This is a genomic window from Myxococcales bacterium, assembly GCA_016703425.1.
Taxonomy (GTDB): Bacteria; Myxococcota_A; Polyangia; order Polyangiales; family Polyangiaceae; genus JADJCA01.
Map to the genome: position 1 here is coordinate 1 of JADJCA010000024.1, position 57671 is coordinate 57671.

The 57671-nt window shown below is 68.1% G+C and carries 41 protein-coding genes and 1 pseudogene (1 of these 42 running past the window's edge); 18 read left to right on the plus strand and 24 right to left on the minus strand.

Annotated elements, in window-relative coordinates; translation table 11 throughout:
- Together gatB and IPG50_32010 are read left to right on the plus strand one after the other, a co-directional pair.
- Nucleotides 1–1466, plus strand: a 1466-nt coding sequence (gene gatB / locus IPG50_32005; protein ID MBK6696780.1) for an Asp-tRNA(Asn)/Glu-tRNA(Gln) amidotransferase subunit GatB, incomplete at its 5' end; no start/stop codon positions are given.
- On the plus strand, nucleotides 1463–2959 hold the full coding sequence (locus IPG50_32010) for a response regulator (GenBank protein MBK6696781.1): 1497 nt from the start codon (nucleotides 1463–1465) through the stop codon (nucleotides 2957–2959). The genes gatB and IPG50_32010, both read left to right, overlap by 4 nt.
- Before the next feature lie 78 nt (nucleotides 2960–3037).
- Here the strand turns inward: IPG50_32010 and IPG50_32015 are convergent, their stop codons facing one another.
- On the minus strand, nucleotides 3038–3682 hold the full coding sequence (locus tag IPG50_32015; protein ID MBK6696782.1) for a hypothetical protein: 645 nt from the start codon (nucleotides 3680–3682) through the stop codon (nucleotides 3038–3040).
- Between the two features lie 217 nt (nucleotides 3683–3899).
- Here IPG50_32015 and IPG50_32020 point away from each other — a divergent pair, with 217 nt between their 5' ends.
- The gene (locus IPG50_32020; protein ID MBK6696783.1) at nucleotides 3900–4904 is read left to right on the plus strand and encodes a homoserine kinase; all 1005 of its coding nucleotides are present in this window, start codon (nucleotides 3900–3902) and stop codon (nucleotides 4902–4904) included.
- Here the strand turns inward: IPG50_32020 and IPG50_32025 are convergent.
- From IPG50_32025 to IPG50_32040, 4 genes are all read right to left on the minus strand, one after another.
- Nucleotides 4891–6705: a dynamin family protein gene (locus IPG50_32025; GenBank protein ID MBK6696784.1), complete on the minus strand. Its 1815-nt coding sequence runs from the start codon at nucleotides 6703–6705 to the stop codon at nucleotides 4891–4893. The two genes, IPG50_32020 and IPG50_32025, sit on opposite strands and share 14 nt — an antisense overlap.
- 1 nt (nucleotide 6706) lies before the next feature.
- Nucleotides 6707–7603: a M48 family metallopeptidase gene (locus tag IPG50_32030; protein MBK6696785.1), complete on the minus strand. Its 897-nt coding sequence runs from the start codon at nucleotides 7601–7603 to the stop codon at nucleotides 6707–6709.
- Between the two features lie 89 nt (nucleotides 7604–7692).
- A complete protein-coding gene (locus IPG50_32035; protein ID MBK6696786.1) occupies nucleotides 7693–8706 on the minus strand; it encodes a hypothetical protein in 1014 nt (337 codons plus the stop codon).
- A 9-nt stretch (nucleotides 8707–8715) separates the two neighbouring features.
- On the minus strand, nucleotides 8716–9294 hold the full coding sequence (locus IPG50_32040; GenBank protein MBK6696787.1) for a peroxiredoxin: 579 nt from the start codon (nucleotides 9292–9294) through the stop codon (nucleotides 8716–8718).
- Nucleotides 9295–9399: 105 nt separating this feature from the next.
- On the opposite strand from IPG50_32040, the gene thiL reads away from it, so the two are divergent.
- Complete coding sequence (gene thiL / locus IPG50_32045; protein ID MBK6696788.1) at nucleotides 9400–10365, plus strand: thiamine-phosphate kinase; 966 nt, start codon at nucleotides 9400–9402, stop codon at nucleotides 10363–10365.
- Between the two features lie 68 nt (nucleotides 10366–10433).
- Nucleotides 10434–10895 carry a hypothetical protein gene (locus IPG50_32050; GenBank protein ID MBK6696789.1) on the plus strand — a complete coding sequence of 154 codons (462 nt, stop codon included), beginning with the start codon at nucleotides 10434–10436 and terminating at the stop codon, nucleotides 10893–10895.
- A gap of 62 nt (nucleotides 10896–10957) precedes the next feature.
- Here the strand turns inward: IPG50_32050 and IPG50_32055 are convergent, their stop codons facing one another.
- The 3 genes and pseudogenes from IPG50_32055 to IPG50_32065 form a co-directional block, all read right to left on the minus strand.
- Nucleotides 10958–12130: a DUF2236 domain-containing protein gene (locus IPG50_32055; protein ID MBK6696790.1), complete on the minus strand. Its 1173-nt coding sequence runs from the start codon at nucleotides 12128–12130 to the stop codon at nucleotides 10958–10960.
- 154 nt (nucleotides 12131–12284) lie between these two features.
- Nucleotides 12285–12617, minus strand: coding sequence for a hypothetical protein (locus IPG50_32060; GenBank protein MBK6696791.1), 333 nt, complete (start codon nucleotides 12615–12617; stop codon nucleotides 12285–12287).
- Nucleotides 12617–14031 (minus strand): annotated as a pseudogene (locus tag IPG50_32065) (DUF4331 domain-containing protein). Before IPG50_32065 ends, IPG50_32060 begins: the two are co-directional and overlap by 1 nt.
- A gap of 244 nt (nucleotides 14032–14275) precedes the next feature.
- Between IPG50_32065 and IPG50_32070 the strand changes: the two are divergent.
- Nucleotides 14276–14845, plus strand: a complete 570-nt coding sequence (locus tag IPG50_32070; protein MBK6696792.1) for a hypothetical protein — start codon at nucleotides 14276–14278, stop codon at nucleotides 14843–14845.
- A gap of 56 nt (nucleotides 14846–14901) precedes the next feature.
- Here the strand turns inward: IPG50_32070 and IPG50_32075 are convergent, their stop codons facing one another.
- From IPG50_32075 to IPG50_32085, 3 genes are all read right to left on the minus strand, one after another.
- Entirely contained in the window at nucleotides 14902–16029 is a 1128-nt protein-coding gene (locus IPG50_32075; GenBank protein MBK6696793.1) for a HupE/UreJ family protein, read from the minus strand.
- Nucleotides 16026–17204, minus strand: a complete 1179-nt coding sequence (locus IPG50_32080) for a tetratricopeptide repeat protein (GenBank protein MBK6696794.1) — start codon at nucleotides 17202–17204, stop codon at nucleotides 16026–16028. The genes IPG50_32075 and IPG50_32080 overlap by 4 nt, the downstream gene beginning before the upstream one ends.
- 175 nt (nucleotides 17205–17379) lie before the next feature.
- A complete protein-coding gene (locus IPG50_32085; protein ID MBK6696795.1) occupies nucleotides 17380–20841 on the minus strand; it encodes a vitamin B12-dependent ribonucleotide reductase in 3462 nt (1153 codons plus the stop codon).
- A gap of 854 nt (nucleotides 20842–21695) precedes the next feature.
- Here IPG50_32085 and IPG50_32090 point away from each other — a divergent pair.
- The 5 genes from IPG50_32090 (at nucleotide 21696) to IPG50_32110 (ending at nucleotide 26210) form a co-directional block, all read left to right on the plus strand.
- Nucleotides 21696–23711 carry an OPT/YSL family transporter gene (locus tag IPG50_32090; protein MBK6696796.1) on the plus strand — a complete coding sequence of 672 codons (2016 nt, stop codon included), beginning with the start codon at nucleotides 21696–21698 and terminating at the stop codon, nucleotides 23709–23711.
- 121 nt (nucleotides 23712–23832) lie between these two features.
- Nucleotides 23833–24474, plus strand: coding sequence for a protein-L-isoaspartate(D-aspartate) O-methyltransferase (locus IPG50_32095; protein MBK6696797.1), 642 nt, complete (start codon nucleotides 23833–23835; stop codon nucleotides 24472–24474).
- A 91-nt stretch (nucleotides 24475–24565) separates the two neighbouring features.
- Nucleotides 24566–25393, plus strand: coding sequence for a hypothetical protein (locus IPG50_32100; protein MBK6696798.1), 828 nt, complete (start codon nucleotides 24566–24568; stop codon nucleotides 25391–25393).
- Nucleotides 25387–25872, plus strand: coding sequence for a hypothetical protein (locus IPG50_32105; protein MBK6696799.1), 486 nt, complete (start codon nucleotides 25387–25389; stop codon nucleotides 25870–25872). Before IPG50_32100 ends, IPG50_32105 begins: the two co-directional genes overlap by 7 nt.
- On the plus strand, nucleotides 25869–26210 hold the full coding sequence (locus IPG50_32110; protein ID MBK6696800.1) for a hypothetical protein: 342 nt from the start codon (nucleotides 25869–25871) through the stop codon (nucleotides 26208–26210). The genes IPG50_32105 and IPG50_32110 overlap by 4 nt, the downstream gene beginning before the upstream one ends.
- 71 nt (nucleotides 26211–26281) lie before the next feature.
- On the opposite strand, the gene IPG50_32115 is transcribed toward IPG50_32110, so the two are convergent.
- The 7 genes from IPG50_32115 to IPG50_32145 form a co-directional block, all read right to left on the minus strand.
- Nucleotides 26282–27373 carry a hypothetical protein gene (locus IPG50_32115; protein ID MBK6696801.1) on the minus strand — a complete coding sequence of 364 codons (1092 nt, stop codon included), beginning with the start codon at nucleotides 27371–27373 and terminating at the stop codon, nucleotides 26282–26284.
- Between the two features lie 258 nt (nucleotides 27374–27631).
- Nucleotides 27632–29989, minus strand: a complete 2358-nt coding sequence (locus IPG50_32120) for an SUMF1/EgtB/PvdO family nonheme iron enzyme (protein ID MBK6696802.1) — start codon at nucleotides 29987–29989, stop codon at nucleotides 27632–27634.
- A 158-nt stretch (nucleotides 29990–30147) separates the two neighbouring features.
- A complete protein-coding gene (locus tag IPG50_32125) occupies nucleotides 30148–33123 on the minus strand; it encodes a hypothetical protein (protein MBK6696803.1) in 2976 nt (991 codons plus the stop codon).
- 11 nt (nucleotides 33124–33134) lie between these two features.
- Complete coding sequence (locus IPG50_32130; GenBank protein MBK6696804.1) at nucleotides 33135–35414, minus strand: PKD domain-containing protein; 2280 nt, start codon at nucleotides 35412–35414, stop codon at nucleotides 33135–33137.
- Entirely contained in the window at nucleotides 35411–37018 is a 1608-nt protein-coding gene (locus IPG50_32135) for an Ig-like domain-containing protein (GenBank protein MBK6696805.1), read from the minus strand. The genes IPG50_32130 and IPG50_32135 overlap by 4 nt, the downstream gene beginning before the upstream one ends.
- Nucleotides 37019–37083: 65 nt before the next feature.
- Nucleotides 37084–38262, minus strand: coding sequence for a radical SAM family heme chaperone HemW (hemW, locus tag IPG50_32140; protein MBK6696806.1), 1179 nt, complete (start codon nucleotides 38260–38262; stop codon nucleotides 37084–37086).
- Nucleotides 38263–38318: 56 nt separating this feature from the next.
- Entirely contained in the window at nucleotides 38319–38747 is a 429-nt protein-coding gene (locus tag IPG50_32145) for a hypothetical protein (GenBank protein ID MBK6696807.1), read from the minus strand.
- A 227-nt stretch (nucleotides 38748–38974) separates the two neighbouring features.
- Between IPG50_32145 and rsgA the strand changes: the two genes are divergently transcribed.
- The 6 genes from rsgA to IPG50_32175 all read left to right on the plus strand — a co-directional run bounded on the left by rsgA (nucleotide 38975) and on the right by IPG50_32175 (nucleotide 46043).
- Nucleotides 38975–40036, plus strand: a complete 1062-nt coding sequence (gene rsgA, locus IPG50_32150; protein ID MBK6696808.1) for a ribosome small subunit-dependent GTPase A — start codon at nucleotides 38975–38977, stop codon at nucleotides 40034–40036.
- Between the two features lie 60 nt (nucleotides 40037–40096).
- Nucleotides 40097–40540, plus strand: coding sequence for a hypothetical protein (locus IPG50_32155; GenBank protein ID MBK6696809.1), 444 nt, complete (start codon nucleotides 40097–40099; stop codon nucleotides 40538–40540).
- A 202-nt stretch (nucleotides 40541–40742) separates the two neighbouring features.
- Nucleotides 40743–42740 (plus strand): bifunctional (p)ppGpp synthetase/guanosine-3',5'-bis(diphosphate) 3'-pyrophosphohydrolase, encoded by a 1998-nt coding sequence (locus IPG50_32160; GenBank protein MBK6696810.1) that lies wholly within the window; start codon nucleotides 40743–40745, stop codon nucleotides 42738–42740.
- Nucleotides 42741–42759: 19 nt separating this feature from the next.
- On the plus strand, nucleotides 42760–44133 hold the full coding sequence (trmFO, locus tag IPG50_32165) for a methylenetetrahydrofolate--tRNA-(uracil(54)-C(5))-methyltransferase (FADH(2)-oxidizing) TrmFO (protein ID MBK6696811.1): 1374 nt from the start codon (nucleotides 42760–42762) through the stop codon (nucleotides 44131–44133).
- A 41-nt stretch (nucleotides 44134–44174) separates the two neighbouring features.
- Complete coding sequence (locus IPG50_32170; protein MBK6696812.1) at nucleotides 44175–45452, plus strand: 6-phosphofructokinase; 1278 nt, start codon at nucleotides 44175–44177, stop codon at nucleotides 45450–45452.
- A 120-nt stretch (nucleotides 45453–45572) separates the two neighbouring features.
- The gene (locus IPG50_32175) at nucleotides 45573–46043 is read left to right on the plus strand and encodes a hypothetical protein (protein ID MBK6696813.1); all 471 of its coding nucleotides are present in this window, start codon (nucleotides 45573–45575) and stop codon (nucleotides 46041–46043) included.
- 42 nt (nucleotides 46044–46085) lie between these two features.
- On the opposite strand, the gene IPG50_32180 is transcribed toward IPG50_32175, so the two are convergent.
- The 3 genes from IPG50_32180 to IPG50_32190 form a co-directional block, all read right to left on the minus strand.
- On the minus strand, nucleotides 46086–48428 hold the full coding sequence (locus IPG50_32180; GenBank protein MBK6696814.1) for a hypothetical protein: 2343 nt from the start codon (nucleotides 48426–48428) through the stop codon (nucleotides 46086–46088).
- A gap of 270 nt (nucleotides 48429–48698) precedes the next feature.
- The gene (locus IPG50_32185) at nucleotides 48699–49859 is read right to left on the minus strand and encodes a thiolase family protein (protein ID MBK6696815.1); all 1161 of its coding nucleotides are present in this window, start codon (nucleotides 49857–49859) and stop codon (nucleotides 48699–48701) included.
- 10 nt (nucleotides 49860–49869) lie between these two features.
- Nucleotides 49870–52275 (minus strand): 3-hydroxyacyl-CoA dehydrogenase/enoyl-CoA hydratase family protein, encoded by a 2406-nt coding sequence (locus IPG50_32190; GenBank protein MBK6696816.1) that lies wholly within the window; start codon nucleotides 52273–52275, stop codon nucleotides 49870–49872.
- Between the two features lie 596 nt (nucleotides 52276–52871).
- Between IPG50_32190 and IPG50_32195 the strand changes: the two genes are divergently transcribed.
- The gene (locus IPG50_32195) at nucleotides 52872–53744 is read left to right on the plus strand and encodes a helix-turn-helix domain-containing protein (protein ID MBK6696817.1); all 873 of its coding nucleotides are present in this window, start codon (nucleotides 52872–52874) and stop codon (nucleotides 53742–53744) included.
- 53 nt (nucleotides 53745–53797) lie between these two features.
- Here IPG50_32195 and IPG50_32200 read toward each other — a convergent pair whose 3' ends face one another.
- The 3 genes in view from IPG50_32200 to IPG50_32210 are tightly spaced (each overlapping or abutting the next) and all read right to left on the minus strand, a layout consistent with a single transcriptional unit that may run on beyond the window.
- Nucleotides 53798–54718, minus strand: coding sequence for a site-specific DNA-methyltransferase (locus IPG50_32200; GenBank protein ID MBK6696818.1), 921 nt, complete (start codon nucleotides 54716–54718; stop codon nucleotides 53798–53800).
- Nucleotides 54715–56184, minus strand: coding sequence for a penicillin-insensitive murein endopeptidase (locus IPG50_32205; GenBank protein MBK6696819.1), 1470 nt, complete (start codon nucleotides 56182–56184; stop codon nucleotides 54715–54717). Before IPG50_32205 ends, IPG50_32200 begins: the two co-directional genes overlap by 4 nt.
- Nucleotides 56181–57671: the 3' portion of a 1-acyl-sn-glycerol-3-phosphate acyltransferase gene (locus IPG50_32210; GenBank protein MBK6696820.1), read on the minus strand. Its footprint extends 1134 nt past the window's final position; only the last 1491 of its 2625 coding nucleotides appear in the window; its start codon lies beyond the right edge, outside the window; the stop codon is at nucleotides 56181–56183. Before IPG50_32210 ends, IPG50_32205 begins: the two co-directional genes overlap by 4 nt.

The following is a 57671-nucleotide window of genomic DNA, read 5'->3' on the forward strand; positions in this document are numbered from 1 at the left end:
CCGAATACGAGCCGGTGATTGGTCTCGAGGTTCACGCGCAGCTGCTCACGCGGACGAAAGCCTTCTGCGGCTGCGCCACGGACTTCGGCGCCGAACCGAACACACAGACGTGCCCGACGTGCCTCGGCCTCCCGGGAGCGCTCCCGGTGCTGAACGAAGAAGCAGTGCGCCTCGCGGTGCGCACGGCGCTCGGCCTCTCGTGCACGATCCGCCCCGTGAGCCGCTTTTCGCGGAAGAACTACTTCTACCCGGACCTACCGAAGGGCTACCAAATCAGCCAGTTCGACGAGCCCTTCAGCGAAGGCGGTCACCTCGACGTCGAGCAGGGCGGCGTCTTGCGCAGGCTCCGCATCCAGCGCGTTCACATGGAGGAGGACGCCGGCAAGAACGTCCACGACCGCGGCGACGAGTCCATCGTCGATCTCAACCGCTCCGGTGTGCCGCTCGTGGAGATCGTGGGCGAGCCTGATCTCCGCAGCGCCGCGGAGGCGGCCGAATACCTCCGCACGCTCCGCGACGTGCTCATCTTCCTCGGGGTCAACGACGGCAACCTCGAGGAGGGCTCGTTTCGTTGCGACGCCAACGTCTCGATCCGCAAGAAGGGCGACACGACCCTCGGCACGCGCGTGGAACTCAAGAACATCAACTCGTTTCGCTTCGTCGAAAAGGCCATCGAGAGCGAGATCGTTCGCCAAGAGCGGGCCCTCGAAGGTGGCGAGCGCATCGTCCAAGAGACCCGCGGTTGGGACGAGAAGGGCCAGAAGACCTTCTCCCTTCGCTCGAAGGAGACGGCTCAGGACTACCGGTATTTTCCCGATCCCGATCTTCGGCCGCTCTACCTGGACGACGTCTTCGTCGAGCGGCTCCGCGCCGAGATGCCGGAGTTGCCGCGCGCCAAGCGCGCCCGCTTCGCATCGGAAATGGGCCTCGCGCCAGCCGCCGCCGCCGTCCTGACGTCGCATCCGCGCCTGGCGGCTTTCTTCGAAGAGGCCGCGACCCTACACGGCGATCCCGTGAAGGTGGCCAACCTGGTGCAGACAGAGGTGTTGCGAGACGTGACCACGCGCGGCCTCTCGGCCGAGTTCCCCGTCACGCCGCGTCAGGTGGCCGAGCTCCTCCGGCTCGTCGACGCGGGGAAGATCAGTGGAAAGCAGGCCAAAGAGGTCTACGCCAAAATCGCGCGGCCGAAAGACGGCGGGCGCGAAGCCACCGAGGCCCCTTGGCAAGAGCGCGCCCCGTCCGACGTGGTCCGCGAGCTCGGCATGGAGGTCGTCAGCGACGCCGCCGCCATCACAGACATCGTGACGCGCATCGTCGCCGCGAACCCCAAGCAGGCCGAGCAGGTGCGCGCCGGCAAGACGGCCATCCTGGGCTACTTCGTGGGCCTCGTGATGAAGGAGACCAAGGGCTCGGCGAGCCCGGCCGTGGTCAACGATGTCCTGAAGAAGCTCTTGGGTGTCTCATGACGAAGGCACCCACGTTGGGCGGCGAGGTCCCCTGCGGTCGCGCGCCGGGGCGCGTCCTCATCGTCGACGACAACCCGGATCTCGTGACGACGCTCGAGGCTGTGCTGGCGCCCCACGGCGTCGAGGTGAGAACGGCGTCGCGCGGCGACGAGGCGATGGCCGTGGCGCGCGCCCACGGCTTCGAGGTGGCGCTCGTCGACGTGCGCTTGCCGGACACCTCAGGCACCGAGCTTATCGAACCGCTTCGTGAAGCCGGCGGCGGCGAGGTCGTGCTCATCACCGGCAACGCCACCGTCGACGTGGCCCTTGCAGCTTTGCAGAAGGGCGCCTTCGCTTTCGTGCTCAAGTCGTTTCGGCCGGAGGAGCTCATCTCCACGGTGAGGCAGGCTGTCACCAAGGTGCGCCTCCAGAAGAGCCGCGAAGATCTCGTCCGCAAGTACCGCGCGCTCGCCGAGCTTACCGACGTGGTGGTCGTGGCGCTCGACGCGGAAGGCCGCGTCGTGCTCTTCAACCGCCGTGCGAGCGAGCTTGCTCAGATCGACGCCAACGAGGCGAGGGGACGCGACTTCCTCGAGTCGTGGATCCCCGAGGGCGATCGGGAGCGAGTCTCGGCCACGCTGGAGGCCGCTCGCAGCGGTAGGGCGATGGGCGAGATTGAGGCGGCCTTCGTCGAGCGAGCGGGGCTCCTGCCGGGGCGCCGCATTAGGTGGCACTTCTCACCGGCCCGCTCCGGCGAGACGCAAGACCGTGAGGTGGTGTTCGGCTTCGGCATCGACGTGACGGAGAAGCGCTCCCTCGAGAAGCGGGCGGCCGACGCCGAGGCCATCTCGGCCATGGGCGCGCTGGCCTTGAACCTCGCTCATGAGATTCGAAACCCGCTCAACGCGGCCGTGCTTCAGCTCCATCTCTTGAAGCGCGACATCGACAAGGCCGGCGTCGATGGCGAACGCCGCGACACCATGTTGCGACGCATCGACGTGGTCGAGTCAGAGGTCGGACGGTTGAGTCGCCTCCTGACTGAGTTCTTGGAGCTCGCCAGGCCACGGCAGATCGGTCGCGATCCGGTCCACGTGGCCCGCCTCGTTGACGAGGTCTTCGAGCTCGAGCGCGGCCCCGCGGAAGCGCGGGGGATTCACCTCGTCAAGGACCTCGCCGAGGGGACTGTCGTCTCGGGCGACGCCGAGAAGCTCAAGCAGGTCGTGCTCAACGTCGTCGTCAACGGCCTCGAGGCGCTCCGCGACGGCGGCGAGCTGAAGGGTCGTGTCGCGCTTCTGGATGGGCAGGTCCTCATCGAGATCAGCGATACAGGCCCCGGCATCGAGCCCGACGTGCTCGGCAACATCTTCGACCCGTTTTTCACGACCAAGGAGGCGGGCACCGGGCTTGGCCTCGCCATCGTGCGAAAGATCATCGACCAACACGGCGGCACCGTCGGCGTCGAGAGCGAGCGCGCGAAAGGGACGCGGGTGCGCGTTCTCTTGCCAGCGCGCTAGCTCAAGTAAAAAAGGGGCCTCCTCCGAGGAGGGGCCCCTCTCTCCAGGCTGGCGTCGAGGGCCAGCCCCGCGAGCGGTTCAACGACCCGGCGGCTTGAGCGGCAGCGCCGACGTCGAGATGGGGGCCGGCGGCACCTTGGCGTCGCTCTTGGAGGCCCCGTCGACCGGGGTGTCGAGCATCAAGAGCGCGTTCATGACGCGCTCCATGCCGTGCTCCACAGCCGCTTCCTTCTGGAAGATGGCGTGGATCTTCACGAGCCGGAGGGACGTCGTCTTGCCGAAGTCCATCTCGCGCTCGAGGAACGCTTCGAAGGTCGCGAAGCCGCGCGGCTCGTAGAGCTTCTTGATTTGGATCTCGCGGAGGATGCCGCCGACGTCCCAGAAGGTCTTGTTGAGGTTCTTGCGGAAGCCTCGGATCTGGGTCATCGCCGTGTGAAGCTCGGCGATCTTGGCCTTGCGCTCCTCGGCGTCGTTGGGCGTGCGGATCGTCGCGCGGGCGCTGCCCGGAAGGGGCGGCTCAGCGGCGCGGGCCCGGGCTTCGGCGGCGTGTTTCGCGGCGTGGCGCATCGCCCAAGGGGCGGCTCCGCGCAGGCCTAGCTTGCGCTTGGCGCCGTCATCCTTCTTGGCGGGCGCGGCGGGAGCGGCTGCTCCTTTGGCCTTCGGCCCCTCCTTCGGTTTCGGGGACTCTTTGACGGACTTTTTGGGCGCTTTTTTGGTGGCCATAGGGAAGTAGCTCAACGAAAGCCGAACGGCGTTTAGCAGAGGTTCGGTCCCCTCGTCTACGTGCATACCGCGGCGGCGCGTATCTATTTCGTATTTGTTTCGATTTTTCCCAGGTTTTCCGGGGAATTCGAGCGCCGCCGGGCGTCCCGCGTTGGCGTCCCGGCGCGTTGCGCGCGATCCGAAGGCCCCGCGCCCCACGTCGCGCTAGCCTCCGCCCGTGGCCGCGTTCACGAGCATCGCACGGTCTGAGCTTGAGACCTTCGTTGCGGCGCGCGACCTACGCCTCGTGGCGTTCGGGGCGATCCCGGAGGGGAGCGTCAACTCGAACTTCTGGGTGACTGCCGTGGGGCCTCTGGGCCTCGAGCGCCGGTGGTTTCTGCGCGTCTTCGAGGAGCAAGGGCCCGAGGGGGCGCGTGCCGAGGCCGCGATGCTGGCGGCGCTTGAGAAGGCCGGCGTCCCGACGCCAGCGCCCGTTGCGGCGCGCAATGGGGAGGCCATCGGCGTCGTGGCCGGTAAGCCCGCGGCGCTGTTCCCGTGGCGCGCTGGGCACATGCGGTGTCAGGCCAGCGTGACCGCCGCGGACCTCCGCCAGCTCGGGGCGGCGTTGGCGCGCGTGCATCATGCCCCGCTCGCGACGTCGGGAGCATGCGTCGCTTCCGAACGCGGTCCCGGTCGCTTTCGCGTTCAAGACCTCTTGGTGCGCCTCGAGCGCGTCCGGGGAGCGGCCGACGGTGAGCTCGCCAGGCTCGCAGGCCCGCTGCAGTCCGCCCTGGAGGAGAACGCGTCGCGTCGCGCCAAGGCGCTGCCCGATGGCCTTGTCCACGGCGATCTTTTTCGCGACAACGTCCTCTGGAACGACGACGGCAGCCTTTCGGCGCTCCTCGACTTTGAGAGCGCCTTCACGGGCCCGCTCGTCTACGACCTCGCTGTCTGCGGCCTGTCGTGGTGTTACGGCGACGCCTTCGATGTCGCGCTCTTGCGCGCCCTTCTGGACGGCTACCAGCGCGAGCGCTCGCTCACCGACGACGAGCGCCAGGCCCTCTACGAGGAGACATGTTTTGGCGCGCTCCGCTTCACCGTCACGCGCATCACCGACTACGCCATGCGCGCCGACGCGGGCCCCCGCGTCATGAAAGACTACCGGCGTTTCTTGGGTCGCTACGAAGCGCTGACCGCGTGGGGCGGCGAGCGCTTCATGGCGGCGGTCTTCAATGCATCGTGACGCCGTCGGCTGACGGCTCGGCGGGGGCGCCGCCTTCGGGCATCCAGAGCGCGCTCCGGGCACCTTCGAGGGTCTTCTTGAGCGCCTCGAGGCGCGTCCCGTCCTCGGTGAGACCCTGACGCACCGTCTCCTCGTCAACGGTGGAGATGCGGCGCGCCTCGCGCGTGCCCTCGAGGACCTCGAGGATCTCGCGGTGCAGCTCTTCGCTCGCCGACACGACCCACGCGTCGAGGTGCTTCGCGAAGTCTTCCACCATGGAGTCGAGCTTGGGCGCCATGCGTCCCGCCGCCGTGCGCATGAGCTCGGGCGCGATCTCTTTGACGCGCTTGCGGTACTCGGCCTGCACGCGCTCGCGGACGATGAGCGCCAAGACGGGCGCGGCCACGAGCAAGAGCACGCCGAGCAGGGCGTTGGCGAAGAGCGTCCCCACGCCTGCCGTGAAGAGCGTGACGATGCCGACCTCGTAGCGGAACGTGTCGATCTTCACGTCGAGGGTCTTCTGCCCCGTGTCGCCCATGGTCGTCGCGACGCGGGTGCTGGCGTCGCGCGCGTCTTGCTTGACGAGGGCGATGGTCTTCTCGGCGAGCGCCTCGAGGGAAGCGCCGATCTCCTTCGCTTCCGCTTCCGCCCATCGTCGAAAGGTGTCTTCGAGGAACGCTGGGAGGAAGTCCTTGAGGTCTTCGCTCTTCGCGTCGTCGATGACGGCCGGGAGCTTGAGGATCACCTCGTCGACGAAGCGGTCGAGGTCTTTGCGGGCGCCGGTCTTGATGCTCGCGACTTCTTCACGAATGGTCAGGCGTCGTTGCTCGATGGTGGCGGCCTGGCCCGCGAGATCATGCGTAAGGGCATCGATGCGTCGGTCGAGCTCCTCCGAGCGCATCGACGCGGCGCGGACGCGGGCGTCCATGCCTCGCTCCACCAACGAGACGACGCTAAGGCCGGCGCCGAGCGCGTTGTCGAGGAGGATGCGGCCCCGCTCCTCCGCGAGGAATCGCGAGAGATGCGCCGTGAGCTCCGGCATGCCGCTCTCGGCGACGCGCCCGTCCAGCGCCGCCTCGGCGCTGACGGGGAACAGAACCGGCGTCTTGACGAGGCGCGCTAGCTGCTCCTTCGCGTACGCGAGCGCCTCCTTCTGTTCGCCGGCGTCGAGCAGATCCCATTTCGTGACGACGAAGACGATCTTGTCGCGCGACGCCTTGAGGAGCTTGTCCTCCAAGAAGGCGCGCTCGCTCTCCTTTAAGATTTGCCCCGCGTCGAGCAGGAAGAGCACCGCGTCGGCGCGCGGAATGTAGCTGTAGGTGATGTCTGCGCGTTGCAGCGAGAGGTCGTTCACGCCTGGCGTGTCGACGAGGAGGATGCGCTCGCGGAGCAACTCCGCCGGCACGAAGATGTCCAGGTGGTCGACGCGATCGCTCGAGCCGCTGCCGCCGACGGCGAAGGTGCGCACCGCCTCGAAGGGGATCGGCTCTTCTTTGCCGTCGGCGTAGACCACCGAGGCGTGGGGCTCGGTACCCCACCGAAGGTGGTGAATCGTAGCCGTAGTGGGCGTGACGCCCGTCGGTAGGAACGGTCCGCCGGCGAGGGCGTTCACGAAGGTCGTCTTGCCGTGGTTGAACTCACCGACGACGACCAGGTGAAAACGATCTTCGTCGAGCTTGGCGACCAGCTCGAGCTTCACCTTGGACGCGATGGAGCGCGCCCCGATGTGGCTCGCGAAGCTGGCGAGCTCGTCGAGGTTCTGCTGGACCGTGGCCTTCTTTTCGTAAAACCGCGCCAGTGCCGCTGCGTCGAGCTGTGTCATGTCACGACTCCCACTTGAGCAGCGAGGATACACGGTCGTCGACCTCGCTCATCGAGAGGCCACCCGTGCCCTGGGCGGTGGCCTCGCGAAAGAGCTCGCTCTGGCCGAAGGTGCGCATGGCCAAGACGCGCTTGGGCAGCCACGGATGCGAGGCGAAGACCTCCATGTAGCGGCCGATGTTCTCTTTCGTCTCGTCGTGCTGCTCGAGGAACGCCTCGAGATTGAATTCTTCGTAGAGGCGCTTGGAGCCGAGCGCGAGCTTCGTCAAGGCGCGCGCCGCGGTGGCTTCGCTCTTGCCGCACAACATGCCGGCTCGATCGCACGTGATCTCCGCGCGCCGCTGCCAAGCGCGCAGCGCCAGCGTAGCCGGCAAGGCCGCCCACTGGGCGACGACGCCGACGACCTGCGTAAGGACGTGGAGCGTCGTCAGGTACACGACGTGGCGGTTGTGGATGTGACCGCACTCGTGGCCGATGACGGTGAGGAGCTCCTCGTCGGTGAAGTGATCCACGAGGGCCGAGTGGATCATGATGAAGGCCTCGTCGTCAGTGCCGTAGGTGGCGGCGTTGAGGCGAGGATCGTTGACGATGTAGACGGCCGGAACGGGGATCGACAGTGTGTCGGCGCAGCTCGCGACGAGCTTTTGCAGGCGTGGAAACTGGCGGTCAGACACGCGCACCGAGCTGCCGAGGAGCTGGCCCTTCACGACGCGGCCAAAGGTGCGGAGCGCTGCCGCGACGGCGAGCTCCACGGGCTTCATGCGCTCGAACTGCTCGCGCATTTTGTGGTCGACGCTGTAGGCGTAGTCGCGCCGCGACGCGCGGCTCTCGCCGGATTGGTGCTCCTGGCGGCGACGAGAGACGAATTCAGGGAAATCGAGCTGGGGCGCGTTGGCCATAGGGGGAAGCGTACGGTCCGCTAAGGGAAGAGACAACCGGTGGAGCTTTTCCATTCCGCGCTCGCGTTTTTGACGACATCGCAGCGTGGTCAGCGCACCACGATGCCGCCCGACACAAATCGGGTCTCGTGGGCCGGCTTGTCGAAAGCGCCGGTGGCGTACACGAGCGAGCCCGCGGTGAGCGCGGCGCCGAGCCCGATGGCGGCCCAGGTGAGCCAGGTCGGAGCTCCCGGTCGCTCCGCTTCCCGCGGCGCGGGGCCCGAGGGAGCGGCCTTCAGCGCCAGAAAGACGCCGCACGCGCCGCCGCGGCACTGCGCGATGGCCTCGTCGAGGCGCACGGCGAACCAGCGCTCGCACCGCACACCGGACGCGACGATGCGGCCGCCGTGGATGCGCACCCGCGCGAAGTCGCCGCGGCTGCACGCTGGCTCCGAGAGGTCGGGGAGCTGAATCAGACCCTCCTTCGGCGCAAGCCAGGCGGCCCAAATCGTCTTGCCGGCGCGCCTCGCAAGGAAGTGATGTTCGCCCGCACCAACGACCTCGAGGGCAGCGGTCGACCGCGCGCGCGAGAGCGTTCGGCCGTCGACGATGAACTCGACATCGGCGGTGGCCGTGAAGCGGACCTCAACGGAAAGAGGCTCCGCGTCGCCTTGCACCGTCTCGCCGAGTCCGCGCGTACGGCCACCGTCGAGCGACGCGGCATACCGCCAAGCGCGCTGCGCACGCGCGTCGTCCTTGGGCTCGAGGCGCGCGTGGCGACTGGCGCGGCTGCGCTCCACCTCGGCGCGGAGCCACGCCGCGTGCAAGAGCTCGGGGTGTGCGTTGAGAAGTTCGTCGGCGCGGCCTAGGGCCGCGTCCACCGACGTGGCGTCGGCGGCGGCTAGCGCATCACGAGCCCGCGCCAACTCCGCCTCCACCGCATCGCCGGAGGCCGTGTCGTCGGACAGCGGCTCGGGCGGTGCCAGCGTTTGGCGAATGTCGACGTGACGCGCCGCGGCCCAGGCCCGCAGCCGCCCATCAAGCTCGCTCTCGGCGCGCGACGGCGCGTACGCCCCGCCCTCGGCTGGGGCGAGCCAAACGTACGGGACCGGCGCGTCGTCCATTGGAGGCGACTACTTCTTGGCCCGCGCGGCGGCGCTCTTCTTCGCCACTGCCTTCTTGGCTGGCTTCGCGGCAACCTTGGTTGCGGCTTTCGCCGGCGCCTTCTTCGCAGCCGGAGCCGGAGCCTTGTCGCCCCCGCTCACGAACGCGAGCACCGCCTCGGCGTGGCCGTCGACCTTCACGCTTCCGTATGCTTTTGCCACGACACCCTTCGGGTCCACCACGAAGGTGCTGCGGATGACGCCCAGCGTCTTCTTCCCATAGAGGACCTTCTCGCCGTACGCGCCGAAGGCCTTGTGGATCTTGAGATCGGGATCGGAGAGGAGCGGTACGGCGAGCTTGTATTTGTCGCGAAACTTGCAGTGTGCAGCGATGCTGTCTTTGGAGACACCCAAGACGACGGCGCCGGCTTTGGCGAAGGCTTTGGCGTGGGCCGTGAAGGCTTGCGCCTCGCGGGTGCAGCCGGGTGTGTCGTCTTTCGGGTAGAAGTAGACGACGACGTGTTTCCCCGGGAAGCTCTGGGGCCCCAGCGCCTTGCCGGTGTCACTGTCGAGCTCGAACTTCGGTACCTTGTCGCCAGCCTTGAGCATGCACGGACCCTTTCGCGTTGACTCTGCCGGGCATCTTTTCACAGGTCGAAGGTCGCCTGCGATGCCCTTTGTGCGTCGGGCGGCGCGACGCCCCTCCGGAGAACCGTGAGCGAAGCGGCGCGCATTGAGCTCTTGCGGCAACTCTTCGCGTCGATGCCCGGCCCCGCGCCCCGCGTGGGCATCGGCGACGACGCCGCGGTCCTCTCGCCGCTTGGCTCCGCTTCGCTGGTCGCGTCGGTCGACGAGCAGATCGAAGGCACGCACTTCCGGAGAGCCTGGCTCGGCGCCGCGGACATCGGCTACCGCTCCATGATGGCGGCCTTGAGCGACTTGGCGGCCATGGGCGCAACCCCGCTCGCGGCGCTCGCGGCGCTGGCGCTTCCCGACGACATCGACGACGCGTTTCTGGCGGGGCTTGCCCAAGGCCAGCGCGAGGCGGCGGCGAGCGTCATGTGCCCCATCGTCGGTGGCAACCTGGCGCGCGGGCCGTGCCTCGCGGTGACGACGACGGTTCTTGGCACCGCTGCGACGCCGATAGGGCGCAACGGGGCTCGCTCTGGCGATGGCCTCTACGTCGCGGGGGCCTTGGGACTCGCGGCGGCGGGTCTCCAAGCGTTTCTGCGTGGCGACGCCAGCGGGGCCACGGCAGCGGCCCGCGCCGCGTGGGCACGGCCCGTCGCGCGCATTGCCGACGGCCTCTCCGTTCGCGACACCGCGACGGCTGCCATTGATGTCTCCGACGGCGTCGCAAAAGATCTCGGCGCCGTGGCCACCGCGAGCGGTTGCGTCGCCGAGCTCGAAGAAGTGGCGCTGCGTGAACACCTGGCGGCGACCGGGGCGGACGCCGCCGCGAGCGCGTTATCGCTCGACGCGCTCGCCTTGGCTCTCTTTGGCGGCGAGGACTATGCGCTTCTCGTCGCGAGCCCCACGGCGCTCGAGGGCTTCACCCGGATCGGTCGATTCGGGGACCGTGGCCACGAGGTCGTGCTGAAGCAAGCCGACGGAACCACTCGCGCTTTGCGTGGGGGCTTCGACCACTTCGCCATGCACGTGCCCACGAAATCGAAGTAGTCTCTCTGCCGCGACGCGAGCGCAGCCAATGGGCCACGCGGTCGCACGTCCAACGCACCGGAGACTCCATGAACGCCAGCCGCTCGCTTCTCTCTTCGCTCGTCGTGCTCAGCCCGCTCTTTGCTGTCGGGCTCCTCGGGTGCCCCAACAAGACGCCGGTCGTGGTCGACGCGGGGCCGCCGCCTCCGCCGCCGGTCGTCGTCGACGCGGCGCCCACGCAGATCGCACCGCTCGACGAGCTCGATGCCGGCAACGACGCCGACGCGGCCGATGCGGCCAAGAAGCCCACGGGGCCCGGGCTCACGACGAGCCAGCTTCGCGCGAAGCAGTGCTGCAACGCGCTCCGCAACCAGGCCAAAGCCATGGGCACCTCGCCGGAGTCGGCGCAGCTCTTGGGCCTTGCGGCGACGTGCGACACCTTCGCCCTCCAGCTCGGCCCGACCAAGGGCGGAGCGGCGCCCGAGCTTGAGCCGATCCGCGCCATCTTGCGCGGCAAGCCCACGCTTCCGGCGCTCTGCTCGGGGCTCTGAGCGAGCCACACGGCGCGCGACGCGGTGACGTTCTGCGTCGTCGTGCGACCGGTCGTCGTGGATCAGCGCGGAGTCGAGCCGCGCAACGTGGAGACTTGGAACTCGGGCCTCTCGGCGCCGAGGCCCGTCTCGACGACGCGGCGCCACCGTGCGTTGCCCGCGTTCACGTACGCGCGATGCGCCAGCGGTGACGCGAGGCGCACGCGCTCGGCCGCCCTGACGCCGGGCCGCAAGGCGTCGATGGCGTGGCGGAAGCGGTCGTCGGGCAGGCCGACGCCGTCGGCGACCGCGTCGCCGACGAGCCCACGCGACAGGCCCATGGCGAAGCGTCGGTAGGCAGCTCGAGCGAGCTCTTCAGCGCGGCTGTGCGTCGGACCCAAGCCGGGGCCGAAGAGCGCTGCCACGAGCGCGCGCGCGTCGTCGTCGGGCGGGCCCTGCATGGCGGACATGGTGTCTGCGAAGCGCCGTGCCTCACGCTCCGACGTGGGCGACAGCTCCGGGTCGAGCCCCAAGAGGTAGCCCGAGTAACGCCATAGCTGCACGTAGGCGTCAGCCTCATCGTCGGTGACGCGGAAGCCCACGAGCCGTAGGCCATCGAGCAACGCGATCGAGAACACGAGCAGCGTCCCCAGCATGTCGTGCTGATTGATCGGCTCGCCCCAGAGCTCCGGTCGCCACTGGCCGCTGCGCCTCGCGAGGCGGCGCATCTGCGCGTGCATCAAGCGGACCTTCACGGTGATGCGGAAGCCGTCGGCATGGCGCCTTAGGCCGCCGTGAACGCAGGTCGCGTGAACGAAGCGACCCGTTTCGGCGAGACGTCGCGCGGCCTGCTCGGTCAGGCGTCCTGACAGCACGAGCGGCTTGTTGCCACCGGGCGCTGCATACGCGAGCACGAGGGAGCGAAAGGCGAGGACGAGCGCGCCCAGGGGGCCGGTTCGCAACAAGAGCTCACCGCCCCGGTCTAACGCTTCCCAATCGACCCAAGGTGGAACGTGTTCGACCGCCTCCATCAGCTCCGCAAGCGGCGCGCAGTCGCGTTTCACGGCCTCGTGACCGCCCGCAAGCGCGCGCTCCACGAGGGGCTGGCTCTGGCCCTTTGGGAGCGCGGCGAAGGCGTCGACGCAAGCGTCCGCGAGCGGGTCGCACTTCGCGAAGAACGCGCCGAGTCGGTCGACGCGATCGCCGAAGCGGCGCCTGGCGTCGTCGAGGCGTTCGGCGCGGGCGGGGAGGGACATCGGAGTCCGTGATCGTGGCCTCCGCAGAGCGTGGTGTCGAGACGTCCACGTGGGGACAAAATCGCCGACCGCCGCGCTTGGCGTACGAAAGACGAAAGCCGCGCACCCAGCGGGCACGCGGCTCTCGTGTGAGCAGCCTCTTCGAGAAGTTCTTCTAGAAGAAGGTGCCGGGGAACGCGTTCGGGTCTTCCGAGTCCTTGAAGGTCTTGGTCTCGGGGTCGTCGGGCGTCGAGTTGTCCGCCGTCTTGTTGAGGATGAGATCCTTCACGTAGTCGGTGAACTCGATGGGGCCCGTGCCGCCGTCACCGCCGTCGGTGTTCGGCTGTTGCACGTCACCGCCGCCGGCGTCGCCGGGCGGCGTCACCGTGCTGTCGGAGCCGGCATCCGTCGACGGCGTCGACTTCGTCGGCTCCACCTCGTCGTCGCAGCCCGCCGTCGCGCACGCTGCAGCGAGCGCGATGTAGAGCGCCAGGACGCTACTGCGCATCACGTGCCTCCCTTGGGCGTCTTCAGGTACGGGAATGCGGCGTCGAACTGGCTCTGGCTCTGCAGGACCGCGTCGTGCAGGGGAACGCCGCCAGCGCCGGCGCTGGCCGGCGGAAGGAGTCGACCCATGACCACGCGAAGGGCGATGTCCGTCACGTCGTCGCCGGGACGACGGCCGTTGGGGAAGCCCGCGGGGTCGCAGCCAGTGAGGCTCGTGTCGAGCGCCGGAGCCGTTGCCCCTGAGCCCGCCGTGAAACAACCGAGGGCGCCAAGGTCACCCTTGCGCGACACCGACTGGGCCGCCGGAAAGAAGGCCGTTTGCGCCGCGTCGGTCGACGCAGGCAACGACGTGTTGAGACGAAGGTACTCGGCCGTGGACCCGTTGGCGTTCACGCCGGTCACTCCCGTGAGGAAGGCCTGAGGCCAATGACGACCTCGTTGACGAGGGGGCTGCCGAGCCGTGAGACCTGGGCCCAGGCACCGCCTTCGCGGCTGGGCTTGCTGTACGTCGCGTTCGGATTGATGACGCGCGCTTGGCGCACGCTCGCGGTCGTCCATCCGCCGATGATCGCCGCGGCGCCGGTGCTGGCGGTGCGCAGGCAGTCGACGGGAAGCTCGAGGGCGATGGAGGTGACGTTCTTGTTGCCGATGGGGTTCGCGACAGCTGCGCGGTTGGCGGGGTCGGCGATGGTCCCCAGCGGCGCGTTGACGAGGTCGAAGATCGTCCCGAGGTTGACGGCGAAGGACTCGGCGCGTTGCCCCACGAACATCTTGCCCTGGCCGGTGCAGCCGGGGATGTTGATGCCGTACTTGAACTGGTTCGCGTACGTGTCGTAGCCCGCCGGGAAGGTCTTTGCGCCGATGTTGTCGATGGGCTTCGTGAAGGTCGTCGCGCCGCCGGTGGCGTTGGTGACGTCTTGCGCCGTGCCCGTGCGGCGGTTACCGCGCACGACCTTGACGGTGTAGCTCTCGTTGACGTTGATGTTGTTCACCGAGCCGCTGCCGCCATTGACGGAGCCGGCGATGGCGAGCGGAATCCCGACGTTCTTGACGCCAGCGTCGTCGCCGATGGGCAGCGCGATGCCGTTGCCGGAGTTGGCGAGGGCGTTCGAGAAGCGGAACTGGAAGGTGATGTCTTCCGCGGCGTCGGCGTTGTTGTCGACGTGGATCTCGTAGATCGCCTCCGGGTCCATCGTGAAGTAGTTCGGACCGCCGTAGGCGTCCTGGAGCGGCTGGTAGTTCGCGATGAGCGTCACGAACTGATCGCGGCCCGTCTCGAAGCTGTTGAACATGTAGAAGTCCGTCGCGTCGACCTTCGGGTTCTTCGCGATGAACGGCGCCTCACGGTGGCTCGAGGCCTGACCGTCGTGCGCAGAAACGAAGAGGGCCGCTGCCGCCCCCACCGCCGTAAGCATGTTTCCAATCCGCATCCAATTCTCCTTTCGGATTCCAACTGCCGAAAAACGTACGAGAGGGTATCCCGGGTCCCTCTTTTTTCGTCACTTTCCTCCGTATTTCCCGACCGCGGGGTATGTCGTTGAAAAGCGTACCGAAACCGTCCTTTTTTTCGAGGCCGTGTCATGGAGTTCACGTGGGCGACACGTCACGCGAGGCCTGCTATTGGGAGCCGCCATGGTCCTTCGCTCGTACCTTGCCCCGATGACGCGAACTCTCTTGCCGCTGGCCGCGATGCTGCTCTTCGGTTGTGCAAAGGCCAAGACCGAGCCCGCGCCGGCCGCGTCCAGTTCGACGAACGCCTCGACGAACGCGGCGCGCGCCCCCGAGGCGCAGGTCGCACCGGTCGCGCCCAGCCCGAGCGGCGCGGTCGGCTCCGCCGGTCGTGTGCTTCTCACCGTGGAGGACCGCCTCCTCTCGGAGCGGGACCGCAAGACGGAAGGCACGCCGCGCGCCGAAGACGTCTACGCGGCGCTTGAGAAGGGGGGCGTCGCGCTCACCGACAAGAAGCAACACGTCGCGACGATCTACAGCGCGCTCTACTGTTTGGGCGCCAAGGGCCCCGGCGGCACGGCGTACAGCGTCTGCGAATACGCGAGCGCCGAGGAGCTCAAGAAGGGGCGCGACAGCTCGGCGAAGTTCTTCGAGTCGGTTCCCAATCGCGAGCTCGTGGCAAACAAGAAGACGCTGCTCACGGTCCGGCAGCCGCCGGTAAAGACACCTGAGAGCGAGGCGGTCGCAAAGAAGAGCGTCGAGCTGTTCTCGAAGCTCTGAGCGCAGGCGCGGCGCCTCGATCCGCTCGCCACGCCCGCGGGCGCGGCGGAAGTGCGTCACCCGCCGACACTCGGCAGAATGCGCACCTCAAAGCCTCGTTCGATGGCCCACGCCGCGCCCACCAGAGCGACGGCGAACGAGAGCGCGGGCAAGACCCGGCGGCCCAAGAGCGGCCGATGACCCACGGCGTACAGAATTGGGAACACCGCCAAGACGAACCCCAGTTGGCCAAGCTCCACGCCCACGTTGAAGCCCACGAGCGTCTTGGCGAGGCTCTGCGGAGCGAGGCCGAGCTCGGCCAAGACCGACGAGAAGCCAAAGCCGTGGAGCAACCCCAGCGAGAAGGCGAGGAGCCACCGCTCCCGCGAGCTCGGCTCCCGGCGGAAGTTGTCGAGGGCCGTCAGCGCCACAGAGATGGCGATGGATGTCTCGACGAGCCGCGACGGGAGCCTCACGAAGTCGAGGGCTGCGAGGCTTAGCGTGACCGAATGCGCCAGCGTGAAGGCCGTGACGAGCTTGGCGACGTCGAGGGCCGCTTGCCCGAAGGTACGGCCCTCCTTGCGCCGAAGGGCCACAGGGAGGAGGAGGGCGAGCACGAAGAGCAGGTGATCGGCGCCGATGGCGATGTGGATCACGCCCTCGCGAACGGCCGAGGCGAAGCCCGCGCGATCATCGCCGCCGCCGGCCGACGGCAGCGACTGCTCGCGCGCGTCGGCGGAGAAGATGAGCGGCGCGTCGCTGGCCTTGGCGCGCAACAGGCCGCGATGCAGCGCGTCACGATCGAAGAAGAGTCCGTAGCGAACCGCGACCGCCGCGGCCGACGCGCACGTCACCGAATACGACAAGGCCGCGTAGGCGCCGTCGGTGTGGCTCGCGGTGCCGAGCGGCGCGGCCCCCTCGAGCCGACACGGGGTGCCTCCTTGATGGAGGGTGACGCGCTCTTCCACATAGCGCCGGATGAGACCCTCCTTGGCGAGGACCTCGGCCCAGGTGATGGCGAGGTCGCCGTCGCTGTCGAGGTGGAAGATGGCGTCGAGGTCTCGCAGGGCGACGTCGACGCGAAGCTCCATGCGCGGTGCGTCGCCGGTGAGCGTCAGCCTCGCGTCGCTTGGCTTGTGGGCGTGGGCCCCGCGTCCCACGAGCAAGACCGCGAACATCATGATGAGCGCGCAGGCGAGCCTCATGGCGCACCGAGCCCCGCCGCGAGGCGACGGAGCGCGGGCTCCTCGGTGCGGCTCGAGCGAACGAGCGCGATGGCGTCGGCGGCGGCCGCGGGCGCGCGCGCTCGGAGCGCCGCCTCGAGGACGAGGCGCGTATCCCACGGCTCTTTCTGTACGGCGAAGTTGCGCCGCGCGAGCTCAAGGGCGCGCGCGGCGTCGTCCGTGAGGTCGAGGAAGTACCGAGCCTCCTCGCGCAAGTGGACCGCGTCGCCGCGCCCTCGCGCCGCCTCGTGCCGCTCGTAGATCGACCGCCGTCGCGCTTCGGCGGAGGGCGATTGGCTCCGCGTCTCCGCGATGGCGAGACGCAGGAGGAGGCCGTCGTCGTCGGTGTGCTCCGTGAGGAGGGCCGACGCTTCTTGGGGGCGGTTCGCGTCGAGCATGAGATCCGCCAGCGCTCCTCGCGTGTAGCGATCGCCTGCGTCCTTGGCCAACGCCTCGCGGAAATGCTTCTCGGCCGCCGCCGCGTCGCCGCGGCGTAAGGCGACCTCGCCGAGCGTCGAGAGCGCCCAAGGCAAGAGGTCCCGCGCGGCCGTCGTCGCCAGCGGCAGGAGCGCGTCGTAAGCCTTCTGCGCCTGACCTGTGACACTGTCGATGGTGGCCGCGCACGTCGTGACGATGACCGGGGAGGCGAGCGGCGCAAGCCGGGCGCAGCTGTCGCGCGCCGCGTCGTAGCGGGCGAGGACGAAGAGCACCGTCGCGCGCGTCAGCCAGACCTGCGGATCGCCAGGGGAGGTGACCGTCAGCGCGTCGAGGTCGGCCAGCGCGCCCTCGAAATCGTGCAGGCTTTGCTTGATGGTCGCGCGGAGCAAGACCAGCTTGTCGGGGGCGGCTTTCGCGAGCCAATAGGGGCCCATCACCGCTCGCGCGCGACCGAGCCAACGCGGATCGCCGGTGCGTCGCGCCTCGACGACGGCCCGCTCCACGTAGGCGGCGATGGCCGCGGCATCGTTTGGCGCTTCAAGGGCGGCCCGCTCGCGCGCCTCAAGCTCCGAACGGTCCCGGCCCAACGAGGCCGGCAGGCGCTCGAGGACCTCGGCTCGATCGGTCGGAACGCGCGGCGCCCCGTCGGCACGTGAGCGTCGTTCGGAGACGGCCCCTGCCACCACCAGCGTCAGCACAGCCGCGAAGATCGTGGCCACACGAGCTCTTTCGCCAAAGACGGGCATGAAGGGCGCTGGCAGGATAACCCGCGACGCTCCAGGGCTACGTTCGAAGTGGCGCTCCGGATCGCGGTCGTCGTTGCGCCATGCCAACAAAAAGCGGCGGGGCGCGGCCGTCACCGGCGCGCGCCCCAGGCCGAGTCAGCTCATCGACTCAGCTGCAGCCCATCGAGTTCCCGCAGTTGAGGCACTTGTAACAAGCGCCGTTGCGTACGGTGATGTGGCCGCACACGTCGCAGAGCGGCGCGTCGCCCATCATCGAGTCGAGTTGGGCGTCGAGTGCTGAGCCGCCGCCGCGGCCGGCTCCCTCGAGCCCTTCGGCCATTTGGTTGCTCCGAACCTGCGTCGCCTTCGCGGCGGGCATCGCCATCTCACTGGGCAACGTGATGGTCGGCATCGGCTGCGTCCTGGTCATCGCCATGAGCGCTTCCGGATGAACGCTGGGCGGCGCCGGCGGTGCGTCCTTCTCCTCCGCCTCCTCCGGCTTGATGTGCGCCAGGTCGTAGCGGTGGAGGTATTCGACGCCGAGCACGCGGAAGACGTAGTCGACGATGGAGGTCGCGACCTTCACGTTCGGGTGACCCTCGACGATGCCCTGGGGCTCGAAGCGGGTGAACGTGAACTGGTCGACGTAGGTCTGGAGCGGGACGCCGTATTGCAGGCCGATGGATACGCTCATGGAGAAGCAGTTCATCAGCGAGCGGAAGGCGGCGCCCTCCTTGTGCATGTCGATGAAGATCTCACCGAGCGTGTTGTCCTCGTATTCGCCGGTGCGGAGGTAGATCTTGTGGCCGCCGACCCGCGCTTCCTGCGTGAAGCCGGTGCGCTTCTTGGGCAAGCGAACGCGGAGGCCGTGTGGGCGCGTGTCCTTGGGCACGAGCTGCAGCGTGAGCTGCGTCGTGTCTTGGGGCGCGTTCGTCATCGGGATCGGCGACAGGACGTCGTTGTTGACCGTCGCCCTGGCGTCGGCATCAGCCTTCTTCTCTTCCTTGTCCTTGCTGGACGTGGAGAGCGGCTGCGACGCCTTGCACCCGTCGCGGTAGAGGGCCACGGCCTTGAGTCCGAGGCGCCAGCCCTCTTCGTAGATCTCGGCGACCTCTTCGACGCTCGCGTCGTTGGGGAGGTTGACGGTCTTCGAGATGGCTCCGCTCAAGAACGGCTGCGCGGCCGCCATCATCTTGACGTGGCTCATGGGGGCCAAGAAGCGCGAGCCGTGCTTGCCGCAGCGGTTGGCGCAATCGAAGACCGCGTAGTGCTCCTTCTTGAGGTGCGGGGCACCCTCGATGGTCATGCGGCCGACGATGATGTCGCTCGCCGTGTCGACCTCGGTGCGCGTGAAGCCGAGGCGCTCGAGCATCGGACGCTTCGAGTCCTTCCAGTTGACGCCGAGGAGGCGCTCGTAGGTCTCGTCGCCGATGATCCAAGGTGCGAAGGCCGCGTCGAGGTCGAAGACGCCGGGGAGGGCAGCCTCAACCTTGCCGAGGTCGATGTCCGTGAAGCCCTTGTCCTTCAGGCTTCGACGGTTGACGTGCGGCGCCGCGAGGAGCGTGTTGGTGCCGCTGACGTACGCGACGATCTCCTGGACCTCCGCCGGCGAGTAGCCGAGCCGACGCAGCGCCCCGGGCACCGATTGGTTGACGATCTTGAAGTAGCCGCCACCGGCCAGCTTCTTGAACTTCACGAGGGCGAAGTCCGGTTCGATGCCGGTCGTGTCGCAGTCCATCAAGAGGCCGATGGTGCCCGTCGGCGCGAGCACGGTGCTCTGCGCGTTGCGGTAGCCGTGGGCTTCGCCGAGGCGAACGGCCTGATCCCAGTCCTCGCAGCCCGCGCGGTAGAGCGCACCCGCCATCGACGACGGCTCACCGGGGAGCACGCAATCGACCGGCGAGATGGCGTGCGCCGCGTCGCGGTGCATGCGCATGACGCGGAGCATCGGCTCACGGTTCTTGGCGAAGCCCGGGAAGGCGCCCTTGGAGCGCGCCATCTCAGCGCTCGCCTTGTAGGCGTGGCCGCACATGATGGCCGTGAGCGCCGCGGCGATGGAGCGACCCTGATCGCTGTCGTAGGGGATGCCGAGCTGCATGAGAAGGCTGCCGAGGTTGGCGTAGCCGAGGCCCAGCGGGCGGTAGTCATGCGAGTTCTTCGCGATGGGGCCCGTCGGGTAGCTCGAGAGGTCGACGAGGATCTCTTGCGCGATGAAGAACGTGCGGCACGCGTGGCGATAACCCTCGATGTCGAAGTTGGGGATACCGCCTTCGCCCTCGGTCAGGAACTTCGTGAGGTTGACCGACGCGAGGTTGCACGCCGTGTCGTCGAGGAACATGTACTCAGAGCACGGGTTCGACGCGTTGATCCGGCCCGAGTTCGGGCACGTGTGCCAACGGTTGATCGTCGAGTCGTATTGAACGCCCGGGTCGGCGCAGCCCCAGGCCGACTCCGCCAACGTTCGCCAGAGATCGCGCGCCTCGTAGGTGTCGCAGACGGCCTGCGTCGTGCGCATGCGCGTCTCCCACTTGCCGCCGGTCTCGACGGCTCGCATGAAGTCGTCGGTGACGCGAATCGAGTTGTTGGAGTTTTGGCCGCTGATGGTGTGGTAGGCCTCGCCGTTGAAGTCAGACGGGTAGCCCGCTTGGATGAGCGCCTGCGCCTTCCGCTCCTCTTTGACCTTCCAGGTCATGAAGTCGACGATCTCGGGGTGGTCCATGTCGAGGCAGACCATCTTCGCGGCTCGCCGCGTGGTCCCGCCGCTCTTCGTCGCGCCGGCGGCGCGATCGAAGACCTCGAGGAAGCTCATGAGGCCGCTCGACGTGCCGCCGCCGGAGAGCTTCTCTTGCTTGCCGCGGATGCTGCTGAAGTTGGTGCCGGTGCCCGAGCCGTACTTGAATAGCCGAGCCTCGTTCTTCATGACCTCGTAGATGCTCATGAGGTCGTCTTGGACGGCCAGAATGAAACACGCCGAGCACTGCGGGCGCTCGTAGGCGTTGGCCGTCTCCACCGTCATTTGGCGGCTCTCGTCCCAGGCCCAGTTTCCGCCCGAGCCCTCGATGCCGTACTGGTGGTAGAGGCCCAGGTTGAACCAAACGGGCGAGTTGAAGGCGCCGTATTGGTGAACGAGCAGGTACGCGAGCTCAGCCTCGAAGGCGTCGGCGTCTTTGGTGGTCGCGAAGTAGCCGCCAAACTTCTCACCGGCCTTGCGGACCGTGTTGCTGATGCGGTGCACGACGTGTTGGACGCTGCGCTCGCCCTTGTCCTTGTCGCCGTGAAGGCCCGCCTTGCGGAAGTACTTGGAGATGACGATATCGGTCGCGAGCTGGCTCCACGTGGCGGGGACTTCGGCGCCCTCCATCTTGAAGACGATGCTGCCGTCGGGGTTGGTGATCGTGCTCGAGCGGCGCTCGTAGACGACCTGGCTCAACGGGTCGACACCCTCGGTGGTGTAGCGGCGTGCGACCGTCACGGTGCCGGCGGGCGCACGGACAGCGGCTTTCTTGCTCGCGCTTGCGCTCGCGCTCGCGTTCGTCCCCGCCGCGCGGCTCTCAGCCTTGGCAGGCGCTTTCTGCGCCTTGGCTCGCGTCTCGTCGTTGCGTTTCGAGGGGTGCTTGTGGGTCTGCGCCATGTTTCGTCCGTTCGCGCCGTTGGTCCCGAAGTCTTGCGATTGTGCCATGTCCGCCTCCACGCGCCGGCCGAGCCGTCACGCTGCGCCCCTGTGAGGTCGCTGCTGTTCAGATGGGAATGAGAGAAGGTCGAGAAGGGTCCACCGGCAGCGGCTCGCCGTCGCCGGATGCCAAACATCCGGGCGCCGCTGCCGACCGCAAGGGAGCCGCAAAGTCGTTCCAGCGTGCGGCGCGGGAACCACGTGAGCCGCCTGAGCTGCCCGCGCTCGGGCCGCCCTTTCGATTGCATTGAGGTGTGGGATTGCCCCACTCGACTACTGAACGCTCCTTTGCCCTCACCAGGTCCCAGTCTTGCCCGTACGTTCAGCTATACGTAGGAGCAGGTGGTTGCCGTTGAGGCGGTGGGCTCGAGGTGCTCTCGTTGGTTTCTACTTCAACCTTTTGTTCGACGGAGACGACCAAGGAGCCCACCGGTACGAAGGGCGAGTCATCCTTCTAGCCCCAAGATGTCGTGGCTGTCCAGGAAATCGACACCACAAATGGTGCATACATGGGTGCGATCTTTCCCACCTCTGCCCACAAGCATGGAAAATACTGGAGATCACTGAACTTCCGCGCGGCGTTGAACAGAGGTTTCCCACATGCGCAGGTCCACCCACCCTGATCTTGTCTTCAGGTTATCCCCAGCTGTGGAGTGCTGGGCCATTCCTGTTCAGTGGTTTTCCCCAAGCGCTCCACGACTTCTCCAGGCTCTCTTCACAGCCGGTCGATTGGCAGACCCGGGGATGACCGGCTCGCGTTGCGTGGTCCGGTTTTGTCGCCGGTGCCGGCGCCGATCGAGGCAGACTGCGCGCCCATGAGTGGACCCCCGCCCGTCAGCTCCGATGGCCCGAGCCTGCTCGACGAGTTCCCCATCGACACCCAGCCGTTGCGGGAACCCGCGGCCATCGAGGCGCGGGACCGCGCGTGGCTCGAGAAGGTGTACCGGCCCGACGTTCCGCAGTTTACCGCTCGCGCGGTCCTCACGGGAGCGGTCCTCGGCGCGGTCTTGAGCATCAGCGATCTCTACATCGGCCTGAAGGTCGGTTGGATCTTCGGCATGAGCATCACGTCGAGCGTCCTCACCTTCGCGCTGTTCGCCGCCGCCGGGCGCGCGTTTCCGCGCATGGCGCCGCTCTCTCCGCTCGAGACGAACACGTCCCAGACGGTGGCGTCGGCGGCGGCCTACATGGCGAGCGCGGGGCTCGTCAGCTCGATTCCTGCCCTCACGATGCTCAGTCGCGATGGGACGCTCGTTTTGCCCGAGCTCACGGGACCGATGCTCGTGGCCTGGCTCTTCTTCACCGCGCTGCTCGGCGTCGTCATCGCCGTGCCGGTGAAGCGGAGCATGATCAACGCGGAGCAGCTCCGCTTCCCGACGGGGCTCGTCTGCGCCGAGACCATTCGAACGATGCACGCCTCGGGCAAGGCGGCGCTGGGCAAGGCGCGCGCCCTCGTCGTCGGCGCGCTCTTCGCCGGCGTCGTCAAACTCGTGCTCGAGGCCAAAGTCGGCGTCCTGAAGCTCTTGCCGGATTTCATCCCGCTACCCGGTCGCCTCCATGGGCTTCCCATCACGGCGTGGTCGTTCCGTCTGAATACGAGCATGTTGCTCTACGCGGCCGGCGTCGTCGTCGGACTGAAGGTGGCGTCGAGCCTCCTCGTTGGAGCGGTCTTCAACTACGCGCTGCTGGGGCCTTGGCTCCTCGATCACGGCGTCCTCCGCGTAGCGTCGCCGGAGGTGGCCCAAGACCCCGTGGCCTTCCGGGCGTTCCAGAAGGCCTGCGAAGCTATCCACGTGTTGCCGGTTCGGTCGCCCGAGCTCTTGTTCCGCGAGCTTCGCGCGAAGTGGAGCGTTTGGCCCGGCACGTCCCTCATGGTGAGCGCGAGCCTCGTCGCCTTCGCGTTTCGCTTTCGGGTCATCGGTCGCGCCCTCAAGAGTCTGTCCGGGGTTCTCTCTTTCGTCCGAAAAAAGAGTGGCGCCGCGTCCGTCGACCCGTTGGCCGCGGTCGAAGTGCCCCCCTCGTGGTTCGGCCTCGGGTTGGCGATCACCGCCATCGCTTGCCTCGTCATGCAGCACGCCTGGTTCGAAGTCCCGCTGGCGCTCGGCGTCGTCTCGCTCGGCCTCGCGTTCGTGCTGTCCGTCGTCGCGTCTCGCGCCACCGGCGAGACGAACATCACGCCCATCGGTGCGATGGGAAAGATCACGCAGCTCGTCTTCGGCGTCCTCATGCCCGGCCACGCCACGGCCAACCTCATGACGGCCACCGTGACGGCAGGCGCCGCAGCCCACTCGGCGGATCTGCTGACGGAGGTGAAGACGGGCTATTTGCTCGGCGCCGCGCCGCGAAAGCAGTTCCTCGCGCAGCTCGTCGGCGTGCTCGTCGGTGCGCTGGCGTGTGTCCCCATTTACCTCGTGATCGCGAAGCCTGAGCGCCTCGGCGTGGACCTCGCGGCGCCGTCTGCGGTGGCGTGGGCCAGCGTCGCGAAGCTGCTTAAGGATGGCCCGTCGAACCTCCCACAGCTCGCGCTCATGGGCATCGGCGTGGGCGCGGCCGTCGGCGCGCTCTTGGCCGTCCTCGACGAGTTCGCGCCACCGCGGTACCGAAATTGGGTGCCGAGCGCGACGGGGCTCGGCATCGCGCTCGTTATCGACGCCAACGACAGCCTCGCCATGTTCTTGGGCGCGCTGTCGGCCTACGTCTTCGCGAAGCTGAAGCCGGCGGCGGCCGAGCGATGGACCTTCACGACGGCGAGCGGGGTCATCGCCGGCGAAGGTCTCATGGGTGTCCTTGTGATCGTCCTTCGCGACGTCCTCGGGGTCCTGCCGAAGTAGGCGTTCACCACCCGAATCGTGAGGCCCGCCCGAGCCGCCTTGAGCGACGCCCCCCTTTCATTTCTGCCTCGCGATGCGCACGTTGCAGCCGATGCAGGAACCGGCCCACCTCCGAGCTCGCATGGTCGACGAACAGCTCGCCGCGCGCGGCATCGTCGACCCGCGCGTGCTGGACGCCTTTCGCAGGGTGCCGCGCGAGAAGTTCATCCCGGTGCCCATGGACCCAGGTCTGAGCGCCCGTCATGCGGAGGTCGCCTACGCCGACGAGCCCGTCGCCATCGGCCTCGGCCAGACCATCTCGCAGCCGTACATCGTGGCCCTGACGGCTGCGGCGCTGACGCTGTCGGGCACCGAACGCGTGCTCGAGGTGGGCACCGGGTCGGGCTACGCGGCGGCCATCTTGAGCCTGCTCGCGCGGGAGGTCTTCACCATCGAACGCATGCCGGCGTTGGCCCACGTGGCCAAAGACCGCCTCGCTCGACTTGGGTACGGCAACGTGACGGTCATCGAGGGCGATGGCACGCTGGGGTGGCAAGAGCACGCGCCCTACGACGCGATCGCGGTGGCGGCCGCCGGACCCAAGGTGCCACCGCCGCTGCTCGCTCAGCTCGCCGTGGGAGGGCGCCTCGTGGTGCCCGTCGGCGACAAGACGCAGACGCTCGTACGCATCACGCGCGAGAGCGCCATTCGGTATCGTGAAGAAGAGCTGAGCGACGTCCGCTTCGTACGGCTCATCGGCGCCGAGGGGTTTCACGAGCGGTAGCCGCGCGCCCGTGAGCCCGAGCACGCTGTCGCACCGGCGAACACTGCTCGCGGTGGAACATCCCGACCGATCCTCGTACTCTCCGCGCGGGATGCGTGGCTCCGCGCTCTTCGCCTTGGCACTCGCCGCGCTGGCGCCGTCTGCCGTCGCGTGTCGGCGTGAGACCATCGACAAGCCCCCGCCGCCCGACATGGCCGATGTGCTCATGGTCTTCGAGGCCCCCACGGGGACCTTCGATGACGCGACGAAGAGCGCCGTGAAGGCCGCGGCGGACGAGGCGGCGAAGGGCCTCGTGGGCCTCGGCCTTCCCCAGAAGCTCGTCGACGATGTCCGTGCGGCCGTCGCTTCCTCGCAGGGCGGCGATGCGGGCGCAGTCGCCACCGAACCAAACACCGAAGCCGCGCCGCTCTTCGAGGGTGAAGGCTTCGCGAAGGTCACGCGCGTCTGCGGGGGCTGGGCTGCCGGGGCGCCGCCGGATGTGGCGGCCAACGGCTCGCTCGCGCTCACTGTGACGTTCACCGACGTCAAGCTCGACCCAGTCATTTGGGGCATCGCCGAGCGCTGCAAGCTCCTCGTCGGCGCGTCCCGCCTTCTCATCGACCGCGCCGGTGGCGACGCGACGAACCTTCGGATCCACCTCGGTGGCCCGGTGGCGCTTCGCGAGATCGGAACGCGACCCATCGTCGTCGCGCTCGGGGCGTCGGCGCAGATCGATGACCGCGCCGTGCGCGGCGACGTCGCCGTGCGCCTCTTGCCTGGCGCGTCGGCCGTCGAGGTGCTCGTCCCGGCTGGCGGCGGGCAGGTGGTCGTCACGCTGTCGTCCGCGCTCGTCGCCACGGGCGTTCGCGCGAAGAACGGAACCTTCACGTGCGATCTGGCGGGGTGCCTCAGCGAGCAGGGCGGCGTGAGCGCATGGTAGCGCCGCCGCGCCGGCTTCTCGTGACGGCGGGGCTCGCCATCGGCTTGGCCGTGACGGCGGCGCGGGACGCCCGGGCGCACCACACAGAGGAGCAGCGGCTCACCGACGACACCGCTTACACGCTCCAGAAGAGCACCGTCCGGCTCGGTCTCTTCAAGCAACAATGGGGGCCCTGGGACCGGATCACCTTCGGGACCTACGCCGTGCCTTGGGTCGTCGGCTTCGCGAACGCCCACGTCAAGTGGCGCTACTTCGGTGGGGACCCGCTCTCGCTGAGCGCCAGCCTCGGTCTCTCGCGGTTCGCGCCCAAGGCCGTGAAGGAGAGCGTGGGGAGCGCCGAGCTCGGCATCGTGCCCCTCGAGCTCGGGGCGTCGTACCGTTTCGATGAGCGCCTAACGCTGTCGGGGGCTTGCTGTATACGGTCGTCACGCTCAAGGGGAGCTACGACGCGGCGGCGCTCGATGGCCTCGCCGCGGTGAGCAATCTGCAGCTCTTCGCGAACCTCGAGGTCCGCGCGACGCGCGTCACAGCCTTCGTCCTTGCGGGGCGATACCTCGCGTTCCAAAACACGAGCGGACGCCTCTCGGCGACCTTCCGACCCGATGCCTTCACCAGCGTCGAAGTGCAGTCCGTGGGAGCGACGAACGCGCTCGACTTTCCCCAAGCGTTCTCCATCGTGCCGAGCGTCGTCTTCTCGTGGGGGACCTTCAACCTGCGCGCCGGGCTCGGCTATGGCAACTACAGCGTGCCGATGGTGAACCTGGTGTTGCCCAAGAAGACCGTCGTGCCGGATTTGGACCTGTACTTCGTCTTTTGAGCGGCGACGGGCGTCGGCTTGGCGCGCAAGCGAGGGGAGTTTCGGGCCAGCTCGTGCCTGGACAGCGTCCCTTACTGTCGACTCCACGGCGGTGCGCTCACCGGCGCACTGACGGAATTGTTGCTGACGATCCAGCCGGGGCCCGCTGTCAACTCGTCGGTCCAGGTGGTGTACGCGCGGTTGGCGACCACCGTGGCCATGGTCACGTTGGCGCCCAGGCTCGAAGTGTACGGCGCGTGGATGGCCTGGCCCGCTCCGTAATAGGCGTTGTCGAGCAAGACGAGGTCCTGCACGTTCACGCCCGCGGCGCCCGCAGGCCCGATGTAGATCCCCGTGCTCCCCTCCAAGCGAAGATTCCACCCCGCGAAACGGTTCGTGCCAGCGTGCGCCCGGAAGAGCTGCTGCGTGCCCTGGGTCACGAGCCGGCTGTCCATCCACAGGACGAGGTCGCTGGCGGAGGTGCGAGAGGTCGCGTGTGCACCTGCGCTGACGAATTCGCTGTTGCCGACCACGAAGTCGGTGCACTGGCCGTAGAGCATGGCGTAGGAGCGCGCGAACCAGTAGCTGCTCTCGATCAAGACCCGCGAACACGGTTCCATCGAATGCGTGTCGAGGTAGATCTGTGAGCTATCGGTGCGCGTGCGGATGTCCATGCCGCGAACGCGCAAGTCGACGGGTGCGCCGAACGTGCCGCCGACCACGCGGCCGCCGGTGCCTACCAGCTCGATGCGACTGCCGTTGCCGTACTGGATCGCGTACCCGTCTGGCGGTGCCGTCAGCGTGAAGCCGGCCGGGAAGATCCACCGCTGATCGTGTCGACCGCTCAGGTTGAGCGTGGCGGTGAAGCCGCTGCCCGTGAACGTGACTTCGACGTTGCTCATGGCCAGAGCGGCCGCCATCTCGGTCGCGTTGGAAACCGTTAGCTGCGCGGTCAGCGTTGGTGGCGTCGGTAGCGAAAGGGGAGCGAACGTCGAGGTTGCCGACTGCCCCGCCGCGACCCGAACCGCGACGAGTCGGGCGTTGAAGGCGGCGATTCGAGCGCTGACATCGTAGCCGGCGTTGGCCGCCGGGCCGGCATCACCATCGGACGTACTTGCGGCGTCAAGAGGGGCACCGGCGTCGATGAGCTGACTGGCATCAAGGGTGGTCGGCGCGTCGGCCACGACGCCCCCCTCACTCGCACTCGCGCCGGCGCTGCTCGAGCCACCCGACGAACTCGAGCCAGGCGGGGCGGATTCCGTCTTCGCGCCTGGGTCTGATGAACCACCGGAGCACGCGCTCGCGGCGCATGCCGCCGCGAGGGTCAACCATCCCGCTCGGAGCACTTTGACGTTCAAGCTCGACTCCCGTTCGAAGGTCTTTGGAAGCGCCGCACCTGGCGACGCCAGTCGCACGCAAGAGGCTACCACCGCTGCCAGCCGTCACGGGCGGCGTGCGCAGCGGAGCCCCAGCGGGCCGGCGTAGGGGTGCCCAAACGACGCGACGGTACGGTTCGTCAGGAATTCGATGCCGTACCCCGACGCTCGTGTCTTGTCCGTTGAGCTCGTGTAGGACGACGCGCCGAGGAACACAGCGCGCTGCGAGGTGATGGCCGCCGTTGTATAGATGGTGCCGGCGCAATCGACGCAGGGGGTCGGCAGGTCCGGCGTACCACCGACATAGCCGTCTGCGGTCCATTCGTACGCGCCGCCCGCGAGGTCCGCATGACCGTAGAACCCGTCTCCCGCCGGCTTCGAGCCGACGGGAAGAGCGGCGGTGCATGCGGGCCCCGGGCCGCCATCGGGCAGGGAGCTGGGACAGAAGTCGACCTCGGTCGTCGTCAGATTGCTGCCGGCCCAAGGGTGGTCGCGTTGTTCCTCGCCGTGGGTCCACGCGAAGCTGAGCTCGGCGAAGCTCGGGAGGAACCCGCCGTCCCAAATGCAGAATGCGAACGCTTCGGGCCAGGTTACGTTCGAGACGGGCCGGGCCTCCGACGCACCCGGCGTCGGCGTGTACGTCGCGAATGTGCCCGCCAGGTTGGTGGTCCACGAGCTTGCCGAAGCTGCGAGCAAGCTGCTCCACGGCGCGCTCCAGCCGCTCTCATGGGGGGGCGCCGCGCCCGCCGGTAGGACAAGCCCGCGTCCACCGTTCAGGTGCGTGTGCTTGCCGGCGCCTTGTGCCGGTCGCCAACCGGCGACGACGGCCGTCACGAACTGGCGGAACCGCGCAACCGTGACCTTGTACTTGTCCACGCGGACGGCGCTGATGGTGGCAGGGGTGCCTGCACTGTTCGCGCGGTTGAAGGCCCCGCCGGGAACGAGGATCGACAAGCAGCAGCTCTCCCCGCGGCAATCGGTGCGTCCGGCGCCGCCGCCGGCGCACGAGGGGGGAAGGTCGCATTGGTTTGGCGTGACCGCGCCGCAGGCCTCCAGGCCCTCCGTGCATGCCTTGTTGGTGCACGTCACGATTTGGTTGCAGTTTCCAACTGTCGTGCCGCAATCCTTTCCGGCGCAAGTTACGGCCGGCGGGTCGGGGACGCAGCCGCACTTCGTGCCGCCGCACGGGGCAAGCGGTCCGCACGTGTCCGGGCAGGTGATGGGATTGCCGCAGTTGTCCACCGTGGGCCCGCACTCTTGGTCCTTGCACGCTGTGACCGGGTCGGGCGTGCAGCCGCATGCAGAGGGAGTTCCTTGGCAAGACTCGTCCACGGGGCAATCGGCGCATAGCGACGTGCTGGCGCAGCCGTAGCGGCGCAAGAAGGGGACGCAGCTGTTTCCGCACTTCTTCGTGGTCGGCGAACAGGTGCCAAGTTTGCAGACTCCGCCCTCGCAGGTCCTCGTTTGGCCCGCCGGGACGCTAGGGCAGGCGGTCGCATTGCACGCCGTGGGGCCGCAACCGTAGGCCGGGTCGTCGACGGAAACGCAGCGATCGCCGCAGAACTTGTACCCGGGCCTGCAGGCCGCGATGTTGCACTTGCCGGCGACGCACGAGTAGACCGTCGAGCCGTCGATATCGCAGCGTTGGCATGCCGATGCGGCGCAGCCGTAGTCGGGATCGAGCGTACTGACACACGTGTTCGCGCAGCGCTTCTCCGTTGCGCCGGCGCACACGACGAGGCCACCCTTGCTCGCATCGGCGGAAGGGGCGCCGTCCGTCGCGCCGCCGTCGGTGTCGCCCGCGTCGCTTGGGACCGACGCGTCGCTCGACACGGCGCCGCCCTCGACCTTCGGTGGCCGATCCTCGTCCCCCGCTTCGAAGGTGGGCAGTGCGGCTCCGTTCAGCGTGGCCGACGCGCATGCGCCGCTCGCTGGGTTGCAGGTCTCGCCGGGGCCGCACGTCGAGCGTGCCTCCGAGCCGACCAAGGTCACCCGACTCGCGCAGCGGGAACTCAGCACGACGTCGACCGTCCCGACCCGATCGGTTGGCACCTGCTCGACGAGGTGGTCCCGGCGATCGACGGGGGCGCCGCCCTTGTAGGCGCTGACCGAGAGACTCACGGCCGTTGCTCGCTCGCCGTTCGAGGCGATGGCCAGCGTCGTCGGCAGGCCACTATCTTCGGGGACGCGAAGGTCGCTGCGGCGAAGGAGTGTTCCGCGCGCACTTACCTCGATGACGAGCCGATCGAGGCCGAGGGGGGCGTCCTCGCGAACGACGAGCATGAGCCCGCCGACCTTGGGTGGCTCCTCAGAGCACGCCGGCGCAAGCAGCGGGAGGGCGAAGCCGAGCACGCCCAGCGCGGTGAACGCGGCGCGCCGCACGGGGTGATGAACGGCCGGTCCAGGCGGGCCAGAAAACCTCACGCGGACGATGCTACGAGAATCTCGGCGGCTGGTGTGAACGTACCGGCGTTCCACTCGGCGGTTCCGAGCCATCACGTCCCACGCACGATTCGCCGGCAAGCGCCTCGCGGGCGTCGAGGTCGTCGTCCTCCGCGACGTGTCCTCCCCAAGTAGTCGGCCTACGATCCTCGAATGGTGAGACCCGGGAGCGCTGCCTTGAGCTCGGCCTCTTCGGCAGGCGTCAGCTTCGCGCGGAGGCGCTTCAGACTCTTCATGGGGAGGAGCGAGGCCACCGGGTCGGCGAGCTTGGTGTACGCGATGGAGAGATCCTCGACGAAGGGCAGGGGGGGCAGCGCGCGAAGTTGGGCAAGCTCCGTGAGGTCGAGGGTGCGGAGCGCGCGCATGGCGCCGAGCCGCTCCGGGAGCGTACGCAGGTTCTTGCAGACCGTGAGCGTCAACGATTCAAGACGCGCGAGGTCGAAGATGCACTGCGGCAGCTCCTCGAAGGGGTTACCCGTCAGGACGAGCTTCCTCAGCGGAAGTCGTCCGAGTTCGGCCGGAAGGCTCGTCAGACGGCACCCGCTGAGGTCGAGCGCCTCGAGCTTCTCCAGCGAGGTGAGCGCGCCTGGCAGCTCGAGGGTCCCCGTCGAATGCCACGCGAGACGACGCAGCCTCGTGAGTCTTGCGAGGCTTATGGGCATGGCCACGTTGGCGTAGTCCACCTCGAGATCCTCGAGCGGCGTGAGCCCGCCGAGGAGGGTGAGGTCGGTCATCGCAGTAGCCCAGAAGCGAAGGCGACGAAGCTTGGGCAGCCGGGCCAGCTCGGGCGGCACCGCCAGGAGGGCGTTGTGGCCAAGGTCCAAGTCCTCGAGGCGCTCCAATTGGGCGAAGCTCGATGGGAGGGTCGTGAGGGCGCCCGTGTGAAGTCGCAAGGTCACGAGCTCGTCGCCGAGGTCGCCGAAGTCATCGGGGAGCGCGCGGAACTTGGCGCGACGCTCCAGCGCAAGCTCGCCGCCTTTCATCAACGCTCGAAGCGCCTTGAGTCCCCAAGGTGGCGGCTCGCCCAAGAGGAATCCAACACCGATCCCCGAGAGGCGAAGCACCTCCAGCGCAAAGCTCCGGCTCGCGAAGCCGTCGACGTTTGCGAGGGCGCGGTAGGCCTTGTCGGCCTTGTCGTCGAGCCCCTCTGTCAACGTGTTCTTGCCAAGGGCCGCAGAGACCGCGAGCTTGAGCGGCGCCGGTGCGTAACGCTCGAAGAGCAGGCCTGCGTTCTTGCGAATCTTCGCGTCGCCGTGGGCCCGCCCCAGCGCCAAGAGGAGCGGCAACAGCGGCGCCGGCACTCCGCCGCTCTCGGCCAGCTTGAGGCCCAGAAGGACGTTCTCCCCGGCGGCGCTGCGCAAGAGCTCGCCCATGCCCTCGGCGCTTTCATCTTGCGTCTCCACGGCCATGAGGTGCGGCGCGGCGTCCTTGACGAGCCACGCCTGGAGTTGTGGAAGGGCCGCCAGGCGCGCTCCTTCTTGCAGCGGCGACGCGAGGCCCGGTCGCTCACCAAGCACGACGAGGGCGCCGGCTCCGGCGGCGAGCGCGTCGCCCTTCGCGTCGACGGCGGCGCCGGCCGCCGTGAGACGCGCCTTGGCCGCGGCGACCTTGATGCCCTTCATGGCTCCAGCGAAGACGACGCGAAGGCCCGCTATCGCTTGGGAGAAGGGATCGTCGAGCACTTCCGCCAGCAGGCCAAGGGCCCGCCCGCGCACCTTGGCGTTGTCATCGTCAAGCAGGGCGATGAGCGAACCCGTGAGGGCTGGCGAACGCGCGAGCTGGCGCGCGCCGTCGAGGTCTGCCGTCTCGAGGCGTGCTCGCAACGTCACGGCGTCCGAGTCGAGGTCGGCGTCGGCTCCAGCGCCGCGGGCGCGAAGGCTTTGAAGGATCGCCTCGGCGGCCTTGTTCTTCTGGCCCTTCGTCGCCGGGTTGCTCTGGAGCGTGAGCGATTCAAGGCCCGTAAGACGACTGAGCCCTGCTGGCACCTCGGCGAGCAGGTTGTTCTCCAGCGCGAGGGAGCGGAGCGTCGTTAGGGCGAAGAACGACGCCGGCAGCTCGGCGATACGGTTCGCCGCGAAGTTCGCTGAGCGAAGGCTCTTGAGCTCTCCGATGCTGGGCGGAATCGCGGTGAGCTTGTTCTTGTGAACGTTGAGGTCCTCGAGGCCGCCGAGCCGACCAACGTCCTCGGGCAACGAGGTGATGGCGTTGTCGTTCAAGTAGAGGACCTTGAGCCGCCGGAGCGTCGCGAGCGAATCCGGAAGCCCCTTGAGCGCGTTCTCCGTGAGGACCAACGTGTGGAGGTGCGCGAGGCGCTCGATCTCTGAGGGCAGCTCGCGCAGCTTCGTTCGCGTGAGTTGCAGCACCTCGAGCGGTGAGCCTTCCCACAAGAGGGCGGAAGGGAACGCACCGAGCGTGTCGCGATCGATCGTGAGCGCCTTGAGCCCCTTCATGTTGGCGATGGCCGCTGGAAAGCCCGAGAGCTCGTTGTTCCGGAGCCACAGGGCCTCGAGCTGCGGCATCGCGTCGAGCCGCGGCGGATGCTCCGCCGTCGCGGAGTATTGAAGGCCAAGGCGCGTGAGCTGCCCCATGGCCCAGAACCAGTCGGGCAGCGGCAGGTGGGGCTTGCCGTCAAGGACGCGCAGTTCGCGCAGCGCGGGCAGGCGCTCGAGCCATCGCGGGAGCGCTTGCCGGTACGCGCTCAGCCATAGCGTTTCGAGCTTCGTCAACGGCGAGAGGTCGAGGACCGTGTCGAGGGTCGTGCGGAGCTTCAGTGATCGAAGGCTCGGTAGTTCGAGTACGCACTCGGGGATCGCCTTGAACTGTTCCGAGACGATCTCGAGCGACTCCAGCTTGCGGAGGTGCGCGAGCTTCGGTGGAAGGGAGCGAAAGCGCGAGCTGATGATGGTTAGGTCACGCAGTTCGGTGAGCGCCGAGATGTCGTCGGGGAGCGCTTCGAGGGCGTAGCAGTTGAGAACGAGGCGCTCTAGCTTCGTCAGAGACCAGAGAACGGGCGGTGGGAGCTTCGCGCCGAAGCGCGAGAGGTTGACCTCGTAGGTGAGCTCGGTAAGCGCGGTCGCGTCGGCGGGCAGCAGCGCGATGTCATCGGCGATGTGCATCGCCGCGGAGCTTACAGGCTGAGGAGGTACTCGGTCAGGTCGGCCCGCTCATTGGCGGTGAGGGAGCGTGACGTGTGCTGCGTGCCGAGCCGCAGGAGGACGTCGTCCAAGGTGGCTGCCGAGCCGTCGTGAAGGTACGGCGGGGTCGCGAAGACGCCGCGCAAGGTCGGTGTGTCGAGGCCCAAGAGCGGCCCGCCGAGGCGCTGACCCGAGCCGGCCGCCAAGGTGCCCACGTCGTGCAGCCTAGGCGCGCCCGGCGAAAACCAGCCGCTGTCGGTCATCCGCGGCCCTGCGTGGCACCCGTCGCAGCCCGCGCTCGCGAAGACAGCCTCGCCGCGCGCTGCCGCGGTGGTCAGCTGGCCGGCGCCGGGACGCGATGGACTTCGCGGAACGGCGGAGAGTGACGTCACGTAAGCCGCCAGCGCGTCGAGTTCGGTCGACACGCCGGCCTTCTTGTCGCCGAGCTTGGTATTGCGTGTGCCCTGGAGGAAGTCGGCATCGGCCATGAGGCCCTTGCCCCCAAAGGCCTCGCGGATGTCGTGCTCGAAGTCCTGCACCTCGTCGAAGTTCGCGCTCCAGTGCAGGGGGCCGTCTCCGAGGCCGGCTCGTCCCAAGAGCGACGTCGTGTTCCTGAGCCCTTCGCCGCGGCCCGTGAAGTCCCAGACGCGGCGATCCGAGTCGCCTTCCAAGTGACAGTGCGCGCACGCGATGTAGCCGTCCTTCGATAGGCGCGCGTCGGCGGCGTCGTTGAAGAGCTGCTTGCCGCGGAGCACGTCGGCCGGGAGCGGCTCCGCCTTGACGAGCGCCAGGCGCGCGACGGGTGCCGCTGGCGTGTCGAAGGCGGATGTGTCGAAGACGAGGAGCTCGCGAGACAGGGGCACGTTGACGTAGAGCGTCTGGTCGTCGCTCGAGAGAGCAACACCGTCGGCGGCGTAGCCGAGTTGGGAAATGTTGCCCGACGGGACCTCCGTGAGGACGTCGAGTCGTTCGACGGTGCCGTTGCCGGGCATGACCACATAGAGAAAGTCGCCGCGGCTCGAGTAGGTGGCTGCCGAGGCCAGGCCACGGTTGTCGAACTGCTTGCGGCGACTAAAGACCTCGGCTTTCGCACCGAGGTCAACGAAGGACGTGATGGCCCGGAGCGTCGTCTCGAAGGTGAGATCACGGCCACTTCGAAGGACGCCGTCGATGACGTTCGCCTGCAACGACGGCAACGCGAGCTCGCTTCCCGTCGGCGAGACAGCGACGTGGCCAAGGTAGCTAGGGATTCCTCCAATCTCCGTGTCCGACGCGAGCTGCGTGTCTTTGGCGAGCGCCACCGTCTCCGTTGTCGGCGTGGTGTCGAGGTTCGATACGAGCGTGACGACGCCGCCCGCCTCGGGCGAGCGCCACGACGTTACGGCGAGGCGTCCGCCGGGGAGCGCGGCGATGGCCCTCGCATCGGCTGCGACGGCGAACGTGTCGACAACCGTGGGGGCACCCGTCGCGTAGCGGATCCGCGCCACCCGCCCCGTGGCCGTCAGCGTCACGAAGAGCTCGTCGCCGATAGCGGCGGCACCGTAGGGCCTTGCGCCAAACGGCAGCGCCACCTTAACCGGCGCGCCACTGCCATCTTCGGGCACGAACGCGACCGAGTCATCGTCCTGGCACGGGACCGCGAGAAGGCCGTTGAAGCGTGTGACTGTGCGGGGCTTCGGGCCTACCGCGATCCGCGTAACCTCGGCGAGGCCTCGCGTGCGGTCGCCGAAGAAGACGACCTCGTTCGCATCCTCGCTTACGACAGCGACCAGGCCCTTGTCGGGCAACGACACGAGGGTGGCGCTCTCCGAGCGCGAGAACGTGGCGGGCGTCGTGACGCTGAGGACCAGCGAGCCGGTGCGCGTGGCGCCACCGTAGTCGCGCGCGGTGAGCACGACCGTGTAGCGGCCGGGCGTACCGTAGCTGACGCTCGCGGTCGGCGAGGGCGACGGCCCGCTTCGCCGTCCGTCGCCAAAGTCCCAATCGAAGGTCGTCGCACCGCTGGATGCGCTGGCGTCGAGAACGACCGCTTCGCCGACGAGCGCGTAGCGCGAGGCGCCCGGTCGAGCCGCGAGGACGGCCGCGTCGCCTGTCGCGTCCACAGGCGCGCTCGCGTCGCGGGCGAGTGGCGCGGCCGGCGAGGGGATCCCAAGCGCCGGGGGCGTGACGCTTGCGACTTCGCCCGTGGTGCAACCGGCCAGCAAGACGGTCCCGATGCCTCCCAAGATGCCGCCCAAGACGCCCGGCATGGCGAAGGTGGACCGCGGCTTCATTGGCCGGTGGTGAAGGTGAGGGAGAAGGGTTGCGTGATGGCGTTGCCGTTGAAATCCGCGAGGCCGCCGACGGGCACATCGAGGACATAGGTGGACGACGCGTCGAGCTGGTTGAGCGGCGAGAAGTTCACGATGTTCTCCTGCGCCGAGACGGTCCCCGGAACCCTCTCCTTGCCGGTGGCCGTCACCTTCATCAGGCGAACCGAGCCTTCCCACGCGCTCGCCGAGTCGACGGGCTCGCTCGTGGTGAACCCGAGTCGTGAGGTTCGTGGGAGACCCTTCGCCCCGTCGCTGGGCCACGCCCAGGTGACGGTCGGCGCCTTGGTGTCGACGTCCGTTTGGTACGGCGCGATGGCCGAACCCTTGTTTGGGTCGGCCTTGTCGTCGACGCTCAAGACGACGACGTTGCCGATGGGGGTCATGGTGTCGAGGTCGCCGGTTAGCGTGAGGCGCTTGACCTCGGTGATGGCCGAGAGGTTCGACACGTCGTAAATGGCGGCGAAGCTCGACTCGCCGACGAAGGCGAGGTTGTCCTTCACGAAGACGTAACCTCCGTTGCCGTCCGATGGCTTCACGCCCGCGAAGAGCGGGGCCGCGGGATTTCGTACGTCGTAGACGATGAGACCACCGGCAGCCTCCTTGCGCGCGTAGAAGACGTAGCCGTTGGCGAAGTTCGAAAAGTACGCCTCGCGCGGCGCGCCGTCGGCGGCCTCGCGCGCCAAGAAATCGCCTCCCGCGATGGGCTGGGGCGCCTTGGGGTTCGAGATGTCGAGGAGCACGGTGCGTGGCGACTCGGCGGTGGTGACGACGAGGAGGTTTCCGATGGCCTGCACCTGTCCGACGCGCATCGTGGGCGTGAACTTGGTTTGATTGACGAGCGTCGGGTTCTTCGGGTCGGTCGCGTCGACGACGAAGAGCCCGTTGTCGGCGCCGCCGACGAATACGTAGGGGTCTTGCCAGAAGACGCTGAGCGTCACGCGCGCGTACGCGTCGGGGTAGAGAAAGCCCGGCAGCTCCATGAGCTTGATGGCCTTGGGCGCGGTCACGTCGCTCACGTCCCAGAACTGGATGCCTCCCTTCGTTGCGACGAGCGTTCCGCCGATACCGTCCACGACGGCGTAGCGTCCACCGCGATGCGAAAAGCCAATGGAGTGGCTCTCGCGCATCTCACCGGATTCGCCGGCGCCGACGCGTGTAGGCGCGCACGGCTTCGAGACGTCGAAGAAGCTGATGCCGCCGCCGCCCCACTCGGGGGCCCACGGCATCACGAGGTAGCCGTCCAGCATGGTGACCAAGTTGTGGTGATCGAAGGTGTCGCCGGAGGCGCCGTCGAGGTACGCGCACTTCTCGTAGAGCTTGTCGGCGGTGAAGGCTTCGCTCGGCCCGCCGGGGCCCTTGTTCTTGGGCCACGCGCCAGGCGCCGGGTAGCTGGGGGCTGCGGTCGCGTCGGTCGCGCTCGCGTCGCTCGGCGCGGCCGGGCCGGCGTCATTGTCAGCTTGCGCAGGCCTCGGTCCCGCGTCCGTCGCGGCCGAGGGCTCTTCCGGCGTGGCCGACGAGTCCCCGCAAGCCATGACCAAAGCGAGGGCCCACAGGTGCTTCTGCATGGTCCCTTTTTCCCGAGCGCACGCGGGTCGTCAAACGGCTCGGCGGTCGTGGACCCCCACGAGGCTCAAAAGAGCCGCGCCGCCGTGTCGTCGGCGAAGAGCCAAGCGTGGCGCGGGATGGCGAGGTGGTTGCCCCGCACATTGAGGCGCTCACGGGCCGCGAGCCAGTCCGCCGCGCGCCGTCGTTCGTCGGTCCACGCGACCTCGCCGACGGCGTTCGCCGCTTCCTCGAGGTCAAAGCCGCACTCGAGCCGCAGGCCCAACATGATGCGCTCCCGCAGCAACGTCGCGCCGTCGAGGGGCTCGACCAGCTCGTCGTCGGCGCTCGCGCCCGCGTCCGCAAGCTCGCGCGTGAAAGCGACGTAGCGCGCCGGATCGGTGGGGTTGCGCCGTCGCGCGCCACCGTAGGCGCCGAAGGCCGCGCAGCCGAGGCCGAGGTACGGTTCGCCGCGCCAGTAGCCGAGGTTGTGCCGCGCCTCTTGTCCCGGCCGCGCGTAGTTCGAGATCTCGTAGTGCCGGAAGCCGCGCGCCGTCATGGCTTCGTCGAGGGCCAAGAACGCTTCGGCGACGCGCCCGTCGTCCGCGAGCGGCAAACGCCCGCGCCGCGCCAGCTCGCCGAACTGCGTCCCTGCTTCAATCGTTAGCTGGTACGCGCTCACGTGCGAGAGGCCCAGCTCGCAGAGACGCGCGGCTTGTTTTGGCGCCGCATCGGCGGGCTGACCGTGAAGGCCGAAGATCAAGTCGGCGGAGACGCGAAGGTCAGCGACGCGAAGCGCGCCCTCGATGGCGCGGAGCGCCCCGTCGGGGTCGTGAAGTCGCCCCAAGAACCGCAGCTCGTCAGCGTCGAGCGATTGCGTCCCGATGGATAGGCGATTGACCCCCTCGCCTTGGAGCATGCGTGCGCGCGCCTCGTCCAGCGAGGTGGGATTGCACTCGACGGTGACCTCGACGTCGCCGGTCGCGGGCAGCGTCCGACGGAGCGCGGCGAGCACGCGACCGAGAGAGCGCGGCTCCCAGAGGCTCGGTGTTCCGCCGCCGAAGAAGATGCTGCCGATGCGCGGCTCGCCGCCCTTCGCCGCGAGGGCAGCCAAGAATGGCGCACGGCGCGCCTCGAGCTCGCGGAGCACGGCGTCCGCATAGCCCTCGTGGTCGATGGCCGCGGGCGCGGCCTTGTAGCTGACGAAATCGCAATACGGACACTTCGCCAGGCAGTAGGGGAAGTGGACGTAGACGGAGCCGCGCACGGGCCGAGGTTACCCGAAGTGCAGAGCGCCCGTGACGGCCAGCGCCGGACGGCGCTTCAGCGCAAGGAGAAGCGACCCGCTTGATCGCGGCAGGGACCGCCTTGGAGCGCGCGGAAGTTTCCGAGGATTTCCGCGAGGCCTGGCTCACCGGTCACCTGAAAGTGCATGCCGGCCACGTCGGCCGACGTCGTGAGGCCCTCCGTCGAGATCTCCGCCTCGAGCACCGAGCGTTCGGCGCAAGGGTGCCCCTCGAGCACGAGCGAGAGTCGCGCCGACAGGCCCCGCTGTTCGACCGTCACGTGCGCGGGGCGCTCCTCGGCGACCCCGTCGGTGCGCCAGGTGCCGGCCAACGTGGTGACCTTTGGGGCCGCGGCGGTGTCGATCGCGTCATCGGCAGCGGAGCACCCCACGAGCGCAACGGCGAGAAAGACCCAAGAGGTGACGCAAGAAGCGAGGCGAGCGGAGCTCATGGGCAGGCGAGGCATGGGCCCGTCGTACGCAAGCGCCACGCCACCCAGTCGGCGCCCTATTCTGGCGCGGAGCGACGGCTCCGTGAACGCTCGTTCATGGCGGCCGTCGTCGCTCGTTCGCTTGGGCCGCGCCGGCGGGTCGCTGTGTATGATGGGCCGCCGATGCGCGCTTCGCTGTTTACCCTCCTTGAAGTCGTTCGCGCGCTCGCGTCCGCGCGTCGCCTCGCAGACACACGGCCCTCTTGATTGTCGTCCCGTCATCCGCCGGCTGGAGCGAGGAATACGAGGCCTTTGCCGTGGCCCACTGGGAGGGGCCGTTGCCGGCGCAGGCGGCCCGCATCGCGAGCGAGCATCGAGGCGGCTTCACGGTCCTCACGGTCGACGGTGAGCAACTTGCTCAGGCGCCGCGCAGCCTGCGGCGCACCCTTGAGGCGCGCGGCGAAGACAAACCCGTCGTCGGCGATTGGGTTGTCTGCGAGGCGTCGGGAGGGGCCGTCACGCTGCGCGCGGTCTTGCCGCGGCGCACGCGCCTTCGCCGCAAGCGGCCGCAGAGCGAGCGGGCACAGATCCTGGTGGCCAACGTTGACGTCGTTTTCATCGTCACGTCGGCAGCGCATGATCTGAGCGTTCGCCGCATCGAACGATACCTCACCGTCGTGCGTGACGGCGGCGCCGAACCGGTCCTCGTCGTCACCAAGGCGGATCTTGTGCCCGATGCCGCGGCCGCCGAAGCGCTCGTTCTGCGCGCCGCGCCGGGCACGCGCGTCGTTTGGTCGAGCGTCGTCTCGGGCGTGGGGATCTCGGAGCTGCGGTCCATCGCCAAAGATGGGACGACGGTCGCGATGCTGGGTTCGTCGGGCGTGGGGAAGTCGACCTTGGCCAACGAGCTCGCGGGGCACGAGCTGCTCGCCGTTGGAGCCATCCGAGGCGACGGAAAGGGGCGCCACACGACGGTGCGGCGCGAGCTCGTCCGGTTGCCGAGCGGCGGCGCCCTCATCGACACGCCCGGCATGAGGGAGCTGGGCCTCTTCGAGGCGGAGCGAGGCGTTGAAGAGACCTTCGCGGACGTCGAGTCGCTGGCCGCGGAGTGCCGCTTCGCCGATTGCCAACACCAGGCGGAGCCCGGCTGCGCCATCCTCGCGGCGCTGGCCCTGGGAACGCTCGAGGCGGATCGCTACGGCGGTTACGCGAAGCTCAAGGGCGAGCTGGTGGCGCCTCCGCGGCCGGGCCACGAGGAAAGAGCCGTGGGACGTGTGGCGGCGCGCGCGCTTCGGGCTCGTCTGCGCGACAAAGGCCGCCGCTGAACGTTGTCGTTCATGAATCAGACCGACTTGCAGTCGCTCTAGAGCTACAATCGCGCCGCCATGAAAGCTTGCCTCGTTGCCCAAATCGTCGGCGTCGCTGCGCTCGGACTGCTCTACGCGTGCTCCGACGACAAGCTCAAGGCTCCCGCCAGCGACTCGCAGTTCGATGACGCCGACGAGCCGGCGACGCCCGGGCCCGTCGGTGCCGTCGACGCCCAGACCGTCGACGCCGTCGTGACGTGCGCCAGCGACGTCGATTGCCCACCGCGGGCGCCGCGGTGCTTCTTCCCCATGGCGGCGGGCTGCGGCGCCGTTGGCTCGTGTTTCACCGAGGCGCAGGCCGCCTCGTGCACCCAGGCGCGCTTCTGCCTTTGCGCGGGGGGCGCCCTAAACGGCTGCGCCCCGCCGGGCCTGTCGCCCCAGCCGATCGTCGCTGGGGCCATTTGCCCCGAGACCGACGCCGGCGCCCCGGATGATGCAGGCCTCGACGCACCTCCTGGCTGAGCGCCCGCCGCCCAAGCGGCTCGCTCTCACGCGCCTGAGCGCCTCCGAGCGCTTCCGAGTGCCTTGCGAGTCTTTCGGGCGCCTCAAGTCTCTCCGCCGGTCAGTTGCGACGAGGCGGTGCAGGATGCTAGATTTTTAGGCTCGTTCGCCTGCCTTTCGCCGACGCCCCCAGAGTGAGGTCGCCCGCGAGCCTTTCGCCCGAATGCTTCAAGCCGAGGACCTCATTCAGCGCGTTCGCGCGTACCAGCCGCTCGTCGACGAACAGCTCGTTCGGCGCGCCTACGACTACAGCTACCGCGCGCACCTCGGCCAGACGCGAAAGAGCGGGGACCCCTACTTCGTTCATCCAACGAACGTCGCGGGCATCATCACCGAGCTCCGCCTCGACGCGGCGAGCGTCTGCGCCGGCCTCTTGCACGACGTCGTGGAGGACACGCTCGCGACCACCAAGGACATCGAGCGCGAGTTTGGCAGCGAGATCTCCGAGCTCGTCGACGGCGTCACCAAGCTGTCGAAGATCGAGTTCACCTCCAAAGAAGACCGGCAGGCGGAGAACTTCCGCAAGATGGTCGTGGCGATGTCGAAAGACATTCGCGTGCTGCTGGTCAAGCTCTGCGATCGCGTCGACAACATGCGAACGCTTCAGCACATGAAGCCCGAAGCGCAGGAGCGCATCGCCCGCGAGACGATGGAGATCTACGCGCCGCTGGCGAACCGGCTGGGCATCCAGCAGTTCAAGAGCGAGCTCGAAGACCTCTCGTTCCGTTACCTCGAGTCCGACGCCTTTGAGGAGCTGGCCGCCGCGCTCACGAAGACGAAGCGTGAGCGCGACAAGTACATCGCCGATGTCTCGAAGACCTTGGCCTCTCGCCTCGCCGAGCAGTCCAAGTGGACCCCGGTGCCCGGCCGCTTCAAAGACTACATCGCGCTGCCAAAGCCAAACATGTACCAGTCGCTGCACACCACAGTGATCGGCCCCGGCCGCGAGCGCATCGAGATCCAGATCCGCACCCACGAGATGCACCGGGTGGCCGAGCGCGGCATCGCGGCGCACTGGAAATACAAGGAGCGCGGCGGCGGCGTCGCCGAGGCGGACCAGAAGAAGTTCGGCTGGCTGCGGCAGCTCATGGAGTGGCAGAAGGAGCTCAAGGACCCGGCGGAATTTCTAGAGGGCGTCAAGGTCGACCTCTTTCAGGACGACGAGGTCTACGTCTTCACGCCCAAGGGTGACGTTCGCGTCTTCCCGCGCGGCGCCACGCCCATCGACTTCGGCTACGCGATCCACTCGCAGCTCGGCGACCGCGTCACCGGCGCCCGCATCAACGGCAAGATGGAGCCGATCCGGTACAAGCTGCGAAACGGCGACGTCGTCGACGTGATCACGCAGACCAATCAGCACCCGTCGAAGGACTGGCTCGACTTCGTCGTCACCACGCGCGCGCGCGCCAAAATCCGCAACTACCTGAGGGCCGCGGAGCGCGAGAAGTCGCTGCGCCTCGGCCGCGAGCTCTTGGAGCGCGAGTTTCACAAGGCGAGCCTCAGCGTCAACAAGTTGCTCAAGAACGACGGCGAGCTCCGTAAGGTCTTCGGCGAGCTCAAGGTACAAAACGTCGAAGAGATGTTCATCGGCATCGGCTACGGAAAGATCAAGCCGACGGAGATCATCGAGGTTCTCGTGCCCAAGAGCAGCGAGGGCGAGGCGCCGCCGCCGGATTCACTCCGCGAAGGCCGCATCGAGGGCTTCGTTCGCAAGGTCAAGGGCGACGACGGCGGCATCAAGATCAACGGCATGGACGACGTGCTCGTCCGCTACGCACGCTGCTGCAATCCGCTACCCGGCGACGACATCTTGGGGTTCATCACGCGCGGTCGCGGCATCACCATCCACCGGCGTGGTTGCTCCAAAGCGTTCGACACTGACCCGGCGCGGCGGGTGGAGATCGCCTGGGACGCTAAGGCGAAGGTCAGCCGCACAGTTCAGATTCGGGTGACGACGGCCAACCGGCCCGGCATCTTGGCCACTGTGGGTCACACCTTCAGCCAGCAGGGCATCAACATCAGCGAAGCGAACTGTCGTGCCAACGACGACGGCACGGCCGTCAACGTCTTCACGTTCCAATGCTCCGATTTGAGCGGCCTCAAGGCCGTGATGAAAGCGCTCGGCAAGGTCGAGGGCGTCGTCGCCGTCGAGCGCCAATGAGCGTCGGCTGGGGGACCCCATGAGGGTCACGGTCGTGGGCGGCGGTCTCGCGGGCTGCGAGGCGGCGTTTCAGCTGGCGGAGCGTGGCATCGACGTGCTCTTGCTCGAGCAGAAGCCTCACCGGAGGACGCCGGCGCAGACCGGCGATGCGCTCTGCGAGCTCGTGTGCTCCAACTCGCTGCGCGGCGCCGCCCTCGTCAACGCCGTCGGGCTCTTGAAGGAAGAGCTGCGTCGCAGCGGCTCGCTCATCCTTCGCTCCGCCGAGCGCACCAAGGTTCCCGCGGGAGGCGCCCTGGCCGTCGATCGCGAGGGGTTCTCTCGCGAGGTGACACAAGCGCTCGCCGCGCACCCGCGCATCACCGTTGAGCATCGCGTCGTTCTGCGTATTCCCGAGGCCACGAGCGAGAGTCCCGTGATCCTCGCGACGGGGCCGTTGACGGGCGATGAGCTCGCCGCCGACCTCGCCGCTCGCGTGGGCCAAGACGCGCTCGCGTATTACGACGCCATCGCGCCCATCGTCAGCGCCGACTCGATCGACGAAGCGAAGGTCTTTCGCCAATCGCGCTGGGGCAAGGGCGACGGAGAGGGGCAGGGCGGTGACGACGCGTACGTGAACTGCCCCATGACGGAGGCCGAATACCGCGCCTTCGTGGCCGCGCTCCGCGGCGCCGACAAGGTCGAGCCTCGTGCCTTCGAAGACGTGCGTTACTTCGAGGGGTGTCTGCCCGTCGAGATCATGGCCGACCGCGGTGAGATGACGCTGGCGTTCGGCCCCATGAAGCCGGCGGGCCTCACGGACCCCAAGACCGGCCGCTGGCCCTTTGCCGTGGTTCAACTTCGCGCCGAGGACGCGGCGGCGACGGCCTACAACTTGGTGGGCTTCCAAACGCGCATGACCTACGGCGAGCAGGCGCGCGTCTTTCGGATGATTCCGGGCCTCGAAGAGTGCGAGATCCTCCGCTACGGGACGGTGCACCGAAACACGTTCGTCGACGCGCCGGCGCACCTCGACGAGCGGATGCAGCTCAGGGCGAGTCCGCACGTGTACCTCGCGGGGCAAATCACCGGCGTCGAGGGCTACGTGGAGAGCGCCGCCGGCGGCTTCTTGTGCGCCGTGATGCTGGCTCAGTCGCTCTTGGGCCACGAGGTGGTCGGGCCCCCGCCCACGACAGCGCTCGGCGGCATTCGCACGCATCTCATGCGAAAGCAGCCGAAGTATCAGCCGTCGAACATCACCTGGGCGTGTTTGCCGCCCCACGAGAACCGGCGCCTGAAGAAGAAGGATCGCTACGCGGCGCTCGCCGAGCGGGCCCTCCTCGACCTGGGGCGATGGCTCTCGGCGGCGCCCTTGATGGGCGCCCCGAGCGCCGAGCCCGTTACCAGTTCGTCGTGACGGTGCGCGTCACGAACCTCACGGAGACCGAAAGCAGCACCATGGCAGACATCAAGCGCGTCGGAATTGTGTTCGCCGGCGGGCCGGCACCGGCGGCGAATGCCGTCATCGGGGCGGCCGCCGTCTCGTTCCTGGAGGAGAACAAGGAGGTCGTCGGCTTCTTCCACGGTTACTCGAACCTTCAGGACTATCACCCGCTCACGCACCGCCTCTTGCCCGACCGCCACTACCGCATCCTAACGGAGCGCGACACGCGTGGTCTCCGCAACACGCGAGGCATTCTCATCGGAACGTCGCGCGCCAATCCCGGCAAGGGCATCGAGAAGCCGGAGGACCTCGAGGACGAAGAGAAGACGACGCGCCTCCGCAACGTCTACAGCGCCCTCGTCGACATGGAGATCGACGCGCTCGTCTCCATCGGCGGCGACGACACGCTGCGCACCGCGAACCTCCTCTATCGGTACCAGAAGACGCTCCCCCAAGGCGCGCGCCGCGTCCGCGTGATTCACCTGCCGAAGACCATCGACAACGACTACCGCGGCATCGACTTCACCTTCGGCTTCTTCACGGCCGTCGACGTGATGGCGAAGGAGCTCCAAAACCTCCGCGCCGACGCGTTGGCGACGAGCGGCTACTACATCGTCGAGACCATGGGTCGGAAGGCGGGCTGGCTCAGCTACGGCGTGGCCATCGCCGGGGAAGCCAACCTCGTCATCGCGACGGAGGACGCGGCGCAGGAGCTCTTGAGCGACGGCAAGCTCGACCTCGTCAAGCTCGCCGATCGCATCGTGGACGTGATCTTGGTGCGCGAGACCAAGTACGACAAGCACTACGGGACCGTGGTGCTCGCCGAGGGGCTCTCTGAGCTCTTGCCGGAGGGCGCCCTGGCTGGCGCGTCACGTGACGAACACGGCCACCTCTCGCTCGGAAAGGTCGACCTCGGCAAACTCGTGGCTCGCCTCGTCGGCGAACGCTACGAGGGCCGAACAGGGCGGAAGAAGAAGCTCACCGGGGTGCAGCTCGGGTACGAGTCGCGATGCGCACCGCCCCACGCCTTCGACGTCATGTTGGGCAGCCAGTTGGGCATCGGGGCGTACCGGGCGCTGGTGGAGGAAGACCTCGACGGGCACATGGTGAGCTGCAGCGGCCAGTTGCGGCTCCACTACGTGCCGTTTCACGACCTGGTGCACGAAGGGTCGCTCACCACGGAGGTTCGCTTCATCGAGGGTGGCAGCGACTTCCACCGGCTCGCGCGCTTTTTGGAAACGCGTGTCGATCCGGTGCGTGATTGGAACCCGGGGCGTCGCAACGAGGAGTGAAGCGAGCGGCGGCCGTCAGCCTCGGTTCACGGAGCGCGTGACCCAGCGATTACACTGGAGGACGACGCCCCGGGCGTTTCGCGCGAGTCCTCCGGCACGCTCGTTGCTGACGGCGCCGCGATGATTCACCGAGCCGCCTTCGTCCTCGCCCTCGCCCTCGCTTCCGCCGCCTGCGGGCACTCGCTCGAATACACGCCGCTCAACGCGCCGCCGCGTGCCCTTGCGCCGAGGAGCCCCGAGTCGGTCGAGCTTCTTATGGCGACGCGCCCCTCGCGCGCCTTCGTGGAGGTGGGCCTCTTTGAGATCGAACAACGTTCGCCCACGAGCGGCGGGACCCCGGAGATGCTCGCCAAGGTCCGCGCGCGGGCGGCCGGCGTCGGTTGCGATGCGCTCATGGTGGGCGAGCCCACGGAACGCGTCCAATCGGTGACGGGTCAGAGCTACGGGACGGTCCACCGCGGCGGCGGCGCTTCCTACGGCACGTACCAAGGCATGAGCACCGGCAGCGTCAACGTGGTGCGAGGTCAAAGGGCCGTGTGCATCGTGTACACCGAGCCGCAAACAACCGTGACGACCGGCGTCGCGCTTTAGGCAAGCGCAGGCGCACGCCGGTCGAAGCCCGGTCACGTTCGCTCACTTCGCGCGGAACGCCGTCGCGTCGTAGTTGACGCCGATGGGCCAGTTCTTGGGCTTTCCGCCCTCGCCGACGTTGTCGTAGGACTGACGCCCCTTGCCGTAGACGAGGAGGAGCTCGTCCATGTCGCCGCCGGCGTTGACGCCAGCGCCGCGGGCGCAGCCGAACACGACCGGGACGTTGCGAACCTTGTAGGCCTTGCAGCGCGTGCCGATGGGCTGGCCGTTCACCTCGACTGTGTCGCTCTCGCTCGACCGGGTGACGTTCGCGTAAGGCAGGTAGGCCGGGTACTTGCCATCGTTGCCGGTCTCGTAGCCGTTGTCCGTGAGGACGTCGGCCATCGAGAGGCAGTCGCGCCGCGAGTCGTCGGTGCCGAGCGCTGCTTCCGCTGCCAGCTTGCCGTTGGCGAAGATGCGCAGCGTGCCCTTGCCCTCTTGTCGCGAGAAGGTCGTGGCGAGCGGCTTCCTGAGGCCGCTTGCCCAGACGAGCGCAGCGCCGTGCTTCTGGATGTCGGCCGCCATCTTCGGCGCCTTCGCGCCAAGCTCGGCGTCGGTCTTCGCGTGCGTCGTGAGCGCAAGGACGGGAAGCTCCCAGGTGAAGGCGAGGTGCGTGTACTGATCTTTCTTCAGCTTCCCGCGAGCGTTCGCTTTGACTTCGTAACGCTGGCCGAGCCAGTTCATGCCGAACACGATCTCGCCGCTGTCGCTGACGTACGCTTCTGGCATCAGCTCGCCGCTGGGGGCGTTCGCCGCGCATGCGCCGTAGGAGAAGAGGCCGAAGTTCTTGCCCGGCGCGCCGGGGTCGTAGGCCGTCGGGCGGTAGTAGAGCTCGACGCCGCCCCGCAGGTCCTCTTGGTCCATCGAGGGCATGACCACGGGCGCCGCGCCGTTGGCCGTGAAGCTGACGCCGCGGTTCTCGCGCCGATCGGCGCGCGCCACGCCGTCGGTCGTCTGGACCTTGCCGGTCTGCATGAGGGTGATGCGCTCGTGGCTTCGATTGGTCTGATGCGCGAGGTAGTGGTTCCGGGCCGCGCATGACCCTTCCTTGCAATCGTCGAAGTCGATGAATCCCGCGGCGTCGTAGAAGACGCCAAGCTCGGTCACGTCTTTGGCCGCCTTCGACTCGAGGAACGGATCGAGCACGTTCACGAAGCCCGGTTGCACGAACATCGGCAGGTTGTAGTCGTGCGAGTAGTGGTTGTAGTCGCCGAACAAGATGTCAGCGAAACCGCGCTCGAAGGTATCGTCGGCCGTCGACGTCGGGTCCATGCGTCGGTTGAAGATCGTGAGCTTGCCGCCGAACCGGGGATCTTTGATCTTGAGGAGGCCTCCGCTCTTCGCCGAGCCGTCATCGGTGCGGTTCGCGTTGTACGCGCGGAGCGCCTCCGACCAGCCGGGCGTGCCGAGGCCGAGGGCCCAGTTCACCTTCTTGAGACCGGCGACCGTGCACACGTTGCCGCCGTCTTCGCAGACGCCCTCGCGGCTCCACTTGTAGCCAACGGATGCGTCGGGCGTGAAGTCCTGGACGAGGATGTCGGCGGCCGCGTGAGCTCCCATCGAGTAGCCGAGGAAGTGGATCTTGCCGAGGAGCTCTTTGCCGCTCGGGCCCTTGTCGGCAACGAGGAGCTGGTCGACGAGCTTCACGCCGAGCTGCATCGCGTGCGAAACGGCGGCGTCGTAGCCGCCACCTTGTTGCGCGAGCACCTGCCCGATGCCCGCCATCGTCTTTTGCGCTTCGCCTTCGCCGGCCAGGACGCGCATGGCGCGGTCGAAGCTCGTCCACTCGGGCGTCCCGGGCTTCGGCGCCAGCGCCTTTGCGTTGGCGCTGCAGAACGCGTCGCCGGAGCGCGCGCAGTTCCAGTTCACCGAGAAGATGATGCCGCGCGGATCGCGCTCGTTGAGCCACTTCATCACGGCCGCTTCATCGACCATGTAGTTGTTCTGAGCCGGATCACCGTAGCCGGTGAAGTAGATGTAGACGTTCGGCTTGGCCGTCTTCATGTGCTTGGCCATGTCGTCGCCGCACGCGCCGAAGCGCGAGGCGAGGTTGGCGCGGGCCTCGTCGGGGTCCGTCCGCGGGGCGATCACATCGGCGGCGATGGCCGGCTCTCGCCCGCTCGGGTCGACGTCGGGCCACGACGTGTAGTTTCCAACTTTGCGACCGGCGCCGTCTTCGGGGAAGAGGCGCGCCATGGCGGCGTTCGGGTAGGTCGCGTCGGCGACGCACACCGGCTTCGGCGCGGCGGTCTCGAGGGCCGACTCGTCGCCGTCGCCATCGCTCGTGGACGAGCAGGCGAGGGCCATCAAGGGAGCAAGAAAGAGGAGGGCGGCGGAGGAGCGCATGGCCCCCGCCGTGCACGAGGTGTGCCGATGTGCGTTTTACGAAAAGCGGGCTCGATCAAGCCCGTTGGGGCTCCGATTTGCGGAAAACCACCCTTCATGAGGTCCCAGTTGGGGAAGCAAAGACTCAGTGGCGCCCCCGAGGAGGGCGCCCTTGAAGGGCCCAAGGAAGGGCGGCGCGAGCGCCGCAACGCCGACCGCAACGACAACGGGCACGAGACCGAAGCCTCGTGCCCGCCGTTGACCTCTCCCTCGAGGGAGACGGGCTCCTCCTCAGAGGGAGAAGAGACCCGCCGCGCCCATGCCGCCGCCGATGCACATGGTCACGATGGCGTGTTTGCCGCCGCGGCGCTTGAGCTCGTAGAGGGCCGACGCGGTGAGTTTTGCGCCGGTGCAGCCGAGGGGATGGCCGAGCGCGATCGCGCCGCCGTTGACGTTGAGCTTCTCGTCCGGGATGCCCAACTCGCGCTGGCAATAGACGGCCTGCGCTGCGAAGGCCTCGTTCATCTCGATGACGTCGATGTCCTTGATGGAGAGGCCGGTCTTCTGGAGGAGCTTCCTCACGGCGGGCACCGGGCCGATGCCCATGATCGACGGGTCGACGCCGGCGGTGGCGAAGGCCTTGAAGACGCCGAGCGGCTTGATGCCCAACTCCTCGGCGCGCTTGCGCGTCGTGATGAGGCAGGCGGCGGCGCCGTCGGAGAGCGGCGACGCGTTGCCGGGCGTGACCGAACCATTGACCTTGAAGCTCGGCTTGAGGGCCGTGAGCCCTTCGAGCGTGGTGTCAGGGCGCACGAGCTCGTCGCTCTTGAACTCGAAGGTCTTCTGCTCGTTGCCTTCGTAGCGAATGGACATGACGGGGATGATCTCCGCGTCGAACTTCTTCGCTTCTCGCGCCGCCGAGGCCTTCTTCTGGCTCGCGAGCGCAAACTTGTCTTGGTCTTCGCGTGAGACGCCAAATCGGCTCGCGACGTTCTCCGCCGTGATGCCCATGGGCGTGTAGACGGCAGCAACCTTCTCCATCGCCTCAGGCGAGGCGGAGAGCTTGTTGCCTGTCATCGGCACCATGGTCATCGATTCGACGCCGCCAGCGATGACGAGATCGTTGGTGCCCATGGCCACAGCGCCAGCCGCGAGCGCGATGGCTTGAAGGCCGCTCGAGCAGAAGCGGTTGATCGTCATGGCGCTTGTCTCGGCGGGGCAACCGCCGAGCATCGCGGCCACGCGCGCGATGTTGAGTCCCTGTTCGCCTTCCGGCATCGCGCAACCGAGGATCACGTCCTCGACGTCTGACGGTTTGATGGCGGGGTAGCGCGCGAGCAGGCCGCGGATGACGTCGCCGGCGAGCTCGTCGGGGCGTTTGAAGGCGAGAGAGCCCTTGTGGGCGCGGCCAACGGCAGAGCGGACCGCATCGAGGATCACGATTTCGTTCATGGTCTGCTCCTTAGTTACGCAGCGGCTTGTTGTTCATGAGCATGTATTGCATGCGCTCTTGGCTCTTCGCCTCGCCGCAGAGGCTGATGAAGGCCTCGCGCTCCAGTTCGAGCATCTCGTCTTCGGTGACCTCGCGGGCCGCGCCACCGCGACCTCCGCACAGGACCTCGGCGAGCTTGACGGCGATCTTCGCGTCGTGCGGGCTCGCGTGGCCGCCGTCGACGAGCGTCCCGACCATCATCTTGAGGGTCGCGATGCCGCTGTCACCGGGCAGCGTGTAGGCCTTGGGTGCCGGCGGGTGGTAGCCGGCGTTGGCCATGCCGATGACGCGGGCCTTCGCCTCCGCGAGCTGCCGCGCGCGGTCGAAGGAGACGCCGTCGGTCTTGCGGAAGTAACCGAAGGCCTTCGCTTCGTCGGCGCTCGTCGCGACCTTGGCGAGGGCGATGTTCTTGAACACTTGAGTAACAACGGCGTACGAGTCGAGCTGCATGCCTTCGGGCACGCCTTCAAAGGCGCGCCAGAGCATGTTCATGGTGCCGGCCCCGCCGGGAATCAAGCCGACGGCAACTTCGACGAGGCCCGAGTACGTCTCGGCCGCGGCTTGAACGGCGTCGCAGCCGAAACAGAGCTCGAGGCCGCCGCCGAGGGTCATGTTGTAGGGAGCCGCGACGACGGGCACGCGCGCGTATTTCATGCGCTGCGTGGCGTACTGGTAGTTCTTCACCATCGTGCGGATCTGATCCCAGGCGCCGCCGCCGGCGGCCATGACGACGAGCATCAGGTTGGCGCCGACGCAGAAGAACTCGCCTTGGTTGAAGACGACCATGCCGCGAAAGTCGCGCTCGGCGCGCGCCGAGGCGTCGTGCAACATCTGGATGGTGTCCGGGTCGATGCTGTTCGCCTTCGTCTTGAAGGTGACGCCGAGGACTCCATCGCCGAGGTCCCAGGCTTCGGCGCCGTCGTTCTTGAGCACCGGCGCGCCGCCCTTGCGCGTCTGCGCGAGCGTGGCGTTGCGCGGGTCTTGCGTGACCTTCTCGTATTCGTTCTTTAGCGGCGACCAGACGGAGCCATCGTCCTTGTAGAAGCAGGTGGCGCCGGTGGCGCGCATCTTCTTGATCCATTCGGGGAGGGCGATGCCGTCTTTCTCCATGCGCTCGCAGGTGGCCACGAAGCCGAGCGCGTCCCAAGATTCGAAGGGGCCGAGGTCCCAGCTGTAGCCCCACTTCATCGCGTCATCGATGGCGACGACCGAGTCGGCGATCTCGGGGATGCGCCTGGCCGCGTAGGCCATCGACTTGGACGCGATCTTCCACGCGAAGGTGCCGGCCTTGCCGGTGTCGGCGGCGAGCTTCTGGAGTCGCTCCTTCGGATCCTCGAGCTTCGCGATGGCCTTGCAGGTGTTCTTGATGCTCTCGTCGCCACCCTTGGCGCGGTACTCGAGCTTGTACGGGTCGAAGGTCTCGATGCTCTTGTTGGCGCCCTTCTTGTAGAAGCCGCCCTTGGTCTTGTTGCCGAGGAGCTTCTTTTCGACCATCGCTTGGATGTAGGCCGGCAGCGCGAAGACGGCGCGGTCTTCGTCGTCGGGGAGCGCGTCGAAGCAGTTTTTGGCGACGTGGGCGAAGGTGTCGAGGCCGACGAGATCGCCGGTGCGGAAGCTCGCGCTCTTCGGGTGCGCCATTGGCGTGCCGGTGATCGCGTCGATGTCTTCCGGCGCCAGGCCGTCTTTGAGCATCTCGTGGATGGTCGTCATCATGGCTTGGATGCCGATGCGGTTGCCCACGAAGTTCGGCGTGTCCTTGCCCCAAACGATGCCTTTGCCCAAGACCTCGCGACCGAAGGACTCGATGCGCGTCTTGGTCTCGGCCGAGCAGTCGGGCCCCGCCACGAGCTCGAGGAGCTTCATGTAGCGAACGGGGTTGAAGAAGTGCATGACGAGGAAGCGCTGCCGGAAGGACTCGGAGCGACCCTTCGTCATGTCGACGATGCGAAGGCCGGAGGTGTTGGACGCCACGACGGCGTGGGGCGGCAGCGTCTTCTCGAGTCGCTCGAAGAGCGCCTGCTTCGGCTCGAGCTTCTCGATGATGGCCTCGATGACGAGATCGCAGTCAGCGAGCTTGTCGAAGTCGTCTTCCGTGTTGCCCGTGGAGACGAGGTGCGCGAACGACTTGTGAAAGAAGAGCGCTGGCTTGTTCTTGATGGCCTTCTCGAGGCCGCCCTCGGCGAAGCGGCTGCGCGCACGCTTGTCCGTCTTCTCGGCGTCCGTCAGGTTGGGCGGGACGATGTCGATGAGGACGACGCGGAGGCCTGCGTTGGCGAGGTGGGCGGCGATGCCGGCGCCCATGACGCCGGCGCCGATGACGCCCACTTTGTGGATGGGGCCGGCGGGGCGGGGTGAACCTTTGGGAGAGTCACTCATGTGCGCGGATCTCGCGCCGTTTTGTTCCCGCGGCAAGAGGCGGGCGGGCTTTTGTGGCTCGGTGCCGTGACGCGGCAGGGTGCGCCAACCGCCCGCGGGGTCAGCAGAATTCGTCAACGCTTAGCATGCACAGCGACGCTCTCGGCGGCCGTCGAGCCGCGTCGCCGGGGCCGCCACGTGCCGCCAGATCGTGGGGCTCGCGGCTCGGATCTTCCGTGGCGTGATCCGACGTGTAGCCGCCTTGAAACACGCGCGCCGCGCCTACGCGGCACTGCGGCTAATAAAATCCGATAGTTGGGGGCGTGCCCACCACGTGGCGGGTGCGGCCCGACCCTTGCGACGTCGCCGACGTCAGTCTGAGGAGGTCGTGCAGCCGGGCGCGTTGGCGCTAAACGGGCTGTTATCGATCCCGGCTGGCGATCCGGGGTGGGGTGTCGAAATCCCCCACATGTGAGAGTTGTGCGGTTTCAGGGCCTCACGCACTCTGGGGACAAATTGCGCAGCTCATTACGCGCACTTCTGCCCAATTCGAGAGGGACAAAACAGCCTAAGATGGCGAAACCCGTCGCGGCACGCCGCCTGCACACACGGTAGGCATGCTAAGCGAAGCCTTCCGACACGAACACCGCCTGGCCCTCCGTAACCCAGTTCGGGGGCTTCTCCTTTCACGGCTCGAGTTCTCGAACTCCAGCAGCGTCCGTCGCGCGGACATCATCGCCCCCTGGCACGAGATCCTCGTGTGCCTTGGCGGCGAGTGCATGGTCCAGCGCGCCCGAGACGCCTCGCCCCGCCTCATTCGGGAAGGCACGATCGTCGGGCTGAACCCCGGCGAGCGCTACAACGAGGAGCACTTCACGTCTGGCGCCGCCGGGGTGCTGGTGACCTTCGGCCTCCGCGACCTTGAAGCCCTCGGCATCGCCGACTTCGTCTTCGGCGATGGCGCCATCGAGGACGAGGCGTTCGTTCAAGCGGTTCGCGAGATCGTCCGCGCCGATGGCGAGACGGAGCCTGGCGAAGCGCTTCGCGACCTCCTCCAGGCCCTGACAGGGCGTCACGGCGTCGCGATCCCCGCCGACAAGCTCTTCGCCGTGAAGCGCGAGATCGACAAGAACCCCCACGCGCCCCTCTACGTGGCGCAGCTGGCCGAGATGGCCAACATGCACCCCGAGACCTTCACGCGCGCCTTCGCGCGCCGCTTCGGCATCACGCCGATTCGCTACCGCCTGCACCGCCGACTCCTCGAGGCGGCACACCTCCTCCTCACGGAGCCGCACATGCTCGTCTCCGACGTGGCCACGCGGGTCGGCTTCGAAGACCTTCGGTTCTTCCACCGCTCGTTCCGCGGTCGCTCCGGCATCAGCCCCGCCGCGTACCGTCAATGGTTCTCGGAAGCGGCCCAGGGTCGTCGTCGCGCCTCGGGCATCCCGCCCAAGGCTGGCTCCTCGAGCTCCGGCGAAGCTGCCGCCTGAGGGTCTCTTGGATGGTGCGCCGGCGAAGTCGGCGCACCGGTTCGCGAGGTCCTTCAGGGCTCGAGCGTGAACCCGAGGCCCGCCTTTTCGAGGCGGGCCTTCGTCGTTGCGATGGCCAAGGGGCTGCAGTCGAAGCCGATGGCGCGCCGCCCGGCGCGAGCCGCCGCTTCGAGCGTGGTGCCCGAACCGCAGAAGCCGTCGAGCACGAGCTCACCTTCGCGGCTCGACGCGCGAACGATGCGGTCGAGCAGCTTGAGCGGCTTTTGCGTCGGATAGCCCGTGGTCTCGTCGCGAAGCGGCGTGTTCGCCACCATCGACGGGCAGTCGGTCCACACGCTGCCGATGGCGCGGCCCTCGTCGGCGTAGTAGCGATACGCGCGCTTGTTGACCACGCGCTCGCGGTACGCGCGGCCCTCTCCATCGACGGATTTGAAATGCATCGCGAGGCTCGTCTTCGCGAAGGGGGCGCGAAGGGCGGGGTCCTTGCCGTTCCAGGTGAACGCGTCGCTCGGCGCGTAGCAGAGGAGCGTCTGGTGGCCCAGCCCGGGACCGCGCCGCGTCTTCACGCCGTTGCCCGGCACCCAGATGACCTCACCACGAAAGGCATCGCGGCCGAAGACCACGTCCATCACCCGCTTCGCCTCGTGCACCGCCCGCCCGTCGAGGTGAAGCCACACCGTGCCCGTCGGCGCGAGCACCGAGGCGACGGCCCGCAGGCGCTCTTCGAGCCACGCGAGGTACGCGTCGAGCGTGGGCCACTTGTCGACGTAGGCGACGGGGCCCGCTGATTTCCCGGCGGCGCGAAGCTCACCTCGCTGCGTGCGGGCGCGAAACTCCACGCCGACAGCGAAGGGCGGGTCGAGGTAGGCGAGCGCGACGCTCGCGTCGGCCAAGAATTGAGGGACTGCGAGCGAGTCGCTCGCCACGAGACGAATGCTGGCGTCGCCGCGGTTCTCCTCTCTGCGCCTCTTCACGGCTCGCTGGCCCCGGCGCTGGACGCGGCGCCCCAGGAGGCAGGCCGCGCGAGCTCTTGGACGAGGCTCGCGACCTCCAACGCCGAGTCCCCGGGCGTCGCCGGCGCGAGCCAGGCCCGAACCGGGCCCGATGGGATGCAGCCACGAAGGACCTCTTCGGCGTCGCAGGCCGTGCGCACGTGAAAGTGGTCGTCGTGCTCGCCGCCGGGACTGGGCTGCACGAGCACGGAGAGCGCGCGGTACACGAGCTCGTCGGGCTCGCCGCGCGCGACGGCCCAGTCGAGCAACATCGCGCGAACGCGCCGGCTGGCGAAGACGAATTGCACCCGCGCCTCGTCGTCCGAGAGCAACGCGCGGAGCAAGAGCCATTGACGGGCCACGTCGAAGCGCAAGAAGCGCTTGCCGCGCTCGTCCCACGCGAGGCCGTCCTCGCGTACGTGCACGAAACCAGGGCTGGTGACGGGCGCGCCGTCGAGCGTCGTTAGGTAGAGCAGGATGTCCGCGTCGCGGCCGCTCCGATGAGAGAGGTGCGGCAAGAGAACACCGCCGGTCGGTGCCGAGAGATCGCCGAGGACGAGCACCGCGCCGGGCCGCGCGCGAGCCACGTGATCGGCGGCGCGCGTGAGGACGGTGGCGAACCGCGGGGTCGCGTAGCGGCGATCGTTCTTGCGCAGGAAGCGCAGATGAGCCGACTCCTCCACGCGTTCGCCTCCGACGAGGACGCCGCGGTGCGGAAGTCCGACGGACCCGGCGAGGCCGGGCCGAAGGGGCGTCGGCGCGTGACTGCAGCCCGCTTGCAGCGACGCCAGCAGAAGCCCCGCTGACAAGCGCCGCCTCCGGCCGGAGCGAAGCGCGGCAGCGGCGAGAAGGACCGCCCCAAAGGTGAGGACTGGAGCCGTCGCGGGCGAGCGAGCCGTGCCTACCGACCCGAGGGCGCAGCCGCCGCCTGGCGCGAGCGGCAGCGGGGCCGTCGCGGTCGGTGCAGCGGCGTCGGTCGTCGTTTGCAGGGGCGCCGCGACGCAGTTGCCGATGTCGGCGCCCGACGCGTCGCAGACGGCCCCGTTGGGGCAGGGGACACCCGCGGCGCGGCAGCCGGGCGCGCACTCGCCGCCGCGGCAAACGCGCGCGCCCATGCCCTGACAGTCGACGTCGCTGGCGCAGCCGCAGCTTCCGCCGGAGAGGCAACGCGCGCCACTCTCGGCGCTGCGACATGCGGCGCTCCGCTCCGGTGAGCACTGGACGCAGCGCCCGTACGCGGCCCGCGCCATCGAGCGCTCGCAGACGCGGCCGCCGCACGGGGCGTCGTCGACGCACTCGACGCACGAGCCGGCCAGTGGATCGCAGACGAGAAACGGTGCGCTCGTGCACTCGGCGTCCGCGGAGCACAGAGCGAGCGCCGGCGCCGCCCGGAGCGTTGCGGCAAGGACGGCGGCAAACGCGATGACAAGACTCCTCCGCGAACTCATGGCTCCGGCTTCAAGAACGAGACGATGCGGGCCTCGATGGTACGCGCCGCCTCCGGCGCTTGGTAAGACTCGGCGAGGGCGATCTTGCCGTCAGCTCGGGTCAGGTAGCCAAGGTCGAGGAACGCCTCAAGAGCATTTTCCACGAGCGGTCGGCTGATGGCTTCGCGGAGCTCAAGTTCGCCCTTGAGGAACATTTTGTCGCCGAGCGTGAGCGCGCGACGGCCAATCTCCTTTGTGCTCTGGCCACCCCGCTCGGCGAGCGCGACGGCGCGCGCGGCGAGGCGGTATCCCTCGAGGAAGGACTGAATCATGCGGCCGTAGAGCAAGAGCCGCGCTTGGCTATCGGCAGGGCCCGGCGCGATCAGGTTGCCTGCGACGGCGAGGTCACCGGCGCGAACCATCGAAGCGAGCGTGTCGTCAAAGATTTTGTCGAAGTTGGCGTCCGCGCGGAACTGAAACTCGTGCTTCAAGAGGCGCGAGAGGAATCGAACGCGCTCGCGCACGACGTCGACGGCGGTCGGCGGAGCCTCGCGGCCGACGGCGCCAAGGGCCCAGGTGATCAAGGCTTCGGAGACGAGGAAGTGCACGACGCCGTTCTTGGCGAGCTCAAGCGAGAGGCGGCCTTCGTCTTTGACGACGAAGATCGCCGCGGTGTTCTGCCGCGAGACGGCGACGTAGTCGCGCTCCTTGACCTTCTTGCCCGGGAGCCGCACGTCCACGTGCTTCGCGCGGACGTAGAGCTCGCAGGCTTCACGGATCGCCTCCTCGCGAATGTCGCCGTGCTTCGCCGGGTGCTCGAGGGTCGGAGAAAAACGGGCGCCGTGACCGTGCAGGAGTAGCGCGAGCCGCCGCGACGCCGCCGCGAGCTCGTCGTAGGACACGCCCCGCGACGGGTGCGTCAACATCGCGGCCGCGACGAGGCTGCCGGGGGTCACCGCCGTGACGTCGTTGATCTCGTTCATCACGCGATAGGCGAGACGCGTCACGAGTGCGCGGCGCCGCGCCGGACTGAGGGACGCCGCCTCCGCCGGTAGCGGCGTGCCCATCTCGCGGGCTACCTGGTCGAGCGTGAGAAGGTCGCCGAACTGAACGTTGATGCGGCCGTACCGTCCGATGAGGAGCGCCAGGCTCGAGAGGAGGCCGCGGACGTCCTCCTTGCGCTTCTCGCCGCCCGAGAGCTCGCGCACGAAGGCGTCCTCCTCGACCATGCGCTCGTAGCCGATGGAAATCGGTGCGAAGTACACCTTCCTCGACTCGGCTCCGAGCGCCGCTTCGACGACGATGTTGAGGAGGCCCAGCTTCGGCGAGAGGAGCTTGCCGGTGCGCGAGCGCCCGCCCTCGAGAAAGAACTCGATGGACCAGCCATCGAGGATGAGGCGCCGCATGTACGCGTCGACGACGGCGCCGTAGAGCCGATCGCCCTTGAAGCTGCGCCTTATGAAGAAGGCGCCCCCGTTGCGAAGGATCGCGCCAACGGGGAAGAAGTT

Coding starts and splice junctions, on each gene's coding strand:
- IPG50_32185 (MBK6696815.1), bottom strand. CDS start 49,859: ATGAACGAAATCGTGATCCTCGATGCGGTCCGCTCTGCCGTTGGCCGC.
- IPG50_32180 (MBK6696814.1), bottom strand. CDS start 48,428: ATGCGCTCCTCCGCCGCCCTCCTCTTTCTTGCTCCCTTGATGGCCCTC.
- IPG50_32195 (MBK6696817.1), top strand. CDS start 52,872: ATGCTAAGCGAAGCCTTCCGACACGAACACCGCCTGGCCCTCCGTAAC.
- IPG50_32010 (MBK6696781.1), top strand. CDS start 1,463: ATGACGAAGGCACCCACGTTGGGCGGCGAGGTCCCCTGCGGTCGCGCG.
- IPG50_32075 (MBK6696793.1), bottom strand. CDS start 16,029: ATGAGGCTCGCCTGCGCGCTCATCATGATGTTCGCGGTCTTGCTCGTG.
- IPG50_32025 (MBK6696784.1), bottom strand. CDS start 6,705: ATGACACAGCTCGACGCAGCGGCACTGGCGCGGTTTTACGAAAAGAAG.
- IPG50_32190 (MBK6696816.1), bottom strand. CDS start 52,275: ATGAGTGACTCTCCCAAAGGTTCACCCCGCCCCGCCGGCCCCATCCAC.
- IPG50_32145 (MBK6696807.1), bottom strand. CDS start 38,747: ATGCCTCGCCTGCCCATGAGCTCCGCTCGCCTCGCTTCTTGCGTCACC.
- IPG50_32130 (MBK6696804.1), bottom strand. CDS start 35,414: ATGAAGCCGCGGTCCACCTTCGCCATGCCGGGCGTCTTGGGCGGCATC.
- IPG50_32015 (MBK6696782.1), bottom strand. CDS start 3,682: ATGGCCACCAAAAAAGCGCCCAAAAAGTCCGTCAAAGAGTCCCCGAAA.
- IPG50_32125 (MBK6696803.1), bottom strand. CDS start 33,123: ATGCACATCGCCGATGACATCGCGCTGCTGCCCGCCGACGCGACCGCG.
- IPG50_32095 (MBK6696797.1), top strand. CDS start 23,833: ATGGTCGACGAACAGCTCGCCGCGCGCGGCATCGTCGACCCGCGCGTG.
- IPG50_32060 (MBK6696791.1), bottom strand. CDS start 12,617: ATGCGCAGTAGCGTCCTGGCGCTCTACATCGCGCTCGCTGCAGCGTGC.
- IPG50_32100 (MBK6696798.1), top strand. CDS start 24,566: ATGCGTGGCTCCGCGCTCTTCGCCTTGGCACTCGCCGCGCTGGCGCCG.
- IPG50_32205 (MBK6696819.1), bottom strand. CDS start 56,184: ATGAGTTCGCGGAGGAGTCTTGTCATCGCGTTTGCCGCCGTCCTTGCC.
- IPG50_32170 (MBK6696812.1), top strand. CDS start 44,175: ATGGCAGACATCAAGCGCGTCGGAATTGTGTTCGCCGGCGGGCCGGCA.
- IPG50_32040 (MBK6696787.1), bottom strand. CDS start 9,294: ATGCTCAAGGCTGGCGACAAGGTACCGAAGTTCGAGCTCGACAGTGAC.
- IPG50_32070 (MBK6696792.1), top strand. CDS start 14,276: ATGACGCGAACTCTCTTGCCGCTGGCCGCGATGCTGCTCTTCGGTTGT.
- IPG50_32105 (MBK6696799.1), top strand. CDS start 25,387: ATGGTAGCGCCGCCGCGCCGGCTTCTCGTGACGGCGGGGCTCGCCATC.
- IPG50_32155 (MBK6696809.1), top strand. CDS start 40,097: ATGAAAGCTTGCCTCGTTGCCCAAATCGTCGGCGTCGCTGCGCTCGGA.
- IPG50_32085 (MBK6696795.1), bottom strand. CDS start 20,841: ATGGCGCAGACCCACAAGCACCCCTCGAAACGCAACGACGAGACGCGA.
- trmFO (MBK6696811.1), top strand. CDS start 42,760: ATGAGGGTCACGGTCGTGGGCGGCGGTCTCGCGGGCTGCGAGGCGGCG.
- IPG50_32090 (MBK6696796.1), top strand. CDS start 21,696: ATGAGTGGACCCCCGCCCGTCAGCTCCGATGGCCCGAGCCTGCTCGAC.
- IPG50_32035 (MBK6696786.1), bottom strand. CDS start 8,706: ATGGACGACGCGCCGGTCCCGTACGTTTGGCTCGCCCCAGCCGAGGGC.
- IPG50_32050 (MBK6696789.1), top strand. CDS start 10,434: ATGAACGCCAGCCGCTCGCTTCTCTCTTCGCTCGTCGTGCTCAGCCCG.
- IPG50_32160 (MBK6696810.1), top strand. CDS start 40,743: ATGCTTCAAGCCGAGGACCTCATTCAGCGCGTTCGCGCGTACCAGCCG.
- IPG50_32175 (MBK6696813.1), top strand. CDS start 45,573: ATGATTCACCGAGCCGCCTTCGTCCTCGCCCTCGCCCTCGCTTCCGCC.
- IPG50_32135 (MBK6696805.1), bottom strand. CDS start 37,018: ATGCAGAAGCACCTGTGGGCCCTCGCTTTGGTCATGGCTTGCGGGGAC.
- IPG50_32030 (MBK6696785.1), bottom strand. CDS start 7,603: ATGGCCAACGCGCCCCAGCTCGATTTCCCTGAATTCGTCTCTCGTCGC.
- IPG50_32055 (MBK6696790.1), bottom strand. CDS start 12,130: ATGTCCCTCCCCGCCCGCGCCGAACGCCTCGACGACGCCAGGCGCCGC.